General features: G+C 62.8%; 48 protein-coding genes and 2 tRNA genes (1 of these 50 cut by a window edge). 28 read left to right on the forward strand and 22 right to left on the reverse strand.

The genetic code is table 11. The features are described from left to right. Positions 1–19 precede the first annotated feature (19 nt). The 5 genes from AB5Y50_RS09725 to AB5Y50_RS09745 all read right to left on the reverse strand — a co-directional run bounded on the left by AB5Y50_RS09725 (position 20) and on the right by AB5Y50_RS09745 (position 7,496). A complete protein-coding gene (locus tag AB5Y50_RS09725; RefSeq protein ID WP_010674210.1) occupies positions 20–1,633 on the reverse strand; it encodes an IS1634-like element ISAs25 family transposase in 1,614 nt (537 codons plus the stop codon). Between the two features lie 171 nt (positions 1,634–1,804). Further along, complete coding sequence (thrC, locus tag AB5Y50_RS09730) at positions 1,805–3,079, reverse strand: threonine synthase (protein ID WP_049636630.1); 1,275 nt, start codon at positions 3,077–3,079, stop codon at positions 1,805–1,807. Then, positions 3,076–4,068, reverse strand: a complete 993-nt coding sequence (thrB, locus tag AB5Y50_RS09735) for a homoserine kinase (protein WP_029314022.1) — start codon at positions 4,066–4,068, stop codon at positions 3,076–3,078. The genes thrC and thrB overlap by 4 nt, the downstream gene beginning before the upstream one ends. Position 4,069: 1 nt before the next feature. Then, positions 4,070–6,529 (reverse strand): bifunctional aspartate kinase/homoserine dehydrogenase I, encoded by a 2,460-nt coding sequence (gene thrA / locus AB5Y50_RS09740; RefSeq protein ID WP_223930673.1) that lies wholly within the window; start codon positions 6,527–6,529, stop codon positions 4,070–4,072. 259 nt (positions 6,530–6,788) lie between these two features. Next, on the reverse strand, positions 6,789–7,496 hold the full coding sequence (locus AB5Y50_RS09745) for a tRNA/rRNA methyltransferase (protein ID WP_039039357.1): 708 nt from the start codon (positions 7,494–7,496) through the stop codon (positions 6,789–6,791). A gap of 195 nt (positions 7,497–7,691) precedes the next feature. Here AB5Y50_RS09745 and aceK point away from each other — a divergent pair, with 195 nt between their 5' ends. Beyond that, the gene (gene aceK / locus AB5Y50_RS09750) at positions 7,692–9,419 is read left to right on the forward strand and encodes a bifunctional isocitrate dehydrogenase kinase/phosphatase (protein WP_010673586.1); all 1,728 of its coding nucleotides are present in this window, start codon (positions 7,692–7,694) and stop codon (positions 9,417–9,419) included. 101 nt (positions 9,420–9,520) lie between these two features. Here aceK and AB5Y50_RS09755 read toward each other — a convergent pair whose 3' ends face one another. Beyond that, positions 9,521–9,910, reverse strand: coding sequence for an META domain-containing protein (locus tag AB5Y50_RS09755; protein WP_039039356.1), 390 nt, complete (start codon positions 9,908–9,910; stop codon positions 9,521–9,523). 166 nt (positions 9,911–10,076) lie between these two features. Between AB5Y50_RS09755 and AB5Y50_RS09760 the strand changes: the two genes are divergently transcribed. Further along, positions 10,077–10,553: a hypothetical protein gene (locus AB5Y50_RS09760; protein WP_039039355.1), complete on the forward strand. Its 477-nt coding sequence runs from the start codon at positions 10,077–10,079 to the stop codon at positions 10,551–10,553. Between the two features lie 3 nt (positions 10,554–10,556). On the opposite strand, the gene AB5Y50_RS09765 is transcribed toward AB5Y50_RS09760, so the two are convergent. Continuing rightward, on the reverse strand, positions 10,557–11,036 hold the full coding sequence (locus AB5Y50_RS09765) for a putative 4-hydroxy-4-methyl-2-oxoglutarate aldolase (RefSeq protein WP_223931423.1): 480 nt from the start codon (positions 11,034–11,036) through the stop codon (positions 10,557–10,559). Positions 11,037–11,149: 113 nt separating this feature from the next. Next, complete coding sequence (locus tag AB5Y50_RS09770; protein ID WP_080988637.1) at positions 11,150–11,542, reverse strand: DUF3293 domain-containing protein; 393 nt, start codon at positions 11,540–11,542, stop codon at positions 11,150–11,152. 385 nt (positions 11,543–11,927) lie between these two features. Here AB5Y50_RS09770 and arcA point away from each other — a divergent pair, with 385 nt between their 5' ends. Next, entirely contained in the window at positions 11,928–12,647 is a 720-nt protein-coding gene (gene arcA, locus AB5Y50_RS09775) for a two-component system response regulator ArcA (RefSeq protein WP_010673581.1), read from the forward strand. Between the two features lie 136 nt (positions 12,648–12,783). On the opposite strand, the gene AB5Y50_RS09780 is transcribed toward arcA, so the two are convergent. Both AB5Y50_RS09780 and AB5Y50_RS09785 read right to left on the reverse strand, forming a co-directional pair. Then, positions 12,784–12,858: transfer RNA gene (locus tag AB5Y50_RS09780), tRNA-Gly, on the reverse strand. A gap of 94 nt (positions 12,859–12,952) precedes the next feature. Continuing rightward, positions 12,953–13,026, reverse strand: a tRNA-Gly gene (locus AB5Y50_RS09785). Between the two features lie 201 nt (positions 13,027–13,227). Here AB5Y50_RS09785 and cydD point away from each other — a divergent pair. The 4 genes from cydD to AB5Y50_RS09805 all read left to right on the forward strand — a co-directional run bounded on the left by cydD (position 13,228) and on the right by AB5Y50_RS09805 (position 17,615). Further along, a complete protein-coding gene (gene cydD, locus AB5Y50_RS09790) occupies positions 13,228–15,003 on the forward strand; it encodes a cysteine/glutathione ABC transporter permease/ATP-binding protein CydD (protein ID WP_042864200.1) in 1,776 nt (591 codons plus the stop codon). Continuing rightward, positions 14,996–16,741, forward strand: coding sequence for a cysteine/glutathione ABC transporter ATP-binding protein/permease CydC (cydC, locus tag AB5Y50_RS09795; RefSeq protein ID WP_182957638.1), 1,746 nt, complete (start codon positions 14,996–14,998; stop codon positions 16,739–16,741). The genes cydD and cydC overlap by 8 nt, the downstream gene beginning before the upstream one ends. A gap of 107 nt (positions 16,742–16,848) precedes the next feature. Next, positions 16,849–17,220, forward strand: a complete 372-nt coding sequence (rcsF, locus tag AB5Y50_RS09800) for an Rcs stress response system protein RcsF (protein ID WP_010673578.1) — start codon at positions 16,849–16,851, stop codon at positions 17,218–17,220. Between the two features lie 8 nt (positions 17,221–17,228). Beyond that, positions 17,229–17,615 (forward strand): DUF488 domain-containing protein, encoded by a 387-nt coding sequence (locus AB5Y50_RS09805; protein ID WP_104454513.1) that lies wholly within the window; start codon positions 17,229–17,231, stop codon positions 17,613–17,615. 71 nt (positions 17,616–17,686) lie between these two features. On the opposite strand, the gene AB5Y50_RS09810 is transcribed toward AB5Y50_RS09805, so the two are convergent. Next, a complete protein-coding gene (locus AB5Y50_RS09810; protein ID WP_182957636.1) occupies positions 17,687–18,682 on the reverse strand; it encodes an NAD-dependent epimerase/dehydratase family protein in 996 nt (331 codons plus the stop codon). Between the two features lie 316 nt (positions 18,683–18,998). On the opposite strand from AB5Y50_RS09810, the gene tsaA reads away from it, so the two are divergent. Further along, a complete protein-coding gene (tsaA, locus tag AB5Y50_RS09815) occupies positions 18,999–19,703 on the forward strand; it encodes a tRNA (N6-threonylcarbamoyladenosine(37)-N6)-methyltransferase TrmO (protein WP_041214760.1) in 705 nt (234 codons plus the stop codon). A 70-nt stretch (positions 19,704–19,773) separates the two neighbouring features. Here the strand turns inward: tsaA and AB5Y50_RS09820 are convergent, their stop codons facing one another. Genes AB5Y50_RS09820 through AB5Y50_RS09830 form a run of 3 tightly spaced genes read right to left on the reverse strand, consistent with a single transcriptional unit; the run spans position 19,774 to position 22,960 of the window. Continuing rightward, positions 19,774–20,895 carry a beta-ketoacyl-ACP synthase III gene (locus AB5Y50_RS09820; protein WP_039039348.1) on the reverse strand — a complete coding sequence of 374 codons (1,122 nt, stop codon included), beginning with the start codon at positions 20,893–20,895 and terminating at the stop codon, positions 19,774–19,776. A 55-nt stretch (positions 20,896–20,950) separates the two neighbouring features. Further along, a complete protein-coding gene (locus AB5Y50_RS09825) occupies positions 20,951–22,114 on the reverse strand; it encodes a VWA domain-containing protein (protein WP_223930551.1) in 1,164 nt (387 codons plus the stop codon). Positions 22,115–22,117: 3 nt separating this feature from the next. Next, positions 22,118–22,960, reverse strand: a complete 843-nt coding sequence (locus AB5Y50_RS09830) for a MoxR family ATPase (protein WP_043155832.1) — start codon at positions 22,958–22,960, stop codon at positions 22,118–22,120. A 163-nt stretch (positions 22,961–23,123) separates the two neighbouring features. Between AB5Y50_RS09830 and cysK the strand changes: the two genes are divergently transcribed. The 5 genes from cysK to AB5Y50_RS09855 all read left to right on the forward strand — a co-directional run bounded on the left by cysK (position 23,124) and on the right by AB5Y50_RS09855 (position 27,918). Then, on the forward strand, positions 23,124–24,092 hold the full coding sequence (gene cysK, locus AB5Y50_RS09835; protein ID WP_010673571.1) for a cysteine synthase A: 969 nt from the start codon (positions 23,124–23,126) through the stop codon (positions 24,090–24,092). A 443-nt stretch (positions 24,093–24,535) separates the two neighbouring features. Beyond that, on the forward strand, positions 24,536–24,793 hold the full coding sequence (locus AB5Y50_RS09840) for an HPr family phosphocarrier protein (RefSeq protein ID WP_005303128.1): 258 nt from the start codon (positions 24,536–24,538) through the stop codon (positions 24,791–24,793). Positions 24,794–24,837: 44 nt separating this feature from the next. Next, positions 24,838–26,565, forward strand: a complete 1,728-nt coding sequence (ptsI, locus tag AB5Y50_RS09845) for a phosphoenolpyruvate-protein phosphotransferase PtsI (protein ID WP_041213301.1) — start codon at positions 24,838–24,840, stop codon at positions 26,563–26,565. Positions 26,566–26,608: 43 nt separating this feature from the next. Continuing rightward, positions 26,609–27,118 (forward strand): PTS glucose transporter subunit IIA, encoded by a 510-nt coding sequence (crr, locus tag AB5Y50_RS09850; RefSeq protein WP_010673569.1) that lies wholly within the window; start codon positions 26,609–26,611, stop codon positions 27,116–27,118. A gap of 254 nt (positions 27,119–27,372) precedes the next feature. Beyond that, entirely contained in the window at positions 27,373–27,918 is a 546-nt protein-coding gene (locus AB5Y50_RS09855) for a cytochrome b (protein ID WP_041214756.1), read from the forward strand. A gap of 81 nt (positions 27,919–27,999) precedes the next feature. Here the strand turns inward: AB5Y50_RS09855 and AB5Y50_RS09860 are convergent, their stop codons facing one another. The 3 genes from AB5Y50_RS09860 to AB5Y50_RS09870 form a co-directional block, all read right to left on the reverse strand. Next, a complete protein-coding gene (locus AB5Y50_RS09860; RefSeq protein WP_368162740.1) occupies positions 28,000–31,755 on the reverse strand; it encodes an AAA family ATPase in 3,756 nt (1,251 codons plus the stop codon). Continuing rightward, the gene (locus tag AB5Y50_RS09865; RefSeq protein WP_368162742.1) at positions 31,752–32,978 is read right to left on the reverse strand and encodes an exonuclease SbcCD subunit D C-terminal domain-containing protein; all 1,227 of its coding nucleotides are present in this window, start codon (positions 32,976–32,978) and stop codon (positions 31,752–31,754) included. The genes AB5Y50_RS09860 and AB5Y50_RS09865 overlap by 4 nt, the downstream gene beginning before the upstream one ends. A gap of 110 nt (positions 32,979–33,088) precedes the next feature. After that, a complete protein-coding gene (locus AB5Y50_RS09870) occupies positions 33,089–33,517 on the reverse strand; it encodes a GNAT family N-acetyltransferase (protein ID WP_128345195.1) in 429 nt (142 codons plus the stop codon). A 179-nt stretch (positions 33,518–33,696) separates the two neighbouring features. Between AB5Y50_RS09870 and rdgC the strand changes: the two genes are divergently transcribed. After that, the gene (gene rdgC / locus AB5Y50_RS09875) at positions 33,697–34,608 is read left to right on the forward strand and encodes a recombination-associated protein RdgC (RefSeq protein WP_223930554.1); all 912 of its coding nucleotides are present in this window, start codon (positions 33,697–33,699) and stop codon (positions 34,606–34,608) included. 168 nt (positions 34,609–34,776) lie between these two features. On the opposite strand, the gene AB5Y50_RS09880 is transcribed toward rdgC, so the two are convergent. Continuing rightward, positions 34,777–35,394, reverse strand: coding sequence for an arylesterase (locus AB5Y50_RS09880; RefSeq protein WP_043155828.1), 618 nt, complete (start codon positions 35,392–35,394; stop codon positions 34,777–34,779). A gap of 112 nt (positions 35,395–35,506) precedes the next feature. On the opposite strand from AB5Y50_RS09880, the gene AB5Y50_RS09885 reads away from it, so the two are divergent. Together AB5Y50_RS09885 and ybaL are read left to right on the forward strand one after the other, a co-directional pair. After that, positions 35,507–37,282, forward strand: a complete 1,776-nt coding sequence (locus tag AB5Y50_RS09885) for a gamma-glutamyltransferase family protein (protein ID WP_043155827.1) — start codon at positions 35,507–35,509, stop codon at positions 37,280–37,282. 374 nt (positions 37,283–37,656) lie between these two features. Further along, positions 37,657–39,288: a YbaL family putative K(+) efflux transporter gene (gene ybaL, locus AB5Y50_RS09890; RefSeq protein WP_368162746.1), complete on the forward strand. Its 1,632-nt coding sequence runs from the start codon at positions 37,657–37,659 to the stop codon at positions 39,286–39,288. Between the two features lie 98 nt (positions 39,289–39,386). Here ybaL and AB5Y50_RS09895 read toward each other — a convergent pair whose 3' ends face one another. Next, complete coding sequence (locus AB5Y50_RS09895) at positions 39,387–40,688, reverse strand: sigma-54 dependent transcriptional regulator (RefSeq protein WP_043155824.1); 1,302 nt, start codon at positions 40,686–40,688, stop codon at positions 39,387–39,389. A 352-nt stretch (positions 40,689–41,040) separates the two neighbouring features. Here AB5Y50_RS09895 and AB5Y50_RS09900 point away from each other — a divergent pair, with 352 nt between their 5' ends. From AB5Y50_RS09900 to AB5Y50_RS09920, 5 genes are all read left to right on the forward strand, one after another. Beyond that, positions 41,041–41,619: a hypothetical protein gene (locus AB5Y50_RS09900; RefSeq protein ID WP_223302574.1), complete on the forward strand. Its 579-nt coding sequence runs from the start codon at positions 41,041–41,043 to the stop codon at positions 41,617–41,619. A gap of 187 nt (positions 41,620–41,806) precedes the next feature. After that, positions 41,807–42,766: a hypothetical protein gene (locus tag AB5Y50_RS09905; RefSeq protein WP_010673558.1), complete on the forward strand. Its 960-nt coding sequence runs from the start codon at positions 41,807–41,809 to the stop codon at positions 42,764–42,766. A gap of 52 nt (positions 42,767–42,818) precedes the next feature. Next, positions 42,819–43,496 (forward strand): C39 family peptidase, encoded by a 678-nt coding sequence (locus AB5Y50_RS09910; RefSeq protein WP_039039335.1) that lies wholly within the window; start codon positions 42,819–42,821, stop codon positions 43,494–43,496. Positions 43,497–43,503: 7 nt separating this feature from the next. Continuing rightward, on the forward strand, positions 43,504–44,163 hold the full coding sequence (locus AB5Y50_RS09915; protein WP_010673556.1) for a hypothetical protein: 660 nt from the start codon (positions 43,504–43,506) through the stop codon (positions 44,161–44,163). Positions 44,164–44,225: 62 nt separating this feature from the next. Beyond that, entirely contained in the window at positions 44,226–45,431 is a 1,206-nt protein-coding gene (locus tag AB5Y50_RS09920; RefSeq protein ID WP_043155822.1) for a transporter, read from the forward strand. Between the two features lie 100 nt (positions 45,432–45,531). Here AB5Y50_RS09920 and AB5Y50_RS09925 read toward each other — a convergent pair whose 3' ends face one another. After that, positions 45,532–46,809 carry an FAD-binding oxidoreductase gene (locus tag AB5Y50_RS09925; protein ID WP_043155821.1) on the reverse strand — a complete coding sequence of 426 codons (1,278 nt, stop codon included), beginning with the start codon at positions 46,807–46,809 and terminating at the stop codon, positions 45,532–45,534. A gap of 49 nt (positions 46,810–46,858) precedes the next feature. Next, positions 46,859–47,467, reverse strand: a complete 609-nt coding sequence (gene puuR / locus AB5Y50_RS09930; RefSeq protein ID WP_029314011.1) for an HTH-type transcriptional regulator PuuR — start codon at positions 47,465–47,467, stop codon at positions 46,859–46,861. 309 nt (positions 47,468–47,776) lie between these two features. On the opposite strand from puuR, the gene AB5Y50_RS09935 reads away from it, so the two are divergent. The 5 genes from AB5Y50_RS09935 (at position 47,777) to AB5Y50_RS09955 (ending at position 54,290) form a co-directional block, all read left to right on the forward strand. Continuing rightward, entirely contained in the window at positions 47,777–49,240 is a 1,464-nt protein-coding gene (locus AB5Y50_RS09935; RefSeq protein ID WP_010673552.1) for an NAD-dependent succinate-semialdehyde dehydrogenase, read from the forward strand. A gap of 231 nt (positions 49,241–49,471) precedes the next feature. Next, positions 49,472–50,761 (forward strand): 4-aminobutyrate--2-oxoglutarate transaminase, encoded by a 1,290-nt coding sequence (gene gabT / locus AB5Y50_RS09940; protein ID WP_041214748.1) that lies wholly within the window; start codon positions 49,472–49,474, stop codon positions 50,759–50,761. A gap of 233 nt (positions 50,762–50,994) precedes the next feature. Continuing rightward, the gene (locus AB5Y50_RS09945) at positions 50,995–51,132 is read left to right on the forward strand and encodes a hypothetical protein (protein ID WP_223930655.1); all 138 of its coding nucleotides are present in this window, start codon (positions 50,995–50,997) and stop codon (positions 51,130–51,132) included. Next, positions 51,132–52,475 carry an APC family permease gene (locus tag AB5Y50_RS09950; protein ID WP_041214747.1) on the forward strand — a complete coding sequence of 448 codons (1,344 nt, stop codon included), beginning with the start codon at positions 51,132–51,134 and terminating at the stop codon, positions 52,473–52,475. The genes AB5Y50_RS09945 and AB5Y50_RS09950 overlap by 1 nt, the downstream gene beginning before the upstream one ends. 471 nt (positions 52,476–52,946) lie before the next feature. Further along, entirely contained in the window at positions 52,947–54,290 is a 1,344-nt protein-coding gene (locus tag AB5Y50_RS09955) for an APC family permease (protein ID WP_039039328.1), read from the forward strand. A gap of 75 nt (positions 54,291–54,365) precedes the next feature. Here AB5Y50_RS09955 and AB5Y50_RS09960 read toward each other — a convergent pair whose 3' ends face one another. Beyond that, positions 54,366–54,758 (reverse strand): hypothetical protein, encoded by a 393-nt coding sequence (locus tag AB5Y50_RS09960; RefSeq protein WP_043155836.1) that lies wholly within the window; start codon positions 54,756–54,758, stop codon positions 54,366–54,368. Between the two features lie 250 nt (positions 54,759–55,008). Here AB5Y50_RS09960 and AB5Y50_RS09965 point away from each other — a divergent pair, with 250 nt between their 5' ends. Beyond that, entirely contained in the window at positions 55,009–56,163 is a 1,155-nt protein-coding gene (locus AB5Y50_RS09965; RefSeq protein ID WP_043155814.1) for a Na/Pi symporter, read from the forward strand. A 137-nt stretch (positions 56,164–56,300) separates the two neighbouring features. Further along, on the forward strand, positions 56,301–56,410 hold the beginning of the coding sequence (locus AB5Y50_RS09970; protein ID WP_010673545.1) for an FKBP-type peptidyl-prolyl cis-trans isomerase. It continues 361 nt past the right edge of the window; 110 of the gene's 471 nt are visible here — the first part of the coding sequence; it begins with the start codon at positions 56,301–56,303; the stop codon falls past the right edge of the window.

Genomic DNA, 56,410 nt, shown 5'->3' on the forward strand with positions numbered 1-56,410 from the left:
CCGACATTCCGCACCTGATTTAGGAATAAATTTGCCGATAGCGCTCACCCAATACCTCCAAAATGATCTGCTGGTCTCCTGTTAGCTCCGTTACTTGTGGCGGAGCTTCTCCCAGTCGATATTCATGGATGCCACCAAAGCGCAAAAAGATCCAACGGGCCGTCGGCTGCTGGGTCGGTTTCTTTTTCATATCCGCCACACTGCGATTCTGCTCCACTAATCCCTGCCGGATCCGGTGCTCCAACGCTGCGTAAATCATCAGGCTACAGGTCATCACCATGAGCAACGCTTCAATCCGCTCCGGCTTTTTCAGGTACAGTGAGGAGGTTAAAAACTCCGGGCTCTTGAGAAAACGAAAGCCCCGTTCGACATTCTGCTGCGCTTTATAGGTGGCCAAAAGTTCGGCCATGGTCAGCGTATCGCTGTGGTCATTGGTCGCCAGGATGAACACCCCGGTCTGGTTGCGGGCCTCTTCAACGCAAGCCAGGCTAGTTGCCGCCAACCCAGTGATTTGAAACTGATGGCCAATTGGCTCTTCGCCACGCTTGGGTCTGCCACGTCCTGTATAAACGGGTTCACCTACCACTTCGGCATCCAGTTGCAGCAGCATCAAGCTGGCGGTAAAACAGCTCAACTCAGCTTGGGCATCCGCCTCACAAGCAAAGCGTCGGGCACACAATTTGGCGAAGGCTTTGAGCTCGCGGGTACTGTCTTTGAGCAGGTTTTTGGCCAATGTCTGCTGCTCGCGGTGGCTGGCTTGTTCGCTGCGCACCAGCAACCAACGTTGCGCGACCCCGGCATAATTCGCGTGTTGCCAACGGCCATGATAGCCATTGCCCAGAGCGGTCAGCGGTTGTGCACCTATGGTTGCCACGGCCTGCTTTGCCTCATTGAGAGTGACGGGCACCCGGGTCACAAATAGTTGCTGCTGTTGCGCCAGTAATTGCAAGGTATCGGCGCAGTACAGTGCGGCATCGCCGACCAGATAACGGCACTCCTGCGCGGCCTTGAGACTGCTCAAATGGCGACGAACGGTCTGGGCAAAGGCTTTGGTGTCATTACTATTGCCGCTCAGGGCCTGCATATAGACAGGTAGGCCGGCCTGATTTTCACAGATGAGCTCAAGGATCACTTGATTCAGCTCTGGCCGGTGATCACGACTATAACCACGCACCAGTTGCAGCTTACCGACCAGATCCCCATCGGCACAGTCATAGGCGCCATCGACGTGGAAGCTGGTAATATCGAGGTGCACTGCGGTGCTTTTGAGCCCCAGCCGCTCGACAACTTGCGCCGCCATCACCTGATACAAGGCGCTGACATCGGCCTCAAAGAGGGCATCGAGACAGCGACCGAGCACATCATCATTGAGGTCATCAGCACAGATCCCGGGGCCAATCAGGCGCTCAACCGGCTTGTTAGCAAAGAATTGCGGGAACATGTGCAGGGTGCTGCTGTGAAAGCCGAGGCCGTTCACTATCATGGCGACCAAGGCTTCACCATGTGAGACCTTGAAAGGCGGGGTTTTGGGGAGCAAGGCATCGATCATGCGGGCAATGCCCAGTTCCTGGCAGAGTGCGGCGACCAAACCAAGGTGATCGAGGTTACGGATCGAGATAGCGGGTGCGGCCATGATGATCTACCTGCAAAAGAGAGTAATAGATCAGAACGGCCGATCGCCGTCAAGCACTGAAAATAGCAAAATCAGGTGCGGAATGACGGTTATACCGGACATCAATACCGGACATAAAAAAATCCCCCGCTCTCGTGAAAAAGCGGGGGATCGTCAGCGTCTCATGACGGCTTAACCGAGCAGGAAGGCCTTGAGGCGGCCAAAGTCAGCGGGCAGATCGTGGGACAGGAGCGGCAGCGCGGCGTGCTTGGCGAGCGGGCCCGGCAGCGGCACATCCAGATTCAGGATCTCGTCCACCGACTCCTTGAACTTGGCCGGATGGGCGGTGCAGAGGAACACACCGACCTCGTCTTGCCCAAGCTGCTCGTTCAGCAGATCCCAGGCAATCGCCCCGTGGGGCTCGCACAGGTAATCCAGCTGATGCAGGCGTTTGAGCGCATCGCGAGTCTGGGCATCGTCACGCATCCCTGAGCCCAAGGTTTCCAGCGCCCAGCCCTTGCGACGGCACAGCTCTTCCACCCGCGGCCAGTTGTTGGGGCGGCTCACGTCCATGGCGTTCGACAGGGTCGCGACCGTCTGGTGCGGCTCCCACTGGCCGGTTTTCAGGTAGCGCGGCACGGTGTCGTTGGCGTTGGTGGCGGCGATAAAGCGCTTCACCGGCAGCCCCAGCGCCTTGGCGATGAGACCCGCGGTGAGGTTGCCAAAGTTGCCGGACGGCACGCTGATGACCGCCTTGGCGCGATCGGCTTTCGGCAACTGGGCCACGGCTTCGAAGTAGTAGCAAACCTGGGCCAGCAGGCGGCTGATGTTGATGGAGTTGGCGGAGTTGAGGCCGATGGCGGTCTTGAGCCCTTCATCGTCGAAGGCATCTTTGACCAGCGCCTGGCAGGCATCGAAGTCACCGTCGATGGCGAGGGTGCGGATGTTGCCGCCGAGGGTGCAGAAAAGCGCCTCCTGCAAGGGGCTTATCTTGCCCTTGGGGTAGAGGATCACCACTTCAATCCCCTCCAGGCCGTAGAAGGCGTGGGCCACGGCGGCGCCGGTGTCGCCCGAGGTGGCGGTGAGGATGGTGATCTTGTCATTGGTTCTGAACGCAGCCAGACACTGGGCCATGAAGCGGCCGCCGAAATCCTTGAACGCCAGGGTCGGGCCGTGGAACAGCTCGAGGGCATAGGTGCCATCTTTGAGCTTCACCAGGGGCGCCGGGAAGGTGAAAGCGGCGTCGATAAGCTCGCTCACCTTGGCAGCCGGTACTTCGTCACCCAGCAGGTGGCTCAGGATGCGGGCCGAGCGCTCGGCCAGCGGCAGATCCAGCAGGGCATCCACGTCGGCCAGCGGCTCCAGGGTCTCTGGGAAGAACAGCCCCTGCTCGCGGCCCAGACCCTGACGCACCGCCTGGGCGAAGCTCACCTGTTCACTCTTGTCCTTGATGTTGTAAAGATTCATAGCTCGCTTCCTGTTACCCGTGCCCCGGCCATGTCCAGTTTGCAGACCCGAGCAAATCCATCTTCATTGCGCACGAAGTGCGCTTCCATCCACTCTTTCATCCGTTCGGCCTGGGCCAGATCCTTCATCACCACGAACACGGTGGGACCGGACCCCGAGATGCCGGTGGCCAGCGCCCCGTTCTGGGCCCCCTGGGCCCGCACCTCGTTGAAACCTTCAATCAGGGCCGCGCGATAAGGCTCGGCGATCACGTCTTTCAGGACGCTGGCGGCCAGCCCTTCCTGGCGGCTGTAGCTGGCATGCACGAAGGCGGCCAGCCGGCGGCCATAGGTGAGGCAGTCCTGGCGGCGATACTGGGCCGGCAGGATGGCGCGGGCGGCGGCGGTGGAGACCACGGTGCCCGGGTAGCAGACCACCCAGTACCACTCGTCAAACACCGGGATGCCCTGGCTGATGACGCCCCCCTCCTCCAGCACCAGCTGCATGCCGCCCAGATAACAGGGCGCCACGTTGTCGTAATGGACGGAGCCGGAGATCTTGCCTTCCATCTCCCCCATCAACAGCAGCAGGTCGTGTTCATTCAGGGGCGCGCCGTGGAAGGCGTTGAGCCCTTCCAGCGCCGCCACCACGCTGCAGGCGCTCGATCCCAGGCCCGAGCCCACCGGCAGGTTCTTCTCTAGCACCATTTCCAGCGGCTTGAGACCAAGGCCGCGCTTCTCCAGCGCCTCGCCATAGGCGACCCAGCAGTCGTGGAGGATGTTCTTTTTCGGGTCGTCCGGCAACTTGTGGGCGTAACGGCCCACGGAAGAGAGAGCGAAAGGCACCTCTGCCGATTTGACCTGGACGCGGTCACCCAGCAGGGAGCCATCCACGGGGGCGAGCGCCGCCCCCAGGACGTCAAAGCCCACGCTCAGGTTGGCGCTGGAGGCCGGGGCATAGGCCACCACGCTGCCGCCGATTTCTACATTCGGGTTCATCTCTGAACTCATGTTACAGCTCCTGCTTCCAGTTCTGGGTGCGCAGCACATCGGCGAAGACACCGGCGGCGGTCACTTCGGTCCCTGCGCCATAGCCGCGCAGTACCAGGGGGATGGGCTGGTAATAGGTGGAGAAGAAGGCGAGCGCGTTCTCTCCGTCTTTTACCTTGAACAGGGGCTCGTCGCCACCCACCGCCTTGATGGCTACCTTGCACTTGCCACCCTCGATGGAGCCGACGTAACGCAGCACCTTGCCTTCACGCTGGGCCGCCGCGAACTGGTCGCGGAACCAGCCGTCGGCCTCGGGCAGGCGGGCCATGAAGGCTTCCACGTCGCCGCTCACGTCAAAGCCCGGCGGCAGTGCCTGCTCCACCTCCACATCGGAGAGCTCCAGCGCCATGCCGGCCTCGCGGGCCAGGATCAGAAGCTTGCGAGCCACGTCCATGCCGTTGAGATCGTCACGGGGATCCGGCTCGGTGAAGCCGTTGCCGCGGGCGATCTGGGTAGCCTCGGAGAAGGCCATCCCCTCGTCCAGCTTGCCGAAGATGAAGGAGAGCGACCCGGACAGGATGCCATCGAAGGCGCGCAGCTTGTCACCGGCCTTGATGAGGTTTTGCAGGTTCTCGATGACCGGCAGGCCCGCGCCCACGTTGGTCTCGTACAGGAACTTGCGGCGGGTCTGGCGGGCGGTGCGACGCAGCGCCTTGTAGTAATCGAGCGACCCGGTGTTGGCCTTCTTGTTCGGGGTGACCACGTGGAAACCGGCCCCCAGGAAGTCGGCGTACTGGACGGCCACGGCTTCGCTCGAGGTGCAGTCGACGATCACCGGGTTGATGAGGTGGCTCTCTTCCACCAGCTTCTTCACCGCCTCCAGGCTGAAACTGCCTTGTGCTTCCACCAACTGTTCACGCCAGTTGGCGAGGGCCAGGCCATCCTTGTTGACCGCCATCTGACGGCTGTTGGCGATGCCGACCACCCGCAGGCCGGTGCCCTGTTCGGCCAGTACCGGCTGCTGGCGGGCAATCTGATCCACCAGGGCTGCACCGACGCCGCCCACCCCGACCACGAAGAGATCGATGAACTGCTGGCTGCCAAAGAAGTTCTGGTGGCAGGCCTTGATGGCTTCCGCCACCTTGCCGGAGCGCACGACCGCGGAGATGGAGCGCTCGCTCGACCCTTGCGCGATGGCGACGATGTTGATGGAGGCCTGGGCCAGGGAGGTGAAGAAGCGCGCCGCCATCCCCTTGGAGGTGCGCATGCCGTCACCGATGAGGGAGATGATGGCCAGATCGGTCATGATCTCGAGCGGGTCCAGCAACTGGTTCTTGAACTCCAGCTCGAACTCGCGCTCCAGCACCTTGCGGGTCTTGTCGCTGTCGTAGCTGTGGATACAGAAGCTGACGCTGTACTCGGAGGACGACTGGGTGATCAGCACGATGCTGACCCCGGCGCGGGAGACGGCGGAGAAGATGCGACCGGCCATGCCCACCATGCCCTTCATGCCGGGACCGGAGACGTTGAACATGCACATGCCGGAGAGATCCGAGATGGCCTTCACCTTCAGATCGTCATCCCCCTGATCGACCCCGATGAGGGTACCCGGCCCCTGGGGGTTGAAGCTGTTCTTGATGAGGCAGGGAATGTGGAACTGGGCCACGGGGGCGATGGTCTTCGGGTGCAGCACCTTGGCACCGAAGTAGGAGAGCTCCATCGCCTCTTTATAGGAAAGGGTTTTGAGCAGGTAGGCATCCGGTACCAGGCGCGGGTCGCAGTTGTAGCAGCCCTCCACGTCGGTCCAGATCTCGCAGCACTCGGCATCGACGCAGGCGGCCAAGACGGCTGCGGAATAGTCGGAGCCGTTGCGGCCCAGCAGCACGGTCTCGCCCTTGTCGCTGCCACCGGTGAAGCCCGGCATCAGGTAGAGACAGTCAGAGCGCAGGCCCTTGGCGGCGAAGCGCACCCGGGAGGCCTCGATGTCCACATGGGCTTCGAGGTAGCCGCCATCGGTGACCAGCAACTGCTCGGGCACTATGATGTCCAGCTCAAGGCCGCGCACACGCAACAGCTCGTGCATGAAGGCGATGGAGAGGTTCTCGCCCCGGCTCAGGATGCGCGCCTGGACGTTGTCCGGGCACAGCCCCAGCAGACGGATGCCCTGCATCAGCCGCTCGACCTGATCCAGCTCGGCGGTGAGACGGGCCTGCAGCGCCTTGTCATCCAGCGCGGGATAGGCGGCTTTGAGCCCCGCCAGCAGGCGGGAGAAGATGCCGTTGATCTCGAACAGGGTACTGCTTGCATCCATGCCGCGACTGGTCTGTTCCACCAGGGCGACCAGGTGATTGGTCACCTTGGCCGGTGCCGACAGCACCAGGGCCACCTGGGATTGGCCGTGGGTATTCACCGCGATATCGGCAACCCGCAAGAAACGCTCTGCGTCGGCCAGTGACGACCCGCCAAATTTCAACACTCTCATCGCTATCTCCCTGTATTCCCTGCAAATTGATCTGCTAATTGGTCTAAAAACAATCCAACAAAAAAGCCCGTACTGGGTGGGTACGGGCCTTTTTCTGATTTCTGTGCTTGTTCGTCAGCGCATCAACCGGCCCCAGTGCCACCTGTGGTGGTACCGGTAATAATGGTGGTGGTGATGACGTTGGTGAATAGCTGCATGACGAACACTCTTGAACGAATCTGGTTGTTAGCAATACCGCGCCCGGCGAGGGGCTGTCAACCTAAACCTCCTTGCCAAACTTGCGGGCAAGGTCTTTGCAGAGCAGATGGAGCATATTGAGATCCCGCTGCGGCAGCATGGGCACTCGGTCCATCACCCATTGATGCAGTTTTTCATCCTGCGAAACTCCGAGTTCACCAAGCAATTCTGCTGTTTTTGATTTCAGCACGCGAACCTGCCCGGCACTCTCGAAATTTTCTGCTACGTCCTGCTCGTCGCTCACTTTCTGGTCATCGAGCAGCGGACTCAGCTCATAGGCATACAGCATGATCGCCTGACCCAGGTTCAGGGACGGGTATGAGACCTTGAGAGGCAGGTAGCTGATGAGATCCACCTGGGCGAGCTGTTCGTTGGAGAGTCCGGACTCCTCGCAGCCAAACACGATGGCCACCTTCTCGAGGGAGGGCTTGGCCCGGATCTGGTCGCGAATGTCCGCCGGGGTGAGGTAGTGCTGGTAGCGGCCGCGCTGCCGGGCGGTGGTGGCGACCACCAGATCCATGTCCGCCAGGGCCTCTTCCAGGGTGTCGAAGGCTTGCGCATCCGTCAGGATCTCCTGCGCCCCGTGGGCAACCCAGCTTGCCTCCTCCTCTTCGTGTACCCGGCTCCCCACCAGTCGCATGGCGTCGAAGCCCATGGTCTTCATGGCGCGAGCAGCAGCCCCCACGTTGGCGGCACGGGCTGGCGACACCAGCACAAAATAGAGTTTCATCGGGTTCTCTCCAGGATGAGGCCGACGCCGCGAACTGCGGCGAACCGTCGGCAAAACAGGGGCGCAATCTACCGTTTATCCCGAAATATTGCCACTTGAACAGATGTTTGGATGTTGCCATAGTGGCCTTGGACGCGAGTCCGCCGCCTCAGGGCACTGACGCCATGGGCCCGACAGATCACAAGGAAGAGAGAGATGCAGCAGCCATTGGAGCAGGCGGTCGCCGAGACGATCCTGCAACGTTTTGAGTCGTTTTACAGCCGCTTTCTCGAGATAACCCAGGGCAGCAAGAGCCGTTTCGAGAACAGCGACTGGCTGGGGGTGCAGCTCGCCGGTCGAGAGCGCATCCGCCTCTATGATCACCATGTCGGCGCCACCACGGCGCAGATCAAACAGATGATGGGGGAGCAGCTGCCGACCCAGGCCCTGCTCAAGCAGGTGAAAGGCGCCTTCAGCGATCTCCTGCCCCGCTGCGAGAACTTCGAGGTGGCTGAGTCCTTCTTCAATTCCGTCTATCGCCGCATCTTCCGCCATCGCAACATCCGCGACGAGAACCTTTATATCCACCCCTTCGTGAGCCGGGGCGACAAGCCTGACCTGGGATCCTTGCTGCGTATCTATCGCACCGATCTCTCCCACCTGCCCCAGACCCTGAGCCAGCTGCTCGGGGATTACAGCTTCACCCTCCCTTTCGAAGACAAGCAGCGGGACATCATGGACATCCACCGCCATCTGGCAGAGAGCGGCCCGGCCATCCTGCACGAGGAGCCCTTCGCCATCGAGCTGCTCAGGGAGGTGTTCTATCGCAACAAGGGAGCCTATCTGGTGGGGCTCATCCGGGTGAAGGGAGAAGTCTACCCCTTCATCCTGCCCTTGCTCAGCACCGGTCAGAGCATCTATGTGGACACCGTCATCTTCGAGCCGGAGCTTGCCTCCATCGTGTTCGGCTTCGCCCGCGCCTACTTCATGGTCTATGCCCCGGTGCCGGCGCTCTTTGTGGCCTTCCTTCGCCAGATCATGCCCCGCAAGCCGGACTATGAAATCTACAACGCCATCGGCTGCCAGAAACACGGCAAGACCGAGCTCTATCGCCACTACCAGCAGCACCTGGCCCAGAGCCGGGAGCAGTTCGTCATTGCGCCCGGCATCAAGGGGATGGTGATGAGCGTGTTCACCCTCCCCTCCTACGATGTGGTGTTCAAGGTGATAAAAGACGAGTTCACCCCGCCCAAGGAGGTGAGCCACGAGCAGGTGAAGGAGAAATACCGGCTGGTAAAACAGCACGATAGAGTGGGCCGCATGGCAGATACCCAGGAGTTCACCAACTTCGAATTTCCCCTCGATCGCATCTCGCCGGAGCTGTTGACCGAGCTCAAGGCGGTGGCGCCTTCTGCGCTTACCCTCACCGCCGACAAGCTGGTGATCAAACACCTCTACACCGAGCGCAAGATGATCCCCCTGAACCTCTATCTGGATCAGGCGGACGAACAGCAGACCCGCCTCGCCCTAGAGGAGTACGGCAACGCCATCCGCCAGCTCGCGGCGGCCAACATCTTCCCCGGCGACATGCTGTTCAAGAACTTCGGGGTGACTCGCCACGGCCGGGTGGTCTTCTACGACTACGACGAGATCTGCTATATGACGGAGTGCAACTTCCGCCAGATCCCGCCGCCCCGCTACCCGGAGGACGAGTGGAGCGCCGAACCCTGGTATTCGGTGGCACCCAACGACATCTTCCCGGAGGAGTTCGCCACCTTCCTGCTGCAAAAACCCCAGGTGCGGGAGATCATGATGCAGTTGCACAAGGAGCTCTTCGACGCCAACTACTGGAAGATGCTGCAGAGCAACATCAAGGAGGGGATGTTCGAGGATGTCTATCCCTACCGGCGCAAGAAGCGGTTTCGCTTCCAGCGAGGGGGATGACCCGACATCAGGCACAAAAAGGGACGCCATTGCGTCCCTTTTCACATTCTTCTGCACACTGGCGCAGGGTTGCCTGCGACAGCCTTTGACGAGATTCCGGCTTATTTCACGGCGTCAAAGGTCAGCAAGGTGGCCTTGTCGGCATCCTTGAGTACCAGCTGTTTGCCGCTGATCTGGAAGCTCGCCACCTTCTCCAGGGTCTGCAGGTAGTTCATCTCCTTGCCGGCCAGATCCCCCGCACACATCATGCGCGTCGAACCCATGGCGCCCAGCGTCAACACGCCGTCACCCTGCTCTGTGATGCCGCCAAAGTAGCGGTTGCAGCCGCCCTTGCCCGCCACCTTGTCACCGGCGACCTGCAGGGTGAAGGTATCACCGCTCGCCCCTTGCAGTTGCCAGGTCGATGCCTGCAATTGTGCCAGCGTGGAACCCGTAGTCATGGCGCAGCCTCCCAGGGCCAGAGCGGCCAGCAGGATCAGTTTGTTGTTCATCAGTTCACCTAGTGATGGAGCGTGTCGTAACGACACGGAGTGAGGGGCCTGTGTACCATGGCTGCGGCGTCAATCAAAACTCTTTTATTGTGATCGGGGTTCCCTTTACTCCCCGCTGGCATGTGCCATGCTTGTAGTCCTGTTCGGACCCAGGGAGGGGAAACGAATGGTCAAGTCTCTCGTCATCGCAATGGCATCCAGCCTCGTCTTTTCGGCTCAGGCCGCCGACTGGAGTTTTCTCCAGACCGAATCGGACAACCCGCTCTACGTCAAAAGCTATTCCGGCGTATTGCTCGGCAACCAGAGCCACCTTGGCGACAATTTCGACCTCTGGCTCATCAATACCGGCTATCAATACCCGCTTCAGGATGACATCAGCCTCTATATGGAGGCCGGCCCCGCCATCGGCCCCCAAAGTGGGCAGGCCGGGTTCAATATCAGCTCTGGGGTGCGCTATCGCCTCTCCCCGTCACTCAACATCGGCAGCCAGCTCAAGCAGCTGGAGGTGAGCAAGGCCAGCACTCTGGTTGAGCTCAACAGCAGCCTGCTGGTGACACCCTCCCTGGCCATCACAGCCAATTACGGACTCAGTGCCTTCAGCACGGAACACTTTCTCACTCTGGGCGTGGGCTTCAACTTCTGAGGTTCAGAGGAGCCTGGCGCCGCTCACCAGCACACCGTTGAGGTCGGCGTAGACATAGTCGCCGGGCGCTATGGTCACACCGGCAAAAGAGACCAAGGTGTCCAGCGTCCCCAGGCCCCGTTTTTCGGTCTTGACCGGACAGGGGGCCAGAGCCTTGACCCCCAGCGCCAGGGTCGCCAGCGTCCCCACATCCCGCACGGCCCCGTTGATGAGGATCCCCTCCCACCCCTGCTCCACCGCCTTGATGGCCAGCTGATCCCCGAGCAGCGCCCGACGCAGGGAGCCGCCCCCGTCGATCACCATCACCTTGCCATGGCCGGGACGATTGACCAGCTCACGCACCAGGCTGTTGTCTTCAAAGCAGGAGAGGGTCACGGCCTCGCCGTAAAACAGCGCCTTGCCGCCATAGTCGTGAAACAGGGGGTCAGCGATCCTAAGGGCATCGCCATGTTCATCGCAAAGGTCGGGCAGCAGGTCCAGCATGATCATCATCCTTCCATGGAGTGAAATGTGTCCGCTCATTCTTTCATCATGTCGGGGCGCTGACAATCCACCTGCCGGGTGCCCTGTCCGGATGGCGGGGGGCCATGTCAGCCCTAAGGCCTGAACCGCCAGCGGGACGCAAGCGCCCCCAGATGACAGGGCGTCCCTTCCAGCAACACGGGCACCAGCCAGAGCTCTCCTTCACGCACCCAATAGAGGGCATTCTGGCCAAATCGGGCGGCCAGCCGGATCGCCTCTGGCTGCGAAAGCGGCAACAACAGCGACGCCTCCTGCCAGCGCTCATCCTCATCGCTCCCCCAGACCTCTCCCATGACGGGACACTCGCCCATTTGCCGGACAAGGGCTCGCTGGCGACGGGCATTGCGGCGCAGCCCCACCCACCGGCTGGCCGGGTTCCAGGCCGTGACAATGGCATAGGCTGGGCAACTGGGAGGCGCAAAGGGGGCGATGAAGCACACTTTTCTGTAGTTTTCCCACAAAGTCATGTCAACCACATGTTACATCCCATTACATTTATTAAGGGCGAAAAAGCGGGTCAGCCCAAGTATGATGCAGCGAACTCGGGGATTGACTTATATCAAAGCTGAGTTAAAAAGTTGCTATCTGACGGCAAAGAGTGTTGTTATGCGCCTGTTAACTGATAAAATGCAGCAACTTTTGTAATGGACTACCTCTCCGGGCTTCTCTTGTTCAGACTTGTTGAGAGCCCATGTACGGCACAGGGATGCTTGCCGACATAGTTACCAAATTCGCGATGATTCGACCTGATATTCATACCCAGGATGACGTAATAAATTTTCAGGACCGGTCGGATAACGCCAAAGAGTGTTAAAATTTCGATAATTAACTGATAAGAATCTGGGAATACTCATGCAAACACCACATATTCTGATCGTCGAAGACGAGCTGGTCACCCGCAACACCCTCAAGAGCATCTTCGAAGCCGAAGGCTACATCGTGCTGGAAGCCAACAACGGTGACGAGATGCACCAGGCCCTGACCAGCCACACCATCAACCTGGTGATCATGGACATCAACCTGCCGGGCAAGAACGGCCTGCTGCTGGCGCGCGAGTTGCGTGAAGACGACAACATCGCCCTGATGTTCCTGACCGGTCGCGACAACGAAGTGGACAAGATCCTGGGGCTGGAGATCGGCGCAGATGACTACATCACCAAGCCGTTCAATCCCCGTGAACTGACCATCCGTGCCCGCAACCTGCTGAGCCGCACCATGAACGTGGCCGCCGGTGGCGAAGAGAAGAAGCTGGTAGAGCGTTATCTGTTCAATGGCTGGGCTCTGGACATCAACAGCCGCGCCCTGGTCAGCCCGGCAGGGGACATGTTCAAGCTGCCCCGCTCCGAGTTCCGTGCCATGCTGCATTTCTGCGAGAACCCGGGCCAGATCCAGACCCGTGCCGAGCTGCTCAAGAAGATGACGGGCCGCGAACTCAAGCCCCACGACCGCACCGTGGACGTGACCATCCGCCGTATTCGCAAGCACTTCGAGAGCGTGGGCGACACCCCTGAGATCATCGCCACCATCCATGGCGAAGGCTATCGCTTCTGCGGCGAGCTGGAGCAGGAGTAATTCTCCCACTCCCGAGTTGAAAAGGCGCCCTGTGGCGCCTTTTCCATGTCTGCAAGGCTCGCCCCAGGCAACTTGCCCCCTCAAAAAATGCACAACAAAAAGCCCACTCGCAGGAGTGGGCTTTTTGTGTGAAGACTGGAGCGGGCAGCGGGAATCGAACCCGCATCATCAGCTTGGAAGGCTGAGGTAATAGCCATTATACGATGCCCGCTAGGCATCAAAACGTGCTCGGTGTGATGGGGAATCCCCACGACAGACAGCCATCTGGCTGATATGGACAACGGCGCGTGCCGCTATCTGGAATGTGGAGCGGGTGATGGGAATCGAACCCACGTATGCAGCTTGGGAAGCTACCGTTCTACCATTGAACTACACCCGCGTCAGTGGCCTCTACTATATGCATTTTGCCGCCGAGCGCAATCACCGACCTCGCATTTTTTGCCATAAATCAAGCTGTTCGGCCAACTAATGAGCATGAAGCCGATTTTTCACACAATGATGTTCATCCGCCTGGTTCTGCAAGGTTGCCAAGCCGTGGGGGCGACGATAGTCTTGCGCCACTCGTTTGAGGAGGGTGGTAATGGACAAGAACAGACAGAAACATCTCTATGGCTGGTTGCGCAAACAATCGGGCCATGGTCGGCGCTGGATCGGCATCTCCATCGCCTTCGGGCTGGGTCAGGGCGTCCTGATGGTGATGCAGGCCTGGTTGCTGGCGACCCTGCTGCACGGTTTCATCATCGAAGGCTCCACGCCGGAGCACTCCGCCCCCCTCTTCATCAGTCTGTTGCTGGTGACCCTGACCAAGGCGGCCCTGGCCTATGGCCGCGAGGTGGCGAGTTTCAAGGCGGGCAGTGCGGTGCGCCAGGCCATCCGCGAGCTGGTGCTCACCCGCCTCGCCAGGCTCGGCCCCGCCTATATCCAGCGTCGCCCCGCCGGTAGCTGGGCCAGCCTGCTGCTCGAGCAGATCGAAGAGATGCAGGACTTCTTCTCCCGCTATCTGCCCCAGATGGCCATCGCCGTCTTTATTCCCCTGGTGATCCTGGTCTCCGTGTTCCCGGTCAACTGGGCGGCGGGCCTCATTCTGCTCGGCACGGCCCCCCTCATTCCTCTCTTCATGATCCTGGTAGGGGTGGGCGCCGCCGATGCCAACCGCCGCAACTTCCAGTCGCTGGCGCGCCTCTCAGGTCACTTCCTCGATCGCCTCAAGGGGCTGCGCACCCTGCAGCTTTTCATGCGCACCCGGGCGGAAGGGGAGGCCATCCGCGATGCATCGGAAGATTTTCGCGAGCGCACCATGGAGGTGCTGCGCCTCGCCTTCCTGAGCACGGCCGTGCTGGAGTTCTTCGCCGCCATCGCGGTGGCCCTGGTGGCCGTCTACTTCGGTTTCTCCTACATCGATCACCTCAACTTTGGCAGCTATGGCGTCAAGGTCACCCTCTTTACCGGCCTGTTCGTGCTCTTCCTCGCCCCCGAGTTCTACGCGCCGCTGCGGGAACTCGGTGCCCACTATCACGCCAAGGCACAGGCCATTGGCGCCGCCGAACAACTGCTGGAATTTCTCGAGGCCGACGTGAGCGAACCCGCCTCCGGGACGCTCCCCTTCCATGCGGATGGCCCCGTCAAGGTAGAAGCCCGCAGCCTGGAAGTGCTGAGCGCCGAGGGCAAGGTGCTGGTCGGTCCCCTCGATTTCACGTTGGAAGCCGGCACGCGCACCGCCCTGGTCGGCATCAGCGGCGCGGGCAAGAGCTCCCTGGTCAATGCCCTGCTCGGTTTTGCCCCCTATCGCGGTTCCCTGTGCGTCAACGGAGTGGAGCTTCGTACCCTGGACATCAGCCAGTGGCGCCAGCAGCTAGGCTGGCTCTCCCAGAATCCCCAACTCTTCCACAGCTCCCTGCGGGACAACCTGCTGCTGGCCAGACCATCCGCCAGCGACGCCGAGCTGGAAGCCGCGCTCAAGCGCGCCCAGGCCTGGGAGTTCGTCAACGAGAAAGGGCTGGACTATCGGGTCGGGGATCAGGCGGGCGGTCTCTCCGTCGGCCAGGCCCAGCGCATCGCCCTTGCCCGCACCCTGCTCAAGACGACCCAGATGATGGTGCTGGATGAACCCACTGCCAGCCTGGATCGCCATTCTGAGCGGGCCGTCATGAGCGCCCTCGAACAGGCCGCACAAGGTCAGACCCTGCTGATGATAACCCACCGCCTCGATCAGCTCAGCCAGATGGACAACATCCTGGTGCTGGCGCACGGCAAGCTGGTGGAGCAGGGACGTTTTGCCGCACTCGGCGAGGCCCAGGGCCCCTTCGCCCGCCTCCTGTCGCAATCCCAAGGTTTCGGAGACTCTCTCGATGACTGATCTATTGCCGTTCCTGCGCCTTTATCGCCAGCACTGGCTCAGCCTCTCCATCGGCCTGCTGCTGGCCCTGGTCACCCTGGTGGCCGGCATGGGCCTGCTCTCCCTCTCCGGCTGGTTCCTCTCCGCCGCCGCCGTCGCCGGGCTGGCGGTCGCCACCCGAGACACCTTCAACTACATGACCCCTGCGGGGGGCGTGCGTTTCTTCTCCATCGTGCGCACCGCCAGTCGCTGGGGCGAGCGGGTCGTGAGCCACGACGCCACCTTCCGGGTGCTGACCCGGCTGCGGGTCTGGTTCTGGCAAAAGCTCTCCCCTCTCTCCCCCGGCTCCCTTGCCGGTTTTCGCCAGGCTGACCTGCTCAACCGTCTGGTGGCCGACATCGACGCCATGGATCACGTCTATCTGCGCCTCATCACCCCCATTGGGGCGGCGCTGCTGAGCTGCGCCGGGCTGGTCTTCTTCCTCTCCTTCTTCGATGGTCGCCTGGCGCTGACGCTGGGAGCCATTCTGCTCTTTGGCATGCTGGCTTTGCCCCTGGTCTTCTATTTTGCCGGGCGCGCGCCGGGCCGCCAGCTCATCGCCGAGAAGTCCAACCTGCGTACCCGCATGGTGGACTATCTGGACGGCCAGGCCGAACTGCAGATGTTCGCCGCCGCTCCCGAGGCGCTCACCGGATTGCAGCAGGCGGAGCAGGCCCTGATCCGGGCCCAGGCCCGCATGGCCCGCGTCAGCGGCCTGGCCGCCTTCTCGGTGCAGTTGCTGAGCGGCTGGACTCTGACCCTGATGCTCTGGCTGGCCGGTCACGGCGTCGGTGGCAGTGCCCCTGACCCCATCACGGCACTCATGGTGTTCGCTACCCTGGCGAGCTTCGAGGCGCTGCTGCCGCTGGCCGGTGCCTTCCAGCACCTCTCCACCAGCCTCACCTCCGCCCGCCGTCTCAACGAGATCCTGCAAGAGGCCAAGGCGCCGGAGTGGGGCGCACAGCAAGCCCCCGCTGCCCGGGGTGCCGTGCACATAAGCGACCTGCATTTCACCTATCCAGGCCAGGATGCTCCCGTGCTGCAAGGGTGCACCCTGCAACTGCATGCCGGGGAGAAGCTGGCGCTGCTGGGGCAGACCGGCTGTGGCAAGTCCACCCTGATGGGGTTGCTGACCCGGGAATGGACGGCCCTATCGGGGGAGATCCTGCTCGATGGCAAGCCCCTCACCGATTACAGCGAAGAGGCGCTGCGCGCCTCCTGCTCCGTGGTGAGCCAGCGGGTCCACCTGTTTGCCGATACCCTGCGTGGCAACCTCACCCTGGCCGCCCCCGGAGCCAGCGATGAACGGCTCATCGAGGTGCTCACCCAGGTGGGGCTCGGGACTCTGCTGCGCGATGAGGGTGAGCAGGCCGAACAGGGACTGGATGCCTGGCTCGGGGATGGCGGGCGTCCGCTCTCCGGCGGGGAGCGCCGCCGCATCGGCATCGCCCGCGCCCTGCTCCACGATGCACCGCTCTGGCTGCTGGACGAGCCCACCGAAGGGCTCGACACCCAGACCGAACGGGAGATCATGGATCTGCTGCTGACCCTGGGGGCGGATCGCACCCTGCTGCTCATCTCCCACCGCCTGCTGGGGCTGGAACGGATGGACAGGGTAGCCCTGATGGAAGAGGGTCGCATCCGTCTGTGTGCCCCCCACCAGGAGCTGCTGGAAGATGATCACTACCGCAGCCTGCACCGGCGGCTGGCCCCCGCCTGATCCGGGATCGTCTCGCTACAATCCATTGATATGGCTAAAAATGGGGCTGGTCGCCATCGGCGACTGCCCCCTATAATGGCCCACTCGCCACCCAACAAGATGCCGATATGAAACGCCTGATCCTGATGATGCCCCTGATTGCCTCCGGTTGCGCCGACTTCGCCTTCAACAGCAATCTGGACAAGGAAAACTTCGACGAGTACTTCAAGCCGGGGAGCGTGCGGATCTACGAGCAGAGCGAGCTCGCCGACCTCAACTACCTCTACCTCGGCACCGTCGAGGGGGAATCCTGCCAGAGCGATGCCAACCAGGCGGTGCCCAATGCCGGTGAAGCCCGCACCCTGGCCCGCCGCCGCGTGGCGGACATGGGGGGCAACGGCGTCAGCTTCGACAAGTGCGCCGAGTTCAGCGACGTGCCCGGCTGCCTGAAGCAGGTGATCTGCTACGGTCAGGCGCTGAAAGTGGCCGAAGAGAAGTAAGTCCTGCCATGGCGATCGCCATCGTGCGACTCGGCAGCCCCCGCCTCGAGGATGAGGGACTTCGCATCGGCACCGTGCGTCGCCCCCCTCGCGGCGTGCCCAAAGCGGCGTTCGCCAGCCAGGATTGGTACGACGTCTGGTTCCCCAATCTGGCCCCCAGCGCCGAGACCATGAAACTCGGTCAGACTGCCGACACCCCGGCCCGGTGGACCGCCTTCTGCAAGCAGTACAAGGCCGAGATGGCCGCCCCGGCCGCGAGGCACGATCTGGCCCTGCTGGCTGCCCTCTCCCACACCACCCATTTCTCGGTGGGGTGCTACTGCGAACAGGAGTCCCGGTGCCATCGCAGTGTGCTGAGGACCCTGCTGGCCGACGCGGGGGCATTGCTGCGCTGAGCGCCCGTCATGGATGAACACCCCACATGAGAAGAGGGCACCCCGGGGTGCCCTCTTCTTTATGATGTCGGCTAGTACGCATTCGATGACAAAGAAACCTCCACTCGTCGTCGCAGGGCCTGTTCCTCGTCATGGGTCATGCCCGGCAGCGGCCCCCGGGGGTTGCTGGCAAGCCATACCACCAGATCGTCAACCGTCTCCTCCAGGGGGCGAAAGTTCAGCCCATGGACGATGGCGGCCTCAGCGCTGATGGTGCCATACCCAGCATACTCGGGCAGCTCGTTTGGCAGCAGCGTGGGATAGCTTTGCCAGGGCGCCACCCCTGCCGCCATCAGGTCACGCCAGGGAGCCCACTCGAGCTGCAAGGGGGTCGCTGGCGTCAGCCGGGCAGCGAGGCGCTCCACCCAGTCGTTCAGTGCGATGCCGGGCTTGATCAGGTTGAAGCACCCAGCGAGTCGCTGCTCGGCAGCCCGCAGCACGAACTCGGCGCAGTCGCGCACATCCAGGTATTGCAGCCTGTCCTCTCCCAGCCCCGGCAAGAGCCAGTGCCCGCCCCGCTGCACCCGCCTCACCCACCAGGCAAGACGAGCGGTCGGGTCAAAGGGGCCGCAGAGCACGCCGGGGCGCAGGGTGCACAGGCGATCTCCCCAGCGGGCGCGATACACCGACTCGCACAGCACCTTGAGGGGGCCGTAGTCGGTGAGCGCTCCTGCCATCTCGTGCAAGGGGGCCGACTCATCCATGCCGGGTTGGGAAAAATCGCGATAGACACTGATGGTGGAGATGAAGATGAGCCGATCACAGCGCCCCAGCAGAGCGTCAGAGAGTCCTTCGGCCTGTTCGGGGCGATAGCAGCAGGTGTCGATGACCAGATCCCAGTGCCGCCCCTCGCCCCGCAAGGGGGCCAGGTCCCCGTCTCTGTCCCCGTGAAGCTGGGTCAGCTCCCGCCAATCCGGGTGCTGGCGGTGGCCGCGATTGAACAGCGTCACCTCGTGCCCCCAATCCAGGGCCAGCGTGGTCAGGTGGCGACCCAGAAAGCCGGTGCCGCCGATAATCAACAATTTCATCCCTGTCTCTCCTCTATGGCGCCCTCTCCTTGCAGCCCCTCCACGGGCAGCCGAAACGGCCATGGCCTGGCATGGTGAGCACACGTCCCAGGCACGCCCTGATGCCGCCAGGCATATCGTCATGGTGCGGGCAGCAGGCTCCTTGCCCGCTCCCCCGCCACCCCTTTTGCCGCCCCACCCTACGCAAGTTGGCACCAGGACACAGCCCCCGGGCACCGGGTCTGGGATCGGGATCACAGGGGCTGCGTCCTGGTGCTCCCCCTGCGTTTTCGGCGTGCCTGTGCTACATTGCCCGGGTTTTCAGCCAGGATCCGCCATGAAGTTCGATATCGATACCCTAGGGATCATCCGCTCTCCCTACAAGGAGAAGTTCGCCATACCCCGCCAGCCCGGTCTGGTCAGCGCGGCTCGCGCACGCCTCGAACTGCTTCCTCCCTATGATCAGCCCGATGTGCTGCGCGGCATCGAGCAATTCTCCCATCTCTGGATCAGCTTCGTGTTTCACCAGACCATGGATCAGGGCTGGCACCCGACGGTGCGCCCGCCGCGCCTCGGCGGCAACGAGCGGGTCGGGGTCTTTGCCACCCGCTCCACCTTCCGCCCCAACCCCCTTGGCCTCTCCGTGGTCGAACTGCACGGGGTGGGACGTGAACGCGGCAAGCTCTGGCTCGAGCTGGGCGCCGTGGACTTGCTCGACGGCACCCCCGTCGTCGACATCAAGCCCTATGTCCCCTATGCCGACAGCCTGCCCCACGCCCGTGGCGGTTTCGCCCCCGATGCCCCCACCCCGCCGCTGGCGGTGAGCTTCAGCGCACAGGCCGAGCAGCAGCTCGCCCCCTGGCTCAAGGCCCACCCGGAGCTGCGTGAACTGGTGAGGGAGGTGCTGGCCCAGGATCCCCGCCCTGCTTACAAGAAGGGCAAGCCGGATGACAAGGTGTACGGTGTCAGATTGTTCGATGTGAACGTGCGATTTCAGATAAAAGAACCGCAATGTCAGGTACTGGCCATCGAACCCGCTTGAAAAAAGCCTCTCGGGCAGCATGAAAAAAGCCACCCTCCCGGGTGGCTTTTTTATGGGCAAAACAGGGTGCTCAGCGCCGCTGCAGCAGCAGGCTGCCGATGGAGTAACCGGCGCCAAAGGAGCAGAGCACCCCGCGAGCCCCGCTTGGCAGATCCTGGTTGAAGAGGTGGAAGGCGATGATGGAACCCGCCGAGCTGGTGTTGCCGTAGCGGTCGAGGATGACAGGCGCCTCCTGCTGGCTGGCGTCATGGCCCAGCAACTTGCGACCGATGAACTGGTTCATGGTGAGGTTGGCCTGATGAAGCCAGAGCCGGCTCAAGCCATCGGCCGCCCATCCCTGCTCCGCCAGCTGGGAGGCTATCTGATCGCACACCAGGGGCAGCACCTCCTTGAACACCTTGCGCCCCTGCTGGCGAAACAGCTTGTCGTCGCCGTAGCGGGTGCGCGGGCTGAGCCGGTTCAGGAAGCCGAAGTTGTTGCGGATGTTGTTGGAGTACTGGGTCACCAGCTTGCTGGCCACCAGTTGCCAGGGGTTGGCAACCTGGCAATCGGCCTCCCGTTCCAGCAGCACGGCGGTACAGGCGTCACCGAAGATGAAGTGACTGTCCCGATCGCGGAAGTTGAGGTGACCCGAGCAGATCTCCGGATTGACCACCAGCGCCAGCCGGGCGGTGCCTGCCGCCAGCATGTCTGCGGCGGTCTTGATCCCGAAGGTGGCGGAAGAGCAGGCCACGTTCATGTCGAACGCCAGGCCGCTGGCGCCGAGATAGTGCTGCAATTCGATGGCCAGCGCCGGGTAGGGGCGCGGCATGTTGGAGGCGGCGACGATGACAAGATCGATCTCCCCCGGTTCACGACCGGCGGCGATCAGCGCCTGCTCGGCGGCCGCCACCGCCATCTCCACCATGATGGAGGGCTGATCGTCCGGGCGCTCCGCCATGAGCGGCTGCATGATGTCGGGATCAAGCACCCCCTCGCTGCTCACCAGATAGCGGCTCTTGATGCCGGAGGCCTTCTCGATGAACTCGCAGCTCGAGTGCTGTTTGGCAGGCAGCTGCCCTGCATCGATGGCGGAGGCGTTCTCCTCGTTGTAGAGATCCACGTACTGGTTGAAGGCCGCCACCAGCGCTTCATTGCTGACGGCAAAGGGAGGGGTATAGAGGCCTGAGCCACTGATTACGATAGAGGTCATCTTTGCTCCTGGCCGGGTGCAATCCCGGCTTGTCTGTTTTTTAGGGTTCAGAGGGTCACAGCTGGTCGATGGCCGCAGCCAGACCCGCCAGGGTCAGCGGGTGCATACGCCCGCCGATCAATTCGTTCATCAACTTGATGGAGGGGTGCCACAGCCACTCCTGCCTTGGCAGCGGATTGACCCACACCATCTTGGGAAAATGTTGTTGCAGGCGCCCGAGCCACACCTGGCCGGGCTCCTCGTTCCAGTACTCTACGCTGCCACCTGGCCAGGTGATTTCATAGGGGCCCATCTTCGCATCCCCCACCACCATCACCCTGTAGTCGCTGCCGTAGGTACGCAGCAGCCGCAGGGTATCGAGCCGATCATCAAGGCGCCTGGCATTGTCCTGCCAGACGAAGTCGTAGAGGCAGTTGTGAAAATAGAAGAACACCAGGTGCTTGAACTCGTGGCGCAGGGCCGAAAAGAGGCGCTGCACCTCGGCCACATGGGCATCCATGGAGCCCCCCACGTCGAAGAAGACCAGCAGTTTGACCCCGTTGTGTCGCTCGGGTCTGAGCTTCACATCGAGCCAACCTTGCCTGGCCGAGCTTTGGATGGTGTCGTCGAGATCCAGCTCGTCGGGATTGCCCCGGCGCACCCAGCGCCTGAGCTTGCGCAGGGCGAGCTGGATGGCGCGCTGCCCCAGGGGCGAGTCGTCACTGAAGTTACGAAAGTGGCGCGCTTCCCACACCTTGGTCGCCCGCCCGTGCTGGCCCTCTCCCCCCATGCGGATCCCTTCCGGGTGATAGCCGCCGTGACCGAACGGGCTGCTGCCCCCGGTGCCGACCCACTTGTTGCCGCCGGCGTGACGCTCCTTCTGCTCGCTTAGCCGCTGATTGAGGGTCTCCAGCAGCTTGTCCAGCCCGCCAAGGGATTGGAGCAACGCCTTCTCCTCCGGGCTTAACAGTCGCTCGAACTCCTTGCGCAGCCACTCCTCGGGCAGGCTCTCCGGCAACAGGGGGATGGCGGCCAACCCCTCGTAATACTCGGCGAAGGCGCGATCGAAGCGATCATAGTGCGCCTCGTCTTTCACCAGCAGGCAGCGGGATAGCTGGTAGAACTCGTCCATGTCGAGGCTGGCCAGTCTGGCTGCCAGCGCCGCGTGCAAGTCCAGCAATTCGCGCAGGCTGCAGGGGAGCTTGTGACGGCGCAGATGGTTAAAAAAGTCGATCAGCATGGGTCAGCTGCCGCGTCTGGCCAGAAAAGCGAGCTTCTCAAACAGATGCAGGTCCTGCTCGGTCTTGAGCAGGGCGCCGTAGAGGGCAGGCACCAGTTTGCCCGGCTCGCGGGTGCGCATCGCCTCGGGGGCGATATCGTCGGCCAAAAGCAGCCGGATCCAGTCCAGCAGCTCCGAGGTGGACGGCTTCTTGCGCAGCCCCTCTACCTCGCGCAGCTCGAAGAAGAGCTCCATCGCCTCACCGAGCAGGCTCTCCTTGAGGTTTGGGTAGTGGAGCTTGACGATGGCCTGCATCTCGGCCTTGTCGGGGAAGCGAATGTAGTGGAAGAAGCAGCGGCGCAGGAAGGCATCCGGCAACTCCTTCTCGTTGTTGGAGGTGATGATGACCACCGGCCGCTGGCGGGCCTTGACTCGCTCGCCGGTCTCGTAGACATCGAACTCCATCCGATCCAGCTCCAGCAGCAGATCGTTGGGAAACTCGATGTCCGCCTTGTCGATTTCATCTATGAGCAGCACTGGCCGCTGCTCTGCGCTGAAGGCCTGCCACAGCTTGCCCCGGCGGATGTAGTGGCCTATCTGCCCTACCCTGGGGTCACCGAGCTGGGAGTCTCGCAGCCGGGCGACGGCATCGTATTCGTAGAGCCCCTGCTGAGCCTTGGTGGTGGACTTGATGTGCCAGCTGATGAGCTCGGCGCCCAGGGACTCGGCCACCGCCTCCGCCAGCACTGTCTTGCCCGTACCGGGCTCACCCTTGATGAGCAGCGGCTTCTCCAGCACGATGGCGGCATCGACGGCCATCTTCAGTGCCTGTGATGCGAGATAGCGGTCGCTTCCTGCAAATCCCATGAGATCCCTTCCATTGGATGCCCAGGCAGCGGGAGCCCCCTCGGCAAGAGAGAATAAGTTCTATATGTTGTAATAACATATTGTTATAACGATTCGTCACTTCTCATTCAGAAACCACAGGGTAATCTTGTTTCATCGCCTTAACAAACACAGGGATAGCACCATGAGCAAAATTTTTGAGGACAACAGCCAGACCATAGGCAACACCCCGCTTGTTCGTCTCAACCGTGTTACCAAGGGCCGCGTGCTGGCCAAGATCGAGAGCCGCAACCCGAGCTTCAGCGTCAAGTGCCGGATCGGTGCCAACCTCATCTGGGATGCCGAGAAACGCGGCGTGCTGACCAAGGGCAAGGAGATCATCGAGCCCACCAGCGGCAACACGGGCATTGCCTTGGCATTCGTGGCTGCGGCCCGCGGCTATCCCATCACCCTGACCATGCCGGCCACCATGAGCCTCGAGCGCCGCAAACTGCTCAAGGCCCTGGGTGCCAACCTGGTACTGACCGAAGGTCCCCTCGGCATGAAGGGCGCCATCGCCAAGGCCAACGAGATCCTCGAATCCGAGCCGGGCAAGTACGTGCTGCTGCAACAGTTTGAAAACCCGGCCAACCCGGAAATCCACGAGCAGACCACTGGCCCCGAGATCTGGGACGCCACCGATGGCGAGGTGGATGTGTTCGTGGCGGGCGTCGGTACCGGCGGCACCATCACCGGGGTCTCCCGCTACATCAAGAAGACCAAAGGCAAGGCCATCGTCTCCGTGGCGGTCGAGCCCAGCGAATCTCCCGTCATCAGCCAGAAACTGGCGGGTGAAGAGATCAAACCGGGTCCGCACAAGATCCAGGGCATCGGCGCCGGCTTCATCCCGGGCAACCTGGATTTGAGCCTGCTGGACCGCGTCGAGCAGGTGAGCAGTGACGAAGCCATCGAGATGGCCCGCCGCCTGATGGAAGAGGAAGGGATCCTGGCCGGTATCAGCTCCGGCGCTGCCGTGGTCGCTGCCAACCGTCTGGCCGAGCAGCCGGAGTTCGAAGGGAAAACGATTGTCGTCATCCTGCCGAGCGCCGCCGAGCGTTACCTCTCCAGCGCCCTCTTCGCCGGTGTGTTCAGCGAGCAGGAATTGCAGCAGTAGTTGATCAGCCAACACCAAAACGACGGCGCTCCTCGGAGCGCCGTTTTCATTATGCGCTAAACTCTCTAGCCACCAGTGCCACTCGGCCCCTTATTTTTTGGGGTAAAATAACAAACTTGGATATGACAAAAAAAGCAGACATTCTGTGATAAATCTCATATCCTGTGCGGCGTCACGAGGTGTTTGCTGGCAAGGTATCACAAGGTAACAAAGTGTTATTTTTCGTTATAAAATAATTTCAGGCCAGGCCTGACGCGGCTTGCAGCCTGATAGCGAAAAAATACCTGGCCACGACGCCGAATACTGCACAGAAAATTGACCTGGATTAAACCATTGCAGGTCTGATTTCGTTACTTTACAACATATCCATACTGACACGGTGAGACAGGAAGCCTCATTGGCGACCATCTCTCCAAACAATATCAATAATATGGGGTGAAACCATGTACGAGAAGTCTGTTGTTATTACTGCTGAAAACGGCCTGCACACCCGTCCTGCAGCTCAGTTCGTGAAAGAAGCCAAAGAATTCCAAAGCGAGATCACTGTGGTCTCCGGTGGCAAATCCGCCAGCGCCAAGAGCCTGTTCAAGCTCCAGACCCTGGGTCTGACCAAAGGCACCAACGTGACCATCCAGGCTGACGGCCCGGACGCTCAGAAAGCCGTTGAGAAGCTGGTTGCCCTGATGGACGAGCTGGAGTAATCCAGCTTTATTCCTCCCCCACAGTCGTTTTAATAGGAAGGATTATGATATCTGGCATTCTTGCGTCCCCCGGTATCGCATTCGGTAAGGCGCTTCTTCTGAAAGAAGATGAAATCGTTATCAATCAAGGCAAGATTCCCGCCGAACAGATTGATGCCGAGATCAACCGCTTCCTCGAAGCCCGCACCAAGTCAGCCGCACAGCTGGAAGCCATCAAAGAGATGGCCGGTCGCACCTTCGGTGAAGAAAAAGAGGCCATCTTCGAAGGCCACATCATGCTGCTCGAAGATGAAGAGCTGGAAGGGGATATCAGATCCTTCATCAAAGAACACAAGGCCTCTGCCGACAGAGCCGTTCACGAGGTGATCGAACAGTACGCCAAGATGATGGCCGATCTGGATGACCCCTATCTGCGTGAGCGCGCCACCGACTTCCGTGACATCGGCACCCGTCTGGTCAAGAACGTACTGGGCATCGCCGTTGTCAACCTGAGCACCATCGACGAAGAGGTCATCCTGGTCGCCAAAGACCTGACCCCGTCTGAAACCGCTCAGATCAATCTGAAATACGTGCTGGGCTTCGTCACTGACATCGGTGGCCGTACCTCCCACACCTCCATCATGGCCCGCTCCCTGGAGCTGCCGGCCGTCGTGGGCACCAACGACATCACCGAGCGCGTCAAGAACGGTGACATGCTGGTGCTGGATGCGATCAACAACCAGGTCATCATCAACCCGACCGCCGACCAGTTGAACGAAGCCAAGAAGTTCCAGGCCCAGTTCCAGGCAGAGAAGGACGAGCTGGCCAAGCTCAAAGACCTGCCTGCCATCACCCTGGATGGCCACCAGGTCGAAGTGTGCGCCAACATCGGGACCGTCAAGGATACCGAAGGTGCCATCCGCAACGGCGCCGAAGGCGTGGGTCTGTACCGTACCGAGTTCCTGTTCATGGACCGTGACGCGCTGCCGACCGAAGACGAGCAGTTCAAGGCTTACAAGGAAGTGGCCGAAGCCATGCCGGATCAACCGATCATTGTCCGTACCATGGACATCGGCGGCGACAAAGAACTGCCCTACATGAATTTCCCGAAAGAGATGAACCCCTTCCTGGGCTGGCGTGCCGTGCGTATCTTCTTCGATCGCACCGACATCATGCACGCCCAGCTGCGGGCCATCCTGCGTGCGTCTGCCTTCGGCAAACTGCGCATCATGTTCCCGATGATCATCTCCGTCGAAGAGTTCCGCAGCCTGAAGGCTACCGTGGAGACGCTGAAAGCCGAACTGCGTGCCGAAGGCAAAGCCTTTGATGAATCCATCGAAGTGGGTATCATGATCGAGACCCCGGCCGCGGCCGTGATGGCTCATCATCTGGCCAAGGAAGTGGATTTCTTCAGTATCGGTACCAACGACCTGACCCAGTACACCCTGGCTGTCGACCGTGGTAACGAGATGATTTCCGCCATGTACAACCCGCTGTCACCCTCCGTCCTGACCCTGATCAAGATGGTGATCGACGCTTCCCATGACAATGGCAAGTGGACCGGTATGTGCGGTGAACTGGCTGGTGACGAACGCGCCACCCTGCTGCTGCTGGGTATGGGTCTGGATGAGTTCTCCATGAGCGCCATCTCTGTACCGCGTATCAAGAAGCTTATCCGCAACACCAACTTCGAAGATGTGAAGGCCATGGCCGACCAGGCGCTGAGCTTTGCCACCGCCGCCGAAATCGAAGCGTGCGTAGATAACTTTATTAAGCAGAAGGCAGTCTGCTAAGATCGGCTGCAAACAGCGACAATCATCTCTAGGAGCTTTTACTATGGGTCTGTTCGACAAACTGAAGAAACTGGTTTCCGACGACAGTTCTGACACTGGCGGCATCGAAATCTTTGCTCCGCTGTCCGGCGAAATCGTCCCCATCGAAGATGTGCCTGACGTCGTCTTCGCCGAGAAGATCGTCGGCGACGGCATCGCCATCAAGCCGGCCGGCAACAAGATGGTTGCTCCGTGCGACGGCACCATCGGCAAAATCTTCGAGACCAACCACGCGTTCTCTCTGGAGTCCGACTCTGGTATCGAGCTGTTCGTTCACTTCGGTATCGACACCGTCGAGCTGAAGGGTGAAGGTTTCACCCGTATCGCTCAGGAAGGTCAACAGGTCAAGCGCGGTGACACCATCATCGAGTTCGATCTGGCCGTTCTGGAAGCTAAAGCCAAGTCTACCCTGACACCTGTGGTCATCTCCAACATGGACGAGATCAAAGAGCTGGTGAAAATGACTGGCGCCGTGACCGTGGGCGAAACCCCGGTGATCCGCATCAAGAAATAATGCGCCCTGGCCTGACGCCAGTGACCGCCAAAAACCGAAGCCTGGTGCTTCGGTTTTTTTTTGCCCCTTCCATCTCCCGATACTCCATGGGCTCCCGCACAGGTCAGCATGACGGCAAACAGGCAGAAATGTTATCGAGATCAACACGGGCATAAGCAAGCCGAGTACCCTCAAGAGGGATACCTGCGGGTCCTTTGGCTCGATATGAGACGGGATGAAAAGAGATAAGCCGCTTAAGTGGCGAGGAGACAACGATGCTGAGAAATACCGAACAACGTTATGGCAGCCTGAGCATAGGGCTGCACTGGTTGACCCTGCTGCTGATGATCGCCGTCTACGGCCTGATGGAGTTCAGGGACATCTTCCCCAAAGGGTCGGCTGGCCGCGACCTGATGAAGGAGTTTCACTTCATGGTGGGTCTGCTGATCCTGGCGCTGGTGGTCGTGCGCCTGCTGGTGCGCGTGGGTAGCCCTTCACCGCGTATCGTGCCCGAGCTCTCCCCCCTGATGCTCACGCTGGCCAAGCTCGCCCACCTGGCGCTCTATGGCTTCCTGATCCTCACCCCGCTGCTGGGCTGGCTGCTGTTGAGCGCAGGGGGCAAGCCCATTCCCTTCTTCGGCCTGGCGCTCCCCGCCCTCATCGCCCCCGACGACGGCCTGAAGGGTACCATCAAGGAGCTGCACGAGACGCTGGCCAACATTGGCTATGCGCTGATTGCCCTGCACGCGGCGGCAGCCATCTACCACCACCATGTGCTCAAGGACAATACCCTGACCAATATGCTGCCCGAGCGCAAATAACCAGCGACGGGTTGCACACCAACAAAAAGGCCCCTGTGACAGGGGCCTTTTTGTTCATGGAGGGTCATGGGCGACACGTCGTCAGCCGGGCAACACTACCCGGCTTTCGCCGCCGCCGAGGGCCTCCACCCGCACCTGCACACCGATCCGCTCCACCAGGGTCTGCACGTGGGAGATGACCCCGATCTGGCGGCCGGCCGCCTGCAGGGAGTCAAGGCTTGAGAGCGCCAGATCCAGACTGTCCGGATCCAGGGTGCCGAAGCCCTCGTCGATAAAGAGCGATTCGACCTGGGTCTGGCGTGACGACAGGCTGGAGAGGGCCAGCGCCAGCGCCAGCGACACCAGGAAGCTTTCGCCGCCGGAGAGGGAGTCCACCGAGCGCACCTCATCCCCCATGTCGAGATCCACCACCTGCAGCGCCAGATCGGTGCCGGGCACCCGCTCCAGCCGATAGCGGGGGGAGAGCTCGGCGAGCTGGGCGTTGGCCTCCAGCAGCAGCCGCTCCAGGGTGAGGCTCTGGGCGAAGGTGCGCAGCTTGGCGCCGCTGGCAGAACCGATGAGATCACAGAGCCGCTGCCAATGATCCGCCACCGCCTGCTGGGCAGCCAGCTCCTCCTGCAAGGTGCCCGCCTTGAGGGCCGCCGCCTCGGCCTGGGCCAGCGTGCTCTTGCACTGGAACAGCTGCTCGTCGAGGGCGCGGCAGTGCGCCTCCAGCGCCGTCAGCCGGCTGTCGAGCTCCTGTGGCGCCAACGCGGCCAGCTCGGGGTGATGCTCGCGGTAACGATCCCGCTTGCTCTCCTCCAGCGCCAGCGCCCGCTGCCGCTCGGTCAAACGGGTACGCGCCTCGGCGCGGGCATCCTCCAGCGCCTGCAAGGCGGCGCGGCGCCCCTTGAGCTCATCCGGGCTCATGGCCAGCAGGCGGCGCAGATCATATTCGGCGATGCCGAGGCTGCTGGCGTGGGCAGCCCAGCGCCCCAGCACCTCCCGTCGCCGCCGGCTGCTCACCTGCTTCTCCTGCTCCAGATGGCTGAGACGGGTCTTGAGCTCGGTCTGGCGCTCGCGCAGGGTGCGGGCCGCCCCCTGCATCGTCTCCAGCTCGCTGGCCAGTTGCTGCAGCCGCTGCTGCCAGCGGCTCTCGACCAGGGCAATCTCCTCCCCCCCCAGGCAGGTGGCACGACTGGTAACCAGCCCCTGCCGTTGCTGTTCATGTTCCTTGTAGTCGCGCTCGAGCTTGTGCAGCAGCTCACGCTGGGTCTGCAAGCGCGCCTCCTGAGCACTCAGGGTCGGGGTGAGGCTGGCAATCTCGCCGGTCAGCCGCTCCCACTCGCTCTGGCCGTGCAGCCAGGCCTCGCAGGCCCGCTGCCACTCGCGCCACTGCTGGCTGCCCAGCCACTGACGCCAGGGCTGGCCTCCCATCTGCTCGTCGAGCCGGCTGCCACCCTGCTCAAGGCGCTGGCGCAGGGTCGTTTCCTGCTCGCCCATCCCCTTCACCTCCCCTACCAGGGCGATGCGCTGGCGGTCGGCCTCCTGCCACTGCTGCTCGAACTGCTGGTGCTGGCTGGCCAGCTGGCTCAGCTGCTGGCGCACGGCCTGCAACTGCTGCTGCCCCTGCTGGGCCTCGCGCAGTTGCTGCTGGCTGCGGGCCAGCCCCTGCTCCAGACTCTGGCCGCGGCCGAGCAGGGTACTCATCAACTCGTTCCACTCGATCGGGCTCTGACGCAGCGGCAGCGGATGGCCCAGCAGGGTATCGCCTCCCAGCTGTTGCCAGCGCAAGGTCAGTTGCTCGGCGCGCGTCTCCAGCTCAGGCAGATGTTGCTGACGCACCGCCAGCTGGCGGGCCAGCTCCTGGCGCTCGCTCTCGCACTGAATGTATTGGTGATTGAGCCGATCCCACTCAAGCTCCAGGCTGCGGGCGCGCTCCGCCAGTTGCCCCAGAATGCCCGCCACCTGTGGTTGGCTCTGGTGATAGGGGTGCTCCTCGGCGCCGCAGAGCGGGCAAGGTTCACCGTCGCGCAGGATGTGGCGATGCTGCTCGAAACTGGCGATGGCACGGGACTGCTCCAGCGCGTGGCGTGCCTCGTCCCGTTGCAGGGCGAGCCGCTCGCGGGCCGGCGTCAACTCATCGCCGAGGATGGCCAGCTTGCCGAGCGCCTGCTCCAGCTGGGCGATCTCCTGCTGCAGGCGACCATGCTGCTCACCGTGATTGCGGCCATAGTCCGCCAGCTCCAGCAGCTGGCGCAGCTGGCCCAGTTGTTCGGTCTGCTGCTGCCACTGCTCCTGCGCCTTGGCCAGACGCCCCTCCCACTGCTGCTCCTGCAATTCATGCTGCTGTTGCTGCAACCGGGTCTGCTCGCGCTGCCAGTAGTCGCGCTCCTGCTGCCCCTGCTCCAGCTGGTGTTGCAGTTGCCTGAGGGTGCGCAGCTTGTGCTCGCGCAGGGTGAGCAGTTGCTGCAGCCTGTCGGCATCCTCGGCCCAATCCTGCATGGCGGTGAGCAGGGGCTGCCACTGGCGGGCCACCGGCGCCAGCTCCTTGTGCTCCTCAAGCCAGGCACCCCACTGCTGGTGCTGGCCCTTGAGCTGCTCCACCTGCTGGCACTGCTGGCGCCAGCCCTGCTCCAGGGTGAGCTGCACCTCCCGCTCCTGCGCCCCCTCCTGCTGGATCTTCTGCAGTTGCTGCTGCTTTTCCCGAATGCGGGTGTCGAGCTCCTGCGCCCGTTTGAGTTCAGGCTGCAGGGCGCCCCACTCGCGCTCGGCGGCGATCTTCTCCGCCAGCAGTTGCTGTTCGGTGAGGGCGCTCTGCTGGGTCTTCTCCTCCAGCTTGCCAAGTTCAGGGCCAAGCTCGGCCAGCGCCTTCTCCTGCTGCTGCACCTCCAGGGTGAGGCGAGCCAGTTCGTCGTGATCCGCGCGGGCCACCTGGGCCTGCTCGGCGCGGACGAACTCCTCGCGCTCGGGAGCGGCCGCAGCGTGGGCAGCCTCGGCCGCGGCAAGGGCCTCCTCTCCCTCCTGACAGGCCTGCAACTGGGCAGCGATACGGCCGTTGAGATCGCGCAAGTCCTGCATCAGCTGCTGTTGCTGCTGCTCGTGCTTGAGGCTGGTGGCGAGGCTGACCTGCTGGCTCACCCACTGCTCGCGGGTCGCCTCGTCCATCAGCGCCACGTCACCGAGCCGCTGGCTGATGGCAGCCAGTTTCTGCTGCTCCTCCCGCGCCCGCTCATGGGTCTGGACCGAAATAGCGGAGTAGAGCTCGGTGCCGGTCATCCGTTCGAGCAGGGCCGAACGCTCGTCGGCGCTCGACTTGAGGAAGGCGGCAAACTCCCCCTGCGGCAGGATGACGGCGCGGCGAAACTGCTCCCAGGAGAGTCCCACCAGCTCGTCGATGCGATCCTGCAGCTCCCGCTTGCTGCCACTGAACACCTGGCCCGACGCCACGTCGGTCAGGCTGCGCTCCTGGGCCTGAAAGCGCCCCTCGGCGCGGTTGCGAGCCCGGCGCACCGCCCAGCGGGCCAGCCAGATGCGGCCGTCACAGCCGCGAAACTGCACCTCGGCAAAACCGCTGGCATGGCCGCGGCTGAGGATGCCGCGCACGTCGTTGGCCTTGAGCTTCTCCTCGTCATCCATGCGGCCCACTTCGGCCACGTTCTTGCGATTGGCGATAAAGCGCGGCATCTCGTCGTAGAGCGCCAGACAGATGGCATCGAGCAGGGTGCTCTTGCCAGCGCCAGTATTGCCGGTGATGGCAAACAGGCCGGCGGCCCCCAGGGCGCCACCGGCAAAATCGATGGTGAATTGACCGGTCAGGCTGGCCAGATTCTCCCCTGACAGCGACAAGATTTTCATTGGCTGGACTCCTTCACCTGCTCCAGGATCTCTTCAAACGACGCCACCAGCTCGGCCTCCGGCTCCCCGTCGAACTGACGCTGATAGCAGAGGCGAAACACCTCGGTGGGGGAGAGTTCATCGAGCCGGCGCTGGCCGGCACCGTCCGCCAGCCCCTGGCCCGAGCCCTGATAACTGGTCGTGATGCGGGCAAGACGCACCGGCTTGTCGCCGATGGCGGCCAGTACGCGCTCGCGGATGCGGGCCTCGGGTTTGGGCAGCAGCAGCCGCACCTCGAGGAAGGGCTGCGCCTGCTGCGGGCAAGCGGGCAGCGCCAGCGCCTCGATGGCCTGGAGCGCCTCGTCGAGGCCGCTCTGGGGCAGGCGGATCATCTCCACCGCGCGGGGCACCGGGATCCGCTCAAGCCGGGCCAGCTTGCCCTCCTCAAACGTCACCTCCAGCACCTGATGGTTGTAGTTCGCCTCGGCCAGCGAGAGCGGCAGCGGCGAGCCGCTGTAGTGCACCCCCTCGGCCGGACTCTGGGCCAGGTGCAGGTGACCTAGCGCCGTGTAGTCGGCAGCGGCAAACAGCTCGGCAGGCAGGGCATGCTGGTTGCCGCCAAGCACCCGCCGCTCGGAAAGCTCGGAGAGCTGGCCCGCCGCCAGATAGGCGTGGCCCATGGCGATGAGGGCCTGATTCGGATTGCAGCGCGCCCGCCCCTCGCTCAGCACCGCCTCATAGACCTGGCGCACCCCTTCGATGAGTCTATCCTGCCCCTCGCTGAGCCCTTCCGGGTGCAGATCGCTGCTGCGCAGAAACGGCACGGCGGCGCACCAGGCGGCCACCTCGCCGTTCTTGCCTCGCAGCGGCACCAGCAGGCGCTCGGTCTCGAGGCGCCCCTCGTCGTCCCGGCTGATGCTGCCCACCAGATGCAGGTCGAAGGCGCGCAGCAGCTCGTGGGGGGCATCCAGCTTGGAGGGGGAGTCGTGGTTGCCGCCGATGAGCACCATCTCCAGTGCCGGGTGCTCGGCCCGCAGCCGTGCCAGGAAGCGGTAGAGCTGCTGCCAGGCACTGGCGGGAGGGTTGGCGGTGTCGAACAGATCGCCCGCCACCAGCAGGGCGTCGATGTCGCGGGTCTTGATGGTGTCGGCCAGCCAGTCGAGGAAGGCGTCGTGTTCGAAGCGGCGGTCGTGGCCGTGAAGCTGATGACCGAGGTGCCAGTCGGCGGTGTGCAGGATCTTCATGGAAAACGGCTCGATAAGGAGAAGAGAGCGGGGGCGAAGGCGCCCCGGGATGGAGACAAGATGAGGATGGTGCCCCCCGTTTTCAACCGGGGCAACCCCAGACGTCAGATTCAGACGGCTTGGTAATGCATCTGGTACTGAAGATGACCGGTGAGGGGATCGGACACCTCCCCCCCGATTTCAAAGCCGTGGCGGCGGTAGAAACGCACCGCCGGCTCGTTCTCCACGAAGACCCGGGTATGCAGCTCGGCACATCTGGATCTGGCTTCCTGCAACAGGGCGTGCCCCACCCCCCGCCCCTGCCTATCGGGGCGCACGAAGAGTGCAGCCAGGTAATCATCCACCAGCGCCATGAAGCCGAGCAGGTCCCCTCGTTCCTCGAACACCCAGATGCGGGCGTGATCGAGGTAGCGGGTACGCAGCTCCTCCTGAGCCTGCCACCAGCAGGAGGCATCGACGAAATCGTGGGCCTGCAGGGAGGCCAGGAGCCAGATTTCGACGATCTCTTCCATGTCTTCCGGCCGACTCTGTCTCAACATGGTCGCCTCCTTGTCAGCAATGTGAACACTCGCAGTCTAGGGGAGTTGGGCCCGATCCCGGGGGATCAAGGTGGGGCCCTGTGAGGTCGATCGCCCTTTATTTAGCGAGAATGATTGGCTGATCACAAAGCGCCTCTCTAGTACAATGCCCGCCGGACAATCTAGAGACCGAGGACGCCATGTGGTTTAAAAACCTGCAGATTTACCGCTTTACCCGCCCCTTCGACCTGACCGTTGAGCAGCTGGAAACCCAGCTGGAAGCCTGCGCCTTCACCCCCTGCGGCAGCCAGGACATCTCCCGGTTCGGGTGGGTCAAGCCCCTTGGCAAATTCGGCTCCACCCTGACCCACGCCGCCTCTGGCCATATCCTGCTGTGCGCTCGCAAGGAAGAGAAGATGCTGCCCGGCACCGTGGTCAAGGAGATGCTGGCGGAGAAGGTAGAGGCCATTGAATTCGAGCAGGGTCGCGCCCTCAAGAAGAAAGAGAAGGAGGCGCTGAAAGAGGAGATCATGCACACCCTGCTGCCCCGCGCCTTCAGCCGCACCAGCCAGACCTTCGCCTGGATAAACCCTGCCGATAACCTGATGGTGGTGGATGCAGGCTCCGCCAAGAAAGCGGACGATCTGCTGGCGCTCTTGCGCAAATCCATCGGCTCCCTGCCGGTGGTGCCGGTGGCCCTCAAGAACCCGCCCGAGATCACCATGACCGAGTGGCTCAACGAGGGCAACCTGCCCGCCGCCTTCACCCTGGAGGACGAAGCCGAGCTGCGCAGCGCCATGGAGCACGGCGGCATCATCCGCTGCAAGCAGCAGGATCTGATGAGCGAGGAGATCAAGAGCCACCTGGCCAACGACAAGCTGGTGACCAAGCTGGCCCTCAACTGGGGCGAAACCCTGAGCTTCGTGCTGGGGGACGATCTCTCCATCAAGCGCCTCAAGTTCAGCGAAGAGCTGCGCGAGCAGAACGACGACGTCACCAGTGAAGATCCCGCCGCCCGCCTGGACGCCGACTTCGCCCTGGTCACCGCCGAGCTCTCCCAGTTCATCCCGGCCCTGTTTGCCGCCCTGGGCGGTGAAGAGCAGTCCATCTAAGCAAATTGGCTCAGCCTGATTGCAAAAAACCGCCTTCACGGCGGTTTTTTCATCTCCATCGGCACCGTCGCCGCGGGCTGGTCCCCTCCGGGGTAGCGCCGCCGCGCAATCTCCTGACCCCATAGGTTGCAGCAGCATGGCGCACTGCCCCGGCAGCATGATACCTCGCTAGAGTGCCCCCCTTTCCTGCAACAGTCGATGAAGTCGCTGCGCCAGGGTGCGGTAACCCTCGGCATTGAAATGCACCGCATCGGATTTCAGGGCCGGGTCTCGCAGCAACTCGCCGATGATGTCGTTGTCCAGCACCAGTCCGTACTGCTCTGCCAGCTCCTCGTAGAGGGGGGCGCCATCGGCAAACAGGGATTTTCGGGGCACCCCGACAAGCAGGATCTGGGCCCCGCTCCCCTGCACCGCCTCTATCATGGCGGCGAGATTGGCCTTGAGGGCTGCCTCCCCGCTGCCACGCAGGATGTCGTTGCCCCCCTCCAGCAGGATGACCAGAGCGGGTCTGTGCCGGGCCAGCAGCCCGGGCAGGCGGGCCCTGCCGGCCTGGCTCAGCTCTCCGGACACCCCGCCATTGACCACGGGATGGCCGCTCAGGGTCGCCAGCACGCTGGGGTAGCTTTGGGACGGGCTCACCCCGCGTCCCTCGGTCAGACTGTCCCCGAAAGCGAGCAGGGTCTCCCCCTGGGCCAGCGGTCTGAAGGTCGGCTCCCCGCAGGCCGTCAGCAACAGGCAGAGCAGCCCCGCCATGCAAGGTTTCGCCAGCGTCCCCCGGTGTGTCATGAGCGTCTCCTTGATAGTTTTGTAACCATATGAGTATTAAGACAAACTTTTAATCAAGCTCCAAGTGTGACACATTTCGGCAGGTGAACAAGAAACCGACAAGGAGCCTGTCATGTCCCTCAAACCCCTCGGCCTGCTGGTCGCCCTCGGCCTGCTTGGCGGCTGCGCCTCCCAGGATGGCTTTCACTATGTCCCTCCTCCCCAGACCCTGATCGCCCCGGAGGCGGCCAGCGGCTGGATTGACAAACCGGGCTGGCAGGGCCGTGACTTCATGGTGGCGGCGGCCAACCCGCTGGCGGTGGACGCGGGCTACCAGATCATCAAGGCGGGGGGCAGCGCCGTCGATGCAGCCATCGCCGTCCAGCTGGTGCTGACTCTGGTGGAGCCTCAATCCTCGGGCATCGGCGGCGGCTCCCTCATGCTGGTGTGGGACGGCAAGCAGGTGGCGGCGGTGGATGGCCGGGAGACAGCCCCCGCCGCTGCCACCGATCAGCTCTTCATGAAGGAGGGCAAACCCATGGCCTTCTATGAGGGGGTGGTGGGCGGGCGCTCCGTCGGCGCCCCCGGCACGGTGCGTGCCCTGGCCCTGGCCCACGAGCGCTATGGCAAGCTGCCCTGGGCCACGCTGTTCGAACCCGCCATCACCCTCGCAGAGCAAGGGTTCGTGATAAGCCCCCGCCTCGCCACCCTGCTGGCAAAAGATCCCTATCTGGCCGGGGATCCGGACGCCCGCGCCTACTTCTATCAGGCGGATGGCACTCCCAAGACGGCAGGTACCCGGCTCACCAACCCGGCCCTGGCCAGGGTGCTGCGTACCCTGGCAAGCGACGGCCCCGACGCCTTCTATCGCGGCCCGCTGGCCGAGGCCATGGTGGCCAAGGTGCACGCCCACCCGACCAACCCCGGGGTGCTGAGCGCCGCCGATCTCGCCAGCTACCAGGCCAAGCTGCGGGACGGGCTCTGCTTTGACTATCGCCAGAGCGAGATCTGCGGCTTCCCGACCCCCTCCTCCGGCACCATCGCCCTTGGCCAGATTTTCGGCATGCTGGAGAGCCGGGACATGGCCGCCCTCAAACCGGTACAGGGGGAGCAGGGTCAACTGGCCGCCTCCAGCGAGGCCATTCACCTCTACAGCGAGGCGGCACGCCTCGCCTTCGCCGATCGCAACCAGTATGTGGCCGACGTCGTCGACGTGCCGGTGACAGGCCTGCTGGACAAGGGCTATCTGGCGCAGCGGGGGCACCTTATCGGCAACCGCTCCATGGGCGTCGCCCAGCCCGGCAACCCGCCCCGGGCGCTGGCCAGGGGCCGGGACGCCACCCCGGAGCTGCCCTCCACCAGCCACATCTCCATCGTGGACAAAAGCGGCATGGCGGTGGCCATGACCAGCTCCATCGAGGATGGCTTCGGCTCGCGGCTGATGGTCAACGGCTACCTGCTGAACAACCAGCTCACCGACTTCTCCTTCACCTCGGTGGACGCCGCCGGCCTGCCGGTGGCCAACCGGGTGGAGCCCGGCAAGCGCCCCCGCTCCTCCATGTCGCCCCTGCTGGTGTTTGACAAGGCAAGCGGCGAGCTCGAGATGAGCCTGGGATCCCCTGGAGGCTCGGCCATCATCAACTACGTGGGCAAGGCGCTGCTCGGCACCCAGGATTGGGGGCTCGACCTGCAGCAGGCCATCAACCTGCCCAATTTCGGCAGTCGCAACGGCCCCACCGAGCTGGAGCAGGGGCGCACGCCCGACGCCGTGGTTCAGGGGCTCAAGGCCAGAGGGCACGAGGTCCTGCTTAACGAGCAGACCTCCGGGCTGCAGGGCGTCCAGCGCCATGCCGGCGGCTGGCTGGGGGCCGCAGACCCCAGACGTGAGGGGGTCGCCAGGGGAGAGTGATGCCCCTTCAGCACCCTCGTTCACCATGGAGGAGGCCAGCCTCCTCCATGCCGTGTGCTCATAGGTGTTCTCCCTTGCCTCCCAATATCATCATCGATTGATTATTCCTGCCAATTTTTCTTTAACTGCACACTCTTTTCACCCAATCGCAATGCATTAAAGATGCTTTTCATCAAAACCAACGCAAAAACTGGAACAGTGTTGCTCATGGCATATAAATGCATTACTTTTCAATAGAAACGGCATCTGTTGCCCTCAAGATTTCCCCTTGATACGGCCAACTTCTGTCTCTTTCGCCCCCTGCTCATTGACAGCTGCCCTCTTCGCCTTCGGGTGATCTGGTAGCCCCTGACTGCCATTAGCGAGGTGACGACATGGACCACTCACTCCCCCTTATCACCACCCTGGTGGGCGGCCTCGTGCTGGCCTACCTCTTCGGCATGCTGGCAAGCCGCCTGCGCATCTCCCCCATGGTGGGCTACCTCGCGGCCGGCGTGGTATGCGGCCCCTTTACGCCGGGCTATGTCGCCGACCTGCGGCTCGCCCCCGAGCTGGCCGAAATCGGCGTCATCCTGCTGATGTTTGGTGTCGGCCTGCACTTTTCCGTGAAAGACCTGCTGTCGGTGAAACACATCGCCATCCCAGGAGCCATCGTCCAGATAACCCTTGCGACCCTGCTCGGCCTTGGCCTCTCCCAACTGCTCGACTGGACCGTGACCGCCGGCCTGGTGTTTGGCCTGGCCCTCTCCACCGCCAGTACCGTGGTGCTGCTGCGCGCCCTGGAGAGCCGCGGCCAGCTCGACACCAACGAGGGACGCATCGCCATCGGCTGGCTCATCGTGGAGGATCTGGTGATGGTGCTGGCCCTGGTACTGCTCCCCATCCTCGCCAACCTGCAGCAGGGGGGCGAGGCACTGACCCCGGCCCAGGTGATGGCGGATATCGGCCTGACCCTGGCCAAGGTAGCTGCCTTCATCGCCCTGATGGTCATCGGCGGGCGACGCCTCATCCCCTGGCTGCTGGCCCGCACCGCCGCCACCGGCTCCCGCGAGCTGTTCACCCTGGCCGTCCTCTCCTGTTCCCTGGGCATCGCTTTTGGCGCCGTCAAGCTGTTTGGCGTCTCCTTTGCCCTCGGCGCCTTCTTCGCCGGCGTCGTGATGAACAGCTCCCATCTGAGCCACAAGGCGGCCAACGACACCCTGCCCCTGCAGGACGCCTTCGCCGTGCTCTTCTTCGTCTCCGTGGGCATGCTGTTCGACCCCGTCATCCTGCTGCGCGAGCCCCTGGCCGTGCTGGCCACCCTGTTCGTCATCGTGATCGGCAAATCCGTGGCCGCCTTCGCCATCGTGCGGCTCTTTGGCCACAGCCAGCGCACGGCGCTGACCATCTCCGCCAGCCTGGCCCAGGTGGGGGAGTTCTCCTTCATCCTGATGGGTCTCGGGGTCATGCTCGAACTGGTCCCCGGGGTCGCCCGGGATCTGGTGCTGGTCGGCGCCTGTTTCTCCATCGTGCTCAATCCGCTGGTCTTCAACCAGGTGGAGCGCTGGCTGAGGCGCCATCCCGAACCACGCACCGATGGGTCACCTCACCTCTGCCCCTTGCAGGGCCATGTGGTGGTAGTGGGCGCCGACGAGATAGGTCAGCACCTCATCTTGCAGTTGCATGAACAAGGCAGGGAGATGGTGGTGATCGACACCGACGAGCGACTGCTGGCCCCCTGGCGCGCCATGGGGATCACCTGTCTGGCGGGCCATCCCATCCAGCAGGATCTGCTGACGGCGGCGCTGCCCAACGCCAGCTGGCTGCTGATCACCCTGGATGACAGCCTGCTGGCCGGTGAGATAGCCATCAGGGCGCAGGAATACGGCGCCCTGATGCGCATCGCCGCCTGTGCCCACCAGCACGAGGAGGTGCATCATCTGCGCGTGCGCGGCGTGCATCAGGTGGTCAAGAGCGAGGAGGAGGCTGCGCGGCGACTCTGTCACCTCGCCATGGAGATGGCCTGAAGCTCATCGGAAGTCACGAGTCCCCACGACGGGGCCAGACAAGCAGCCCGGGCCTGCTGCCCGGGCTTTTTGCATGACGGGGCGATACTGCCGTCCCCTCACAGCAGATCGTGCTTGTCCAGCAGGCGATAGAGGGTGGCCCGGGAGATGTCGAGCGTGCGGGCCACCTCCTCGAGCTGATCGGGGAAGCGGGCCAGCGTCCGTTGCAAGGCCTGACGCTCCGCCGCTTCGCGCACCGCCTTGAGCGAGCCGTCGAGCAGCAGGCTGTCCATGTTGGTCAGCTCCATGTCATCGGCTTCGATGAAGGGGCCGCTGCACATGACCGCCGCCCGCTGCACCCGGTTGCGCAGCTCCCTCACATTCCCCGGCCAGCCATAGGACTGCATGGCCTGGCGCGCCTTGCGGGTGAAACTGAGCACCCGCCCGCCCCGCACTTCCGCCAGAATGTCATCGGCAAGGAGCTGGATGTCTTCCGCCCGCTCGCACAAGGCCGGGGTACGCAGGCGCACCACGTTGAGCCGGTAGTAGAGATCCATGCGAAAGCCGCCGCTGGCCACCGCCTGCTCCACATCGATATTGGTGGCCGCGATGATACGCACATCCACACGACGCGACAGGTGGCTGCCCACCGCCTCTATGCACTGCTCCTGCAAGAAGCGCAGCAGGGTTGCCTGATCCTCCAGCGGCAGCTCCCCTATCTCGTCGAGAAACAGGGTGCCGCCATCGGCGGCCTCTATCTTGCCTATCTTGTGGTGCTGTGCCCCGGTGAAGGCCCCCTTGACGTGGCCGAACAGCTCGGACTGGATGAGCTGATGGGGCATGGCCCCGCAATTGACCGCGACGAAGGGGCTCTCCTCCCCGAACGTGCTGTAGTGCAGCTCCCGGGCCACCAGCTCCTTGCCCGTGCCGCTCGGTCCCGTCACCAGTACGGGCAGGCGGCAATGCTGCAACCGCACGATCTGGTCGCGCAACTGGCGAATGGGGGCGCTCTCCCCCTGGATGAAACGAAGCTGGGGTTGCAGTCGGGGGCGGTGTCGCCGGATGAGGCGCGCCATCCCCAGGGCATGTCCCAGGCTGTGGGAGAGCCTGTCTCTGTCCAGGGGAAAGGTGTGAAAATCATGAAAACAGGCGGCCAGCAAATTGCGAAGGGCTTCGCTGGCGAGACAGTCCCGCTGGATGAGGCCGATCCACAAGGCGCCGGAGTGCTGCGCTATCAGGTTGTAGAGGGCTTCGTGCTGCTGATGCTCGATCACCACCAGCACCAGGGGATAGTCCTTTTCCTGCAATTTTTTCTCTGCCACCACCAGGGAGCTTGCCTGCTCCACCTGCCACTCGCCTTGTTCCATCAGGCTTTCCAGTACGGCACATGAATTGATGAGCAACAATGCCGTTTCTGTCATAGGGACAACTCCTTGTTATCACCACTGCACGAGGGAGTCTGACGCTGACGACTTATCCAGATAACTCCCTTTATCATCAAATGGCGCCGTTTAATATGGCCAGACGATGATAACTATAAACCATCCCGCCTTTAGACTGATGGCACCACAATATTGAGACGGCAAAAATATCGGTGAGAAAAAATAAACCCTTTGATAAATAAGCGCTTACTTGGCGACATAATATGTCGCTCTCAAGATTGAGACATAAAAACAATCATATCAAATAAAAAACAGTTAAAAATCAAAACTTTGCTAATTGGCATGGTCGTTGCTCTCTCCAATAAGCCCTCCTGGCAGATGGAGACAGAACATGAAGACATATATTGCATTGGCAACATTTCCTTTTCTGGCATTTGCCACCCCCTCATTGGCACAAAACCGGGTCGATCTCGGTGCTCAGGCATTGAGCAATATTCGTGGTTCCATGGGCGTCAATATGGTTGCCGGCAATAACAATCAGCAAGGCAATCTTGCCGCCATCGCCATTTCGGGTCCTGCCGTCATTCAATTTGGTCAGCTGAATCAATCCACCACCAATCTGAACGGCAGCCAGAGCGTCGCCATCCTGGGCTCGGCCCTGAGCCAGAACCGGGGACTGGTCGGCATCAATCAGGGGGCGGGTGAGGGCAACCAGCAACTGAACGCCTTCGCCCTGTCCCTCGATGACAGCGGCCTGGGTGTCGTGACCGACATCAATCTCAGCTCCAGCGTCGCGAAGACCCCAGGGGGAAAGCCCCCCGCCAACACCACTACCAGCATCTATCTGGATGACACCGCCCTCACGGGCAGCAAGGGGGTCATTCAGGTGAACCAGGTCACGGGACAGGGAAACCAGTCAGTCAACATGGTTTCCCTGCCCCTGGCTGGCGCAGTAACGGCATCCCCATGATGCCGCAGGGATAGGAAGCCAGGCCCGGGGGTATCAGCCGATGGGCATATCTTCCGCTGAAAGTTCAATGGAGAGACTCATTATGCGTGGACTTATTTATAGCTCATTAGCCGCCGCGGTCATCATGGCCATGTCGGGCACTGCATCCGCCGATTACCGCGGTGACAGAGATGAGACAGGGGCAACCTTGACCAAGAAGGTCAAGGCAGAAGTCGATGTGGAATACGAAGGCAGGGTCAATGTCGGCGGCTACATCAACGTCAACAAACTCGGCATGGCCGTCGTGGACAACCAGCAGTCCAGTTCCATGATAGGCACCGCCAATACAAGAACGGAGAACACGAGCAAGATCGACGGCTCGTTCAAGGGTGCATCCGGTAACATCGGCGCCAACGTCGCAGCCGGTGACTCCAACGTACAGGGCAACAGCGCTTCCCTGGCAGCCTATGACGAGGTCGATGCCGAGTTCATCATGGGCCGTGGTCAACAACAACATGGCGCCCCTGGCGGATCGTCGGATGCCGAGGTCTTCTCCACCCAGAGCGCCAGCAACAACTGGACGACCAATCACGGCCATCAGAACAAGGCCGGTGTGGGCGATGGGGCCTTCAAGGATGCCGCAGGCAACATCGGGGTCAACGTGACCTCGGGCTCGGGTAACGTCCAGGCCAACAACATGGCAGCCTCCGTGTCCACCGGCAACATGGCCGTGGCCACCGTGGCCAACAGCCAGAGCGTCTCCAAGAACATGACCGAAAACCAAAGCCTGAGCGCAACCAAGACGGTTGACAAGGCAGGTGTGTTCCTCGGTCTCAAGGCTTGGGGCGATTACGAGGGGGGCGGTACCGGTCATGATGTCAAGAAAGGACATGGCCACGACAATGACAACGACAGGTACGGCAACAACAACCCGAAAGATGATGGCAAGTTCGAGTTCAAGGAAGAGGGTGACATCAAGCTCAGTGGGTACGCCGTCGGGTATATTCCCGTGGTCAACACCTACACCAGCCGCGAAACCTTCAACCGGGCAACCATCGATGGCGGCGCCTTCAACGGTGCCGTGGGCAACATCGGGGTGAACGTCTCCTCGGGGACCAACAACCTGCAAGCGAACAATCTCTCGCTGGCCGCAGGGTTTGCCAAGTAAGTCGATGCGAGGGGGCCCAGTGCCCCCTTTTTCCCTGACACTGGAGGTCTGAATGCGCTGGCTGTTGCTGTTGCTGTGCTGTCCTGCCGTCTGGGCGGGCTCGGTGCCACTGGGAGAGCATCTTCCGGCACTGGGGGATCTCAACAAACCGGTGCAGAGCATTCTGGAGCGCCGGTACGCCAACATCGAGCGCCAACATACGGATTTCAGTTGCGGGGCCGCCGCCGTCGCCACCATCTTGCGCTACGCCTACGGCCATGCAACCAATGAACGCTGGGTCATGGATGGCATGCTTGCCATGGCAGACCCGGAGCAGGTCAAGCACTACGGCTTCTCCATGCTCGACATGAAGCAGTACCTGCAAATGCTCGGCATGCGGGTCAGAGGGTATCGACTGGGCGATGAAAAACTGCGCCAGGTGAGGGTGCCCACCATCGTCCTGCTCAACATTCGCGGCTATCAGCACTTTGCCGTGCTGCGGGCCATCGATCGCCATGATCGCGTCTATCTGGCAGACCCGGCCCTCGGCAACCGGGTGATCACGTTCAAGGAGTTCAAGGAGAGCTGGAACGGCATCCTCCTCGCCGTCATCGGCGCGGGCTATCGTCCCGATGCCCCCCTTGCCAACCCCTCTCCCCCGCTCTCTGTCAGAGGCAAGGATGGGCTCTTCGCCCCGGTCAATGAAACATCCCTGCTGGAATTCGGTTTTCAGCACAAAGAGCTAATGTGAGGTCATCATGAATACCCGACCCGCCCTATGCCTCCTCTGCAGCCTGGGTGGCATCGCCTCTCCGCTGCTGGCAGCACCGGACCCGCTGGCCCATCTGTCAGACCACTTTGCGCCCGAACTGGCGGACGGGGAGCTGGCCCACCTGCGCGGCCGCTATGTCAGCAGCCATGGCATCAGCTACTTCGGCATCGAGTTCATCTCGTCACTGACCACGGCCCAGGCCCAGCAGACGGCGGCCATGAACCTGGCGCTGAGCATTGTGCAAAACAAACCCAAGCTGGATGTGCGCGTCAAGGATGAGGTCAAGCCCGCGGCCACGCCCGCCAAGGAGGCCCAGGTGCAGGGGGCCGGGCTGGTACAGGTCGTTCAACTGGAGGGGAGTGGCAACAGCTCGGTCAACCAGACCGGTATTGAACTGACCACCCCCACCATGACGGGACACCTGGTTCAGGCGGGCAGCTACGAGCACCAGGGCGATCTTGGCACCGCCACTTATCGGGTCTCGGGGAATTATGCCGGCTTGCAACTACACTCTTCCGACGGCCGGGTCCTGCTGGAGCAGAGCCTGCGCGGTACAGACTTCAGCCGGGGGCTGCTGCAGTTCAACAAGGTCAGAGGGGACGGTTTGCAGACGCTCAATCAGACCCGCATCTGGTTTTCGCGCTGAGCACCGGTGAGCCCGGGGGCTGAACCATCAGAAAGGATGATAAACAACAAGGACGTATCCCGATGAAACAGTCTCGCATGCTGCTGATTGCCCTCGCCCCCTTCGCCTGCTGGGGGGCCACGGCCGAGGAGGAGGCCCTGCAACAACAGCTGGATCTCCTGCGCCAGCAACTGATCCAGCAAAACCAGGCCCTTCATCAGCTCCAGGCCCGCCTGGAGGCCGTCAAGGCCGCCGGTGCCACGACGGCAACCGCCGGGGTCGGGGTCGGAGCCGGGGCCGCCGTCGCCTCCACCCAGCAGGACGCCTCACGGCGCACGCCGGAGGTCGGCCGCAGTACCGAAGACCTGATGATCGAACAGCACAATGTGTTCGACCGCGCCCTGACCGTCGATGTGGGCCTCTCCTACCAGCACTACAACCGCAAGGATCTCGCCCTGCGCGGCTTCCTCGCCCTGGACGCCATCTTCCTTGGCGAAATCAACCTGGATCGGGTTCGCTCCGATCAGTGGACGGCGGATGTCATCACCCGCTACACCCTCAACGATCGCTGGCAACTGGAGCTGGCCCTCCCCTACATGTTCCGCAACACCAACTACCAGAGCACCGGCAAGGAGAACTCCAGCCGCGACTTCGAGGAGCAGAGCGTCAGCGATGGCGGTCTGGGGGATCTCAGCCTCGCCATCTACTACAGGGTCATGGCCGAGAGCGAGGATTGGCCGGATCTGGTGTGGAACTTCCGGGCCAAGGCGCCGACCGGCAAGGATCCTTACGGCATCGAGATCAACACCTCGGAATCGGGCAACCTGGTGACCCCCAAGGAGCTCGCCACCGGCAACGGGCTCTGGCAGCTCTCCACCGGCTTCTCCCTGGTCAAGACCATGGATCCCGCCATCCTGTTTGCCAGCCTCAACTATGGTCACAGCCTCAAGCAGGACTTTGACGATATCTCCTACCAGCCCGGCAACCAGCCCGGCAGCATCCAGCTGGGGGACTGGTATGAATATGGCCTGGGGGTCGCATTCGCCCTCAACGAACGCTTCAGCCTCTCCTTCAACATCAACCAGCGCGTCACCATGGAGTCCGAGCAGGGGTCCGAAGGCTTTGCCATGGAGAAGGTCACCGGCTCCGATGCCAACGCCGCCAGCTTTGGCATGGGGTCGACCTGGGCCATCACCGACAACCTCTCCATGGCGGTCAACTGGTCTGCCGGGCTCACCACGGATGCACCGGACTACACCATCGGGATCCGCTTCCCCTACCGCTTCTAGCCCTGTCAGGGCCCGGGCAGGTTGACGACAAAAAACGAGGGAGGCATAACGCCTCCCTCTTCTTGTTGTCGCCAGCCAGCCTGGCGGGCCATCGGTGACATCACACCCCCAGGCGATCGCGCAGGGTGTACCAGGCGGCGCCGGCGGCGGTGAAGGGGATGCGCAGCAGGCGGCCACCCGGGAAGGGGTAGTGCGGCAGCCTGGCGAACGCATCGAAGCGCTCCGCCTGACCGCTCAGCACCTCGGAGAGCAGCTTGCCCGCCAGATGGGTACAGGTGACGCCGTGGCCGCTGTAGCCCTGCATGTAGTAGATGTTGTGACCGATGCGGCCAAACTGCGGCAGGCGCGACAGGGTGAGCAGGAAGTTGCCGGTCCAGGTGTACTCCACCTTGACGTCGGCCAGCTGCGGGAAAGTCTTGCGCATCTTGGGGATGATCAGCCGCTCGATGTCCGCCGGATCCCGCGCCCCGTAGACCACGCCGCCGCCATAGATGAGCCGGTGATCGCCGGAGGTGCGGTAGTAGTCGAGCAGGTAGTTGCAATCCTCCAGGCAGTAGTTTTGCGGCAGCAGTGAGCGGGCCCGCTCCTCCCCCAGCACCTCGGTGGCGATCACCTGGGTGCCGCAGGGCATGCTCTTGCCGGCGAGCTCGGGCACCAGGTTGCCGAGATAGGCGTTGCCGGCCACCACCACGAAGCGCGCCTTCACTGCCCCCTTGGCGGTCTTGACCAGGGCGGGTTGACCCGGAGTAATGCTGGTGACGGCGGACTGCTCGAAGATAAGCCCCCCCTGCATGCGGATGGCTTCCGCCTCCCCCAGCGCCAGGTTGAGGGGATGGATATGGCCACCGCTCTTGTCCAGCAGGGCGCCGACGTAGCGATCGCTCGCGACCACCTCGCGCACCCCGTCGGCATCGAGCAGCTCCAGCTGGTCGTTGCCCCACTTCTCCCAGCGCGCCTTCTGCGCCTTGAGTTCGTGAAGCTGCTTCTCGGTCTCGGCGGCGAACACCCCGCCCTCCTGCAGATCGCACTGGATGTTGTAGCGTTTGATCCGCTCGCGGATGATCTGGCCCCCCTCAAACAACATGGAGCCGAGCAGCCTGGCCTGATCCGGCGGGCAGTTCGCTTCGATGGTGTCGATGTCGCGGCTGTAGGAGTTGACGATCTGGCCGCCGTTGCGGCCGCTGGCGCCAAAGCCGACTCGCGCGGCCTCCAGCACCACCACCTTGTACCCCTTCTCCACCAGATGCAGGGCGCTGGAGAGGCCGGTATAACCCGCCCCGATGACGCAGACATCGCACTCCAGCTGTTCGGTCAATGTCGGGTAGGGCGCGTGTTTGTTGGCACTGGCTGCGTAGTAACTCTTTACATGTTCGGTCATGATCCCTGTTTCCTTACCGGTTCGTTTCCAACACAACGGGTTGTTCACATTAAAAGCTGGCCGGGGTGTGGGCGCTGACGATGCGGCAGACCTGCCCCGAGGGATTGCTGAAACTGTGGGGCTCGCCGGTGTCGATGACATAACTGTCCCCGGCGCACAGTTCATAGGTCTGGCCGGCCAGGGTCAGCAGCACCGACCCTTCCAGCACGGTGCCCACCTCCTCCCCCTGATGCTTCACCACGCCGCCGGTGTCGGTGCCGGGGGCATAGGTCTCCAGCATGAAGCCGAGCTGGCGCCGATTGTTGCCGTTGTGCACCAGCTTCATGGAGACCCCCTGGCTGCCAAGCTCGATGAGCTGCTCCGCCTTGATCACCACGCTGGGCGTGCTCGCCACCTCCTCTTCGGCGAAGAAGCGCGACAACGGCAGCTCGTAGACGCTCAGCAGCTTTTGCAGGGAGGCCACCGAGGGGCTCACCTTGTTCTGCTCTATCATGCAGATGGCGCCGTGGGTCAGGCCGCTCAGCTCCGCCACCCGGCGCTGGGAGAGCCCGAGCTCCCTGCGGATCCGGGCGAGCCGCTCCCCCATGTTTCTCTCGTGCTCCGCCAGGGGGTTGTCCGTCATGGTCCGCCATCGGACCTCGCCACGGGATTGCTCCATCGCCCACCTCCTTCCATGGTCATTCGAATACCTGGGGCCAACTGGTCAATATAGTGAGTCAGACACGTCAGCCCCGTTCACTATCCTGCACAACCCAGAGCGTTCATTATTTTGCACACCCTGCGCAATGAAAACCGCTACAATCGCGCTCACAGCCCCATTTCTAGCATGTGACGCCCAGTTCACTCAAATATATTTAACACTTGAAAAACATTTCGGCTCATTTTATGGTCGTTACGTGCTTATTATTCTATACGGCGGTGCCCACATAAACGCGCCACCCAGACCCACTATCGAGGCCCCTTACTTATGTCAGCATCACAACCTGCTCTCTCCCTGATCAAATCCCTGGCCTATGTCGACGGCCGCTGGTGCGAGTCCCTGGGCGGGCGCCGGTTCGAGGTCCTGAACCCGGCCACCGGCCAGGTCATCACCCAGGTGCCCGACATGGACGGGGAGGACACCCGCCTCGCCATCGCGGCGGCCCACGCGGCGCAACCCGCCTGGGCGGCCCTCACCGCCAAGGAGCGCAGCAGCAAACTCTACGCCTGGTTCGAGCGCATCATGGCCAACCAGGAGGAACTCGCCCGCATCATGACCTGCGAGCAGGGCAAGCCGCTGGCGGAAGCCAAAGGAGAGGTGGCCTACGGCGCCAGCTTCATCCAGTGGTTCGCGGAAGAGGGCAAGCGTGCCTATGGCCGCACCATCCCCGGCTTCTCCGCCGATCGGCGCCTGGCCACCATCAAGCAGCCGGTGGGGGTCGTGGCCGCCATCACTCCCTGGAACTTCCCCATCGCCATGATCACCCGCAAGGCGGGTCCGGCGCTGGCCGCCGGTTGCACCATCGTCATCAAGCCCGCCGCCGAAACGCCCCTCTGCGCCCTGGCGCTGGCGGTACTGGCGGAGCAGGCGGGCATTCCCGCCGGGGTCATCAACATCGTCACCTCCCATCAGGCGAGCGCGGTGGGCAACGAGCTGTGCAGCAACCCCGTGGTGCGCAAGCTCTCCTTCACCGGCTCCACCCGCATCGGCAAACTGCTGATGCGCCAGTGCGCCGACACCATGAAGCGCCTCTCCCTGGAGCTTGGCGGCAACGCCCCCTTCATCGTCTTTGACGACGCCGACCTCGACGCCGCCGTGGCTGGGGCCCTGGCGTCCAAATACCGCAACGCCGGCCAGACCTGTGTCTGCGCCAACCGCATCCTGGTGCAGGCCAGCGTCTATGACGCCTTCGCCGAGAAGCTCGCCGCCGCGGTCAAGGCCTTCAAGGTGGGGGACGGCATGGGCGAGGGCGTCCAGATCGGGCCCCTCATCAACCCGGCCGCCGCCAGCAAGGTGGCCGAGCTGGTGCAGCAATCGGTCGCCGCAGGTGCCCGGGTGCTGGTGGGAGGCGACGCCCACCCCGCCGGTCCCCTCTTCTATCACCCCACCATCCTGACCGGGGTCACCCGGGGCAACCCCATTCTGGACGAGGAGATCTTCGGGCCCGTCGCCCCCCTGGTGCGCTTCGAGACGGAAGCCGAGGCCATTGCGCTTGCCAACGACACCCCCTATGGCCTGGCCGCCTACTTCTATGGCCGCGACATCGCCCGGGTGTGGCGGGTGGCCGAGGGGCTCGAATACGGCATGGTGGGGATCAACGAGGGGATCATCTCCACCGAACTGGCCCCCTTTGGCGGGATCAAGGAGTCGGGGCTGGGCCGGGAAGGGGCGGCCGAAGGGCTGGAGGAGTACCTGGAGACCAAATACCTCTGCTTTGGCGGCATTCGCTGAGGGGAGTGAAGGGGCAATAGCATCGTTAAAACAGATGCGTTATGACGCAGCCCATCGTTTTTACAGATAGAAAGAGGGGGCCGCCGGTCACGACCGAGCGCCTTGTGGGCCCTGAGGGCACACCCGGGGCCCCCTTTTGCGAACAGGCCGCCCTGCCCGAGGGCAGTTGGCGGCACACATATGGCCAGATGGCACAGGAATAGCGGGGCCCATGCCCCTCAGGGAGGAAAGATGAGTCATTCAAGCAACAACCAGCAGTGGCAGGCCCGCCGCGAAGCGGCCGTGGTTCAGGGGGTCGGCACCCTGCTGCCGGTCTTCATCGACCGGGCGCACAACGCCGAGCTGTGGGACGTGGAGGGCAACCGCTACATCGACTTTGCCTCCGGCATCGCCGTGCTCAACACCGGCCACAACCACCCCAAGGTGGTGGCGGCGGTGCGCGAGCAGCTCGAGAAGTTCAGCCACACCTGCTTCCAGGTCACCCCCTACCCCGGCTATATCGAGCTGGCGGAAAAATTGAATGCCCTGGTGCCCGGCCCCACCCCCAAGCGCACCCTCTTCCTCTCCACCGGCGCCGAGGCGGTGGAGAACGCCATCAAGATCGCCCGCGCCCACACCGGTCGCAGCGGTACCATCGCCTTCAAGGGGGGCTTCCACGGCCGCACCATGATGGGCATGGCCCTCACCGGCAAGGTGGTGCCCTACAAGACCGGCTTCGGCCCCTTCCCGGGGGAGGTCTATCACCTCCCCTTCCCCGCCGATTACCTGGGAGTGAGTGAAGACGATGCCCTGGCCGCGCTGGATCTCTGCTTCAGCGCCGACATCGAACCCACCCGGGTGGCCGCCATCATCATCGAGCCGGTGCAGGGGGAAGGGGGCTTCTACCCCGCCTCCGCCAGCTTCATGCAGCGCCTGCGCCAGGTGTGCGACCAGCACGGCATCCTGCTCATCTGCGACGAGATCCAGACCGGTTTCTGTCGCACCGGCAAGACCTTCGCCACCGAATACAGCGGTGTCGAACCCGACATCATGACCCTCGCCAAGAGCCTGGCCGGCGGCTTCCCGCTCTCTGCCGTGGTGGGCAAGAGCGAGGTGATGAACGCCGCCAAGCCCGGTGGCCTGGGGGGCACCTATGCGGGCTCCCCCATCGCCTGCGCCGCCGCCCTGGCAGTGCTGGAGGTGATCGAGGAGGAGCGCCTGAACCAGAAAGCCCTGGCCCAGGGGGAGCAGATCAAGGCGCGCCTGCACCAGCTGGCGACACGGTTTGACTGCATCGGCAACATCCGCGGCCCCGGCGCCATGGTGGCCATGGAGCTGGTGAAGGAGGGAGATGCCGAAAGACCGGACCCGGATCTCACCAAGCGGCTGGTAGCCGAGGCGGGCAAGCGGGGGCTGGTGCTGCTGGCCTGCGGCGTGCGTGGCAACGTGATCCGTTTCCTCGCCCCCCTGACCGCCCCGGCAGCCATCGTCGACGAGGGGCTGGACCTGCTGGAGCAGGCCCTGTCCGCCTCCCTGGCCTGATCCGGAAGACCGCGTTCGCCCACGTGCAAAAAAATGCGTTTTTGCTCCCTTGATATGCTTGTCAAGGGGGCATCACGAATGCACAATGCGCCGCCGTATTCAAGGACCGTCCGCTCATCGGAGCCCGGTTCTTTTTTTGCGCCAAACAAATCCATAACGAGGCCGGAACAGACCGGAAATGATAACGAGGTGGCACGCCATCTCACGACACCCGCTTCTTAGTGAGGAACTCCATGGGGCATATCATCGCTTTCCTGCCGGCCCGCGCCGGTCTGCGCCATCCGTCCGCATCCCGGACTGGCGCCCCCACCGTGCAGGATGACCTCACCGTCAACCTGATCCCGTCAGCCAGCCTGCGGGGGATCGCCTGATGCACCCGCACCCCGCCGGTCTGAAAAAAAGCCTGAAACTCTGGCACGTGGTCATCATGGGGCTAGCCTATCTCACCCCCATGGCGGTGTTCGACACCTTCGGCATCGTCACCGAGATCACCGAAGGCCATGTGCCGACCGCCTACCTGCTCGCCCTCATCGGCATGCTGTTCACCGCCATGAGCTACGGCCACCTGGTGCGCAAGTTCCCCTCGGCAGGCTCCGCCTACACCTATGCCCAGAAGGTGTTCCACCCCTATGTGGGCTTCATGGTGGGCTGGGTCTCCCTGCTCGACTACATGTTCATGCCCATGATCAACATGCTGCTGGCCAAGATCTACATGGAGGCCCTCTTCCCCGGCGTGGCCCCCTGGACCTACATCCTGGCCCTGGCCGCCGTCATGACCTTTCTGAACCTGCGGGGCATCAAGCTGGTGGCGAACTTCAACAGCCTGATCGTCATCATGCAGTTCAGCATCATCGCCGTCTTCATCGGCCTCATCGCCTGGGGCGTGAGCCACGGCGAGGGGCTCGGCACGGTGGCGAGCAGCCGCCCCTTCTTCTCCGAGCAGATGCACATCAATCCCCTGCTGACCGGCGCCTCCATCCTCTGCCTGTCGTTCCTCGGGTTTGACGCCATCACCACCCTGTCGGAGGAGACCCCGAACGCGGATCGGGTGATCCCCCGGGCCATCGTGCTCACCGCCCTCATCGGCGGCGTGCTCTTCATCTCCGTCTCCTACTTCCTGCAGCTCTTCTTCCCGGACATTTCCCGCTTCCAGCAGCCGGATGCGGTGCTGCCGGAGATCGCCCTCTATGTGGGCGGCAAGCTGTTCCAGGCGGTGGTGCTGGTCTGCACCACGGTGGCGGTGCTCGCCTCGGGGCTCGCCTCCCACGCCGGGGTATCGCGCCTGCTCTACGTGATGGGCCGGGATCGCGCCCTGCCGAGCCGCGTCTTCGGCTACATCCACCCCACCTGGCAGACCCCGGCTCTCAACGTGCTGCTGGTGGGCATGCTGGCCCTCTCGGCGGTGGCCTTCGATCTGGAGATGGCGCTGGCGCTCATCAACTTCGGCGCCCTGGTGGCCTTCACCTTCGTCAACCTGGCGGTGATTGCCCACTTCTATCTCAGGCTGGGTCACAACAAGACCCTGAAGGATCACCTGCTGTTCCTCGCCCTGCCCCTGTGCGGCGCCGCCTGCATCGGGGTGCTCTGGCTCAACCTGGAGCCCGCCTCCTTCGAGCTGGGGCTGATCTGGGCCGCCCTCGGTGCCATCTACCTGCTGCTGCGCCTCACCGTGTTCCGGGTCCGCCTCGGCCGCCCCGAGCAGGACGCCTCCTGAGCGAAACCGGCGCCCCCAGGGCGCCGGTTTCACATGGCGGCAAAGCAGGGCCCCGCCTGATGACAAGGTTGTCATCGACTTTCCGGCAGCGGTGGCGAAGTGATCGCTCACGGGGGGAACAAATTCCCCGCTGGCGGCCTTTTTCGCTTGTCTCCTCCCCCCCCCTGAGGGCACAATACGGCGCCCCTTGAGAGCCGATGTTTCAACAACATCGGTTCTTTGCTTTTCTGGGGCACACCACCATTCACCAAGAGGCCGGCCATGTGCCGGAATTGATACCCAGATTGCCAAGCAATCTCCCGACGTTGTGAGGAAAAACATGGGGCATTTCACTGCTTTCCTGCCGGTCCCCGCCGGCGTGCGCCACGCATCTGTGCCACAGATGGGCGCCCCCTGTGTCCAGCGACGCGTTTCCGCGTCCCTGATCCCGTCCCATCTCGCCCACGGGGCCTGTGCAGAGGAGAAAGCGTGATGGCCGGTGCCAAGCTGCTCAAGACCCTCACCCTGTTCCAGGTCGTGGTGATGGGTCTGGCTTACCTCACGCCCATGGCGGTATTCGATACCTTCGCCATCGTCGGTGACATCACGGATGGTCGCGTGGCCACCGCCTACCTGCTGGCGCTCGGCGGCATCCTGCTGACCGCGTTCAGCTACGGCCACCTGGTGCGCCGCTTCCCGTCCGCAGGCTCCGCCTACACCTATGCCCAGAAGGTGTTTCACCCCTATGTGGGCTTCATGGTGGGCTGGTCTTCCCTACTGGACTACATGTTCATGCCGATGATCAACATCCTGCTGGCCAAGATCTACCTGACCGCCATGTTCCCCACCGTGGAGCCCTGGATCTTCATCTTCGGTCTGGTGACCGTGATGACCTTCCTGAACCTGCGCGGCATCAAGCTGGTGGCGAACCTCAACGGCTTCATCGTCTTCATCCAGATCGCCATCATCGTCACCTTCCTCGGCCTCATCGCCTGGGGCCTGAGTCACGGTGAAGGGGCCGGCACCCTGATGAGCAGCCGTCCGTTCCATGTGGAGTCTGCCAGCATGCTGCCGCTGTTCACCGGCGCCACCATCCTCTGCTTCTCGTTCCTGGGCTTCGACGGCCTGAGCTCTCTCTCCGAAGAGACCCCGAATGCCGGCAAGGTGATCCCCCGCGCCATCGTGCTGACGGCCCTCATCGGCGGCATCATCTTCGTCACCGTCTCCTACAGCCTGCAGCTCTTCTTCCCGGATCTGGCCCGCTTCAAGGAGCCGGACGCCGTGCTGCCGGAGATCGCCCTCTACGTGGGTGGCACTCTGTTCCAGAGCGTGGTGCTGGTGTGCACCACCGCGGCCGTGCTCGCCTCCGGCATGGCGGCCCACGCCGGCGTGTCGCGCATCCTCTACGTGATGGGTCGCGATCGCATGATCCCGGAGCGGGTGTTCGGCTATATCCACCCCACCTGGCGCACCCCGGCCATCAACGTGCTGCTGGTGGGGGCCCTGGCCCTCTCCGCGGTCTCCTTCGATCTGGACATGGCCCTGGCCCTGGTGAACTTCGGCGCCCTGGTGGCCTTCACCTTCGTCAACCTCTCGGTGATCGGCCAGTTCTGGGTACGCGAGAAGCGCAACAAGAGCCTCAAGGAGCACCTGCTGTTCCTAGTGCTGCCGCTGCTGGGGGCCGCCACCATCGGCGCCCTCTGGATCAACCTGGAGCAGAGCTCCCTGGAGCTTGGCCTCATCTGGGCGGGGATCGGGGTCACCTACCTCTTCCTTCGCCTCGCCGTGTTCCGCATCCCCTTCCGTCAGTACGAGGAAGCGGCCGACGGCCAGTAAGGCGGCACACACGCCCAAACAGAAGGGGAGCCCATGGCTCCCCTTCTTGCATTCAGACGTCCGGTGCGCGGACCCTCACCCCTGATTGAGCACGGCCGTGGCGGCCGCCTTGACCGGATCCCTGGCCACGGCGTTGACATCCTTGCGGGTCTGGTTGACCTTGTCCTGCGCCTGCTTCACGCCGGCACTCTGCTTGTTCAGGGCCGCATTGGTGTGCTGCCTAGTCTCTTTCAGTCCCGCCGTCTTCTTGTCCAGCACGTCCGTGGTGTGTTTCTTCACCTCGGCATTGGCCTTCTCCTTCTGCTGGCGCACCAGCTTGTCGGCATCGCAGTTGCCCTTGACCCCCAGGGTGGCGTTCATCGCCTCGTTCCTGACCGCCTTGTCGAGGTTGCACTCGGACTTGAACACGCTGGCCTGCGCACCGGCAGACAGCAGACCCAGGGAGAGGCACAAAACCCATGCACGCATCATCACTTCCTCAGTTTCAAGACAGGAAAGTCCGGCAGCATATTACCCTGGTATCCCAGTGCAAGGGCGGGGGCCGGTGATGAGCCGGATGGCGCCATATCGGCGTTTGCTCCGACACCTTTTGTCTGCGACGCCCCTGCCGCCCTGTCACCAAAGCATCATAAAAGTGTCACGTTGTCATATTTCTGTCATGGAGCCTTGTTGTAATGCGCCCGTCCATTTTCAACGCAGAACGACCCCAAGAGGCCATATGCACAGCACCGCATCTTCCGCACCCCTGCAGATCCGCCGTCCCGGCCCCCTGTTCAACTGGCTCGCGGTGATCACGCTGATCTACCTGATCCTGGTCGCCGTTGGCGCCGTCTCCCACGGCTTCAAGGGCTTCTCCGGCGGCGCCGAGGGCGCGGCCCAGATCTTCGCCTTCGCCAACAACCCCTTCGTCGCGCTGCTGCTCGGCATCCTGGCCACCGCCCTGGTGCAATCCTCCAGCACCGTCACCTCGGTGATCGTCGGCCTGGTGGCAGGGGGCCTGCCCATGGCCATGGCCATCCCCATGGTGATGGGGGCCAACCTCGGCACCACCATCACCAACACCATCGTCTCCCTGGGGCACATCCGGGACAGAGGCGAGTTTCGCCGCGCCTTCGCCGCCGCCACCGTGCACGACTTCTTCAACCTGCTGGCGGTCTTCATCTTCCTGCCCCTGGAGCTGATGTTCGGTCTGCTGCAAAAGAGTGCGGAAGGGATTGCCAGCCTGCTGCTGGGTTCCGCCGACATGTCGATGAAGGGGATGGATTTCATGAAGCCCCTCATCTCCCCGTCCCTGGATCTCATCGACGGTGCCGTCGCCTTCCTGCCGGGCAAGGGAGGCGCCATCGCCACCATTCTCATCGGGATTCTGCTCATCCTGTTCTGCGTCACCACCCTTGGCAAGGTGCTGCAACAGGTCATGGTGGGCCGAGCCAAGGAGCTGCTGCACATGGCCCTGGGCCGTGGCCCGCTCACCGGCATCGCCTCCGGCACCCTGGTCACCGTGATGGTGCAGTCCTCCTCCACCACCACCAGCCTGATGATCCCCCTGGCGGGCGGCGGAGTGTTCAACACCCGCCAGCTCTATCCCTTCACCTTGGGGGCCAACATCGGCACCACCATCACCGCCCTGCTGGCCGCCACCGCCATCAGCGGTGCCGGTGCCCAGCTCGCCCTGACCATCGCCCTAGTCCACGTGCTGTTCAACCTCTTCGCCGTGGTGCTCATCTACGGGGTGCCCTTCCTGCGGGAGCTGCCCATCAAGGCCGCCGAAGCCCTGGCCCGGGTCGGCAGCGAGAACAAGCTGCTGGCGCTGGGTTACGTGGCCGGGCTCTTCTTCGCCCTGCCCGCCCTGATGATGGTGGCCGTCAAGTAAATCCGAACCGGGGGCATCATGCCCCCGGTGCCTTGCCCGTCCGGTCACATCCTCCGGCATCCCCCCTCGCCCTCCCTCCCCGGCTGGGATAAGATGCCCCTTCATTGCACTCTGATTTCAAGGAACAGGAAAACCCGATGAAATTCATTCTGATAGCCCTTCTTATCGCCGGCGCCGCCTACTACTTCTACTCCAGCAGCAACAACCGGAAGCTGGCGGAAGAGAACGTGCGCAAGGGGGCCGAGTT

The organism is Aeromonas sp. s6, from assembly GCF_040907815.1.
Lineage (GTDB): Bacteria > Pseudomonadota > Gammaproteobacteria > Enterobacterales > Aeromonadaceae > Aeromonas > Aeromonas caviae.

What these genes read in the sequence shown, in the direction of transcription:
- AB5Y50_RS09725 (WP_010674210.1), bottom strand. Translation starts at nt 1,633, where the DNA reads ATGGCCGCACCCGCTATCTCGATCCGTAACCTCGATCACCTTGGTTTG.
- thrC (WP_049636630.1), bottom strand. Translation starts at nt 3,079, where the DNA reads ATGAATCTTTACAACATCAAGGACAAGAGTGAACAGGTGAGCTTCGCC.
- thrB (WP_029314022.1), bottom strand. Translation starts at nt 4,068, where the DNA reads ATGAGTTCAGAGATGAACCCGAATGTAGAAATCGGCGGCAGCGTGGTG.
- thrA (WP_223930673.1), bottom strand. Translation starts at nt 6,529, where the DNA reads ATGAGAGTGTTGAAATTTGGCGGGTCGTCACTGGCCGACGCAGAGCGT.
- AB5Y50_RS09745 (WP_039039357.1), bottom strand. Translation starts at nt 7,496, where the DNA reads ATGAAACTCTATTTTGTGCTGGTGTCGCCAGCCCGTGCCGCCAACGTG.
- aceK (WP_010673586.1), top strand. Translation starts at nt 7,692, where the DNA reads ATGCAGCAGCCATTGGAGCAGGCGGTCGCCGAGACGATCCTGCAACGT.
- AB5Y50_RS09755 (WP_039039356.1), bottom strand. Translation starts at nt 9,910, where the DNA reads ATGAACAACAAACTGATCCTGCTGGCCGCTCTGGCCCTGGGAGGCTGC.
- AB5Y50_RS09760 (WP_039039355.1), top strand. Translation starts at nt 10,077, where the DNA reads ATGGTCAAGTCTCTCGTCATCGCAATGGCATCCAGCCTCGTCTTTTCG.
- AB5Y50_RS09765 (WP_223931423.1), bottom strand. Translation starts at nt 11,036, where the DNA reads ATGCTGGACCTGCTGCCCGACCTTTGCGATGAACATGGCGATGCCCTT.
- AB5Y50_RS09770 (WP_080988637.1), bottom strand. Translation starts at nt 11,542, where the DNA reads ATGACTTTGTGGGAAAACTACAGAAAAGTGTGCTTCATCGCCCCCTTT.
- arcA (WP_010673581.1), top strand. Translation starts at nt 11,928, where the DNA reads ATGCAAACACCACATATTCTGATCGTCGAAGACGAGCTGGTCACCCGC.
- cydD (WP_042864200.1), top strand. Translation starts at nt 13,228, where the DNA reads ATGGACAAGAACAGACAGAAACATCTCTATGGCTGGTTGCGCAAACAA.
- cydC (WP_182957638.1), top strand. Translation starts at nt 14,996, where the DNA reads ATGACTGATCTATTGCCGTTCCTGCGCCTTTATCGCCAGCACTGGCTC.
- rcsF (WP_010673578.1), top strand. Translation starts at nt 16,849, where the DNA reads ATGAAACGCCTGATCCTGATGATGCCCCTGATTGCCTCCGGTTGCGCC.
- AB5Y50_RS09805 (WP_104454513.1), top strand. Translation starts at nt 17,229, where the DNA reads ATGGCGATCGCCATCGTGCGACTCGGCAGCCCCCGCCTCGAGGATGAG.
- AB5Y50_RS09810 (WP_182957636.1), bottom strand. Translation starts at nt 18,682, where the DNA reads ATGAAATTGTTGATTATCGGCGGCACCGGCTTTCTGGGTCGCCACCTG.
- tsaA (WP_041214760.1), top strand. Translation starts at nt 18,999, where the DNA reads ATGAAGTTCGATATCGATACCCTAGGGATCATCCGCTCTCCCTACAAG.
- AB5Y50_RS09820 (WP_039039348.1), bottom strand. Translation starts at nt 20,895, where the DNA reads ATGACCTCTATCGTAATCAGTGGCTCAGGCCTCTATACCCCTCCCTTT.
- AB5Y50_RS09825 (WP_223930551.1), bottom strand. Translation starts at nt 22,114, where the DNA reads ATGCTGATCGACTTTTTTAACCATCTGCGCCGTCACAAGCTCCCCTGC.
- AB5Y50_RS09830 (WP_043155832.1), bottom strand. Translation starts at nt 22,960, where the DNA reads ATGGGATTTGCAGGAAGCGACCGCTATCTCGCATCACAGGCACTGAAG.
- cysK (WP_010673571.1), top strand. Translation starts at nt 23,124, where the DNA reads ATGAGCAAAATTTTTGAGGACAACAGCCAGACCATAGGCAACACCCCG.
- AB5Y50_RS09840 (WP_005303128.1), top strand. Translation starts at nt 24,536, where the DNA reads ATGTACGAGAAGTCTGTTGTTATTACTGCTGAAAACGGCCTGCACACC.
- ptsI (WP_041213301.1), top strand. Translation starts at nt 24,838, where the DNA reads ATGATATCTGGCATTCTTGCGTCCCCCGGTATCGCATTCGGTAAGGCG.
- crr (WP_010673569.1), top strand. Translation starts at nt 26,609, where the DNA reads ATGGGTCTGTTCGACAAACTGAAGAAACTGGTTTCCGACGACAGTTCT.
- AB5Y50_RS09855 (WP_041214756.1), top strand. Translation starts at nt 27,373, where the DNA reads ATGCTGAGAAATACCGAACAACGTTATGGCAGCCTGAGCATAGGGCTG.
- AB5Y50_RS09860 (WP_368162740.1), bottom strand. Translation starts at nt 31,755, where the DNA reads ATGAAAATCTTGTCGCTGTCAGGGGAGAATCTGGCCAGCCTGACCGGT.
- AB5Y50_RS09865 (WP_368162742.1), bottom strand. Translation starts at nt 32,978, where the DNA reads ATGAAGATCCTGCACACCGCCGACTGGCACCTCGGTCATCAGCTTCAC.
- AB5Y50_RS09870 (WP_128345195.1), bottom strand. Translation starts at nt 33,517, where the DNA reads ATGTTGAGACAGAGTCGGCCGGAAGACATGGAAGAGATCGTCGAAATC.
- rdgC (WP_223930554.1), top strand. Translation starts at nt 33,697, where the DNA reads ATGTGGTTTAAAAACCTGCAGATTTACCGCTTTACCCGCCCCTTCGAC.
- AB5Y50_RS09880 (WP_043155828.1), bottom strand. Translation starts at nt 35,394, where the DNA reads ATGACACACCGGGGGACGCTGGCGAAACCTTGCATGGCGGGGCTGCTC.
- AB5Y50_RS09885 (WP_043155827.1), top strand. Translation starts at nt 35,507, where the DNA reads ATGTCCCTCAAACCCCTCGGCCTGCTGGTCGCCCTCGGCCTGCTTGGC.
- ybaL (WP_368162746.1), top strand. Translation starts at nt 37,657, where the DNA reads ATGGACCACTCACTCCCCCTTATCACCACCCTGGTGGGCGGCCTCGTG.
- AB5Y50_RS09895 (WP_043155824.1), bottom strand. Translation starts at nt 40,688, where the DNA reads ATGACAGAAACGGCATTGTTGCTCATCAATTCATGTGCCGTACTGGAA.
- AB5Y50_RS09900 (WP_223302574.1), top strand. Translation starts at nt 41,041, where the DNA reads ATGAAGACATATATTGCATTGGCAACATTTCCTTTTCTGGCATTTGCC.
- AB5Y50_RS09910 (WP_039039335.1), top strand. Translation starts at nt 42,819, where the DNA reads ATGCGCTGGCTGTTGCTGTTGCTGTGCTGTCCTGCCGTCTGGGCGGGC.
- AB5Y50_RS09915 (WP_010673556.1), top strand. Translation starts at nt 43,504, where the DNA reads ATGAATACCCGACCCGCCCTATGCCTCCTCTGCAGCCTGGGTGGCATC.
- AB5Y50_RS09920 (WP_043155822.1), top strand. Translation starts at nt 44,226, where the DNA reads ATGAAACAGTCTCGCATGCTGCTGATTGCCCTCGCCCCCTTCGCCTGC.
- AB5Y50_RS09925 (WP_043155821.1), bottom strand. Translation starts at nt 46,809, where the DNA reads ATGACCGAACATGTAAAGAGTTACTACGCAGCCAGTGCCAACAAACAC.
- puuR (WP_029314011.1), bottom strand. Translation starts at nt 47,467, where the DNA reads ATGGAGCAATCCCGTGGCGAGGTCCGATGGCGGACCATGACGGACAAC.
- AB5Y50_RS09935 (WP_010673552.1), top strand. Translation starts at nt 47,777, where the DNA reads ATGTCAGCATCACAACCTGCTCTCTCCCTGATCAAATCCCTGGCCTAT.
- gabT (WP_041214748.1), top strand. Translation starts at nt 49,472, where the DNA reads ATGAGTCATTCAAGCAACAACCAGCAGTGGCAGGCCCGCCGCGAAGCG.
- AB5Y50_RS09945 (WP_223930655.1), top strand. Translation starts at nt 50,995, where the DNA reads ATGGGGCATATCATCGCTTTCCTGCCGGCCCGCGCCGGTCTGCGCCAT.
- AB5Y50_RS09950 (WP_041214747.1), top strand. Translation starts at nt 51,132, where the DNA reads ATGCACCCGCACCCCGCCGGTCTGAAAAAAAGCCTGAAACTCTGGCAC.
- AB5Y50_RS09955 (WP_039039328.1), top strand. Translation starts at nt 52,947, where the DNA reads ATGGCCGGTGCCAAGCTGCTCAAGACCCTCACCCTGTTCCAGGTCGTG.
- AB5Y50_RS09960 (WP_043155836.1), bottom strand. Translation starts at nt 54,758, where the DNA reads ATGCGTGCATGGGTTTTGTGCCTCTCCCTGGGTCTGCTGTCTGCCGGT.
- AB5Y50_RS09965 (WP_043155814.1), top strand. Translation starts at nt 55,009, where the DNA reads ATGCACAGCACCGCATCTTCCGCACCCCTGCAGATCCGCCGTCCCGGC.